The 57,671-nt window shown below is 66.8% G+C and carries 46 protein-coding genes and 1 pseudogene (2 of these 47 only partly in view); 34 read left to right on the top strand and 13 right to left on the bottom strand.

Annotation, left to right across the window (positions count from 1 at the left end):
* The 3 genes from N0B15_RS02135 to N0B15_RS02125 form a co-directional block, all read right to left on the bottom strand.
* Window positions 1-329 carry the start of a homoserine kinase gene (locus tag N0B15_RS02135; RefSeq protein WP_263017697.1) on the bottom strand. The gene continues 559 nt to the left of window position 1, outside the view, so only the first 329 of its 888 coding nucleotides appear in the window; it begins with the start codon at window positions 327-329; its stop codon lies beyond the left edge, outside the window.
* Between the two features lie 129 nt (window positions 330-458).
* On the bottom strand, window positions 459-1,724 hold the full coding sequence (locus tag N0B15_RS02130) for an MFS transporter (protein ID WP_263017696.1): 1,266 nt from the start codon (window positions 1,722-1,724) through the stop codon (window positions 459-461).
* Window positions 1,725-1,791: 67 nt separating this feature from the next.
* Window positions 1,792-2,394: a DUF6149 family protein gene (locus tag N0B15_RS02125; protein ID WP_263017695.1), complete on the bottom strand. Its 603-nt coding sequence runs from the start codon at window positions 2,392-2,394 to the stop codon at window positions 1,792-1,794.
* A gap of 120 nt (window positions 2,395-2,514) precedes the next feature.
* Between N0B15_RS02125 and N0B15_RS02120 the strand changes: the two genes are divergently transcribed.
* The 5 genes from N0B15_RS02120 to N0B15_RS02100 all read left to right on the top strand — a co-directional run bounded on the left by N0B15_RS02120 (window position 2,515) and on the right by N0B15_RS02100 (window position 6,013).
* The gene (locus N0B15_RS02120) at window positions 2,515-3,753 is read left to right on the top strand and encodes an NAD(P)/FAD-dependent oxidoreductase (protein WP_263017694.1); all 1,239 of its coding nucleotides are present in this window, start codon (window positions 2,515-2,517) and stop codon (window positions 3,751-3,753) included.
* 173 nt (window positions 3,754-3,926) lie between these two features.
* A complete protein-coding gene (locus tag N0B15_RS02115; protein WP_263017693.1) occupies window positions 3,927-4,151 on the top strand; it encodes a DUF7979 domain-containing protein in 225 nt (74 codons plus the stop codon).
* An 81-nt stretch (window positions 4,152-4,232) separates the two neighbouring features.
* Window positions 4,233-4,640: a DUF7124 domain-containing protein gene (locus tag N0B15_RS02110; protein ID WP_263017692.1), complete on the top strand. Its 408-nt coding sequence runs from the start codon at window positions 4,233-4,235 to the stop codon at window positions 4,638-4,640.
* 1 nt (window position 4,641) lies between these two features.
* Window positions 4,642-5,433, top strand: coding sequence for a hypothetical protein (locus N0B15_RS02105; protein ID WP_263017690.1), 792 nt, complete (start codon window positions 4,642-4,644; stop codon window positions 5,431-5,433).
* 46 nt (window positions 5,434-5,479) lie between these two features.
* A complete protein-coding gene (locus tag N0B15_RS02100; RefSeq protein WP_263017688.1) occupies window positions 5,480-6,013 on the top strand; it encodes a DUF5815 family protein in 534 nt (177 codons plus the stop codon).
* A gap of 38 nt (window positions 6,014-6,051) precedes the next feature.
* On the opposite strand, the gene N0B15_RS02095 is transcribed toward N0B15_RS02100, so the two are convergent.
* Window positions 6,052-6,201: a hypothetical protein gene (locus N0B15_RS02095; protein ID WP_263017687.1), complete on the bottom strand. Its 150-nt coding sequence runs from the start codon at window positions 6,199-6,201 to the stop codon at window positions 6,052-6,054.
* 273 nt (window positions 6,202-6,474) lie between these two features.
* On the opposite strand from N0B15_RS02095, the gene carB reads away from it, so the two are divergent.
* Window positions 6,475-9,708 (top strand): carbamoyl-phosphate synthase large subunit, encoded by a 3,234-nt coding sequence (carB, locus tag N0B15_RS02090; RefSeq protein WP_263017686.1) that lies wholly within the window; start codon window positions 6,475-6,477, stop codon window positions 9,706-9,708.
* Between the two features lie 54 nt (window positions 9,709-9,762).
* Here the strand turns inward: carB and N0B15_RS02085 are convergent, their stop codons facing one another.
* Window positions 9,763-10,023: a hypothetical protein gene (locus tag N0B15_RS02085; protein ID WP_263017685.1), complete on the bottom strand. Its 261-nt coding sequence runs from the start codon at window positions 10,021-10,023 to the stop codon at window positions 9,763-9,765.
* A gap of 175 nt (window positions 10,024-10,198) precedes the next feature.
* Between N0B15_RS02085 and folP the strand changes: the two genes are divergently transcribed.
* Window positions 10,199-12,670, top strand: coding sequence for a dihydropteroate synthase (gene folP, locus N0B15_RS02080; RefSeq protein WP_263017684.1), 2,472 nt, complete (start codon window positions 10,199-10,201; stop codon window positions 12,668-12,670).
* On the opposite strand, the gene N0B15_RS02075 is transcribed toward folP, so the two are convergent.
* Both N0B15_RS02075 and N0B15_RS02070 read right to left on the bottom strand, forming a co-directional pair.
* Complete coding sequence (locus N0B15_RS02075; protein ID WP_263017683.1) at window positions 12,667-13,728, bottom strand: glycosyltransferase; 1,062 nt, start codon at window positions 13,726-13,728, stop codon at window positions 12,667-12,669. The genes folP and N0B15_RS02075 overlap by 4 nt on opposite strands.
* 105 nt (window positions 13,729-13,833) lie before the next feature.
* Window positions 13,834-14,148 carry a hypothetical protein gene (locus N0B15_RS02070; protein WP_263017682.1) on the bottom strand — a complete coding sequence of 105 codons (315 nt, stop codon included), beginning with the start codon at window positions 14,146-14,148 and terminating at the stop codon, window positions 13,834-13,836.
* 184 nt (window positions 14,149-14,332) lie between these two features.
* On the opposite strand from N0B15_RS02070, the gene N0B15_RS02065 reads away from it, so the two are divergent.
* The 7 genes from N0B15_RS02065 to N0B15_RS02035 all read left to right on the top strand — a co-directional run bounded on the left by N0B15_RS02065 (window position 14,333) and on the right by N0B15_RS02035 (window position 23,139).
* Window positions 14,333-16,138 (top strand): S9 family peptidase, encoded by a 1,806-nt coding sequence (locus tag N0B15_RS02065; protein WP_263017679.1) that lies wholly within the window; start codon window positions 14,333-14,335, stop codon window positions 16,136-16,138.
* Between the two features lie 107 nt (window positions 16,139-16,245).
* Window positions 16,246-17,271, top strand: coding sequence for a flippase-like domain-containing protein (locus N0B15_RS02060; protein WP_263017678.1), 1,026 nt, complete (start codon window positions 16,246-16,248; stop codon window positions 17,269-17,271).
* A gap of 553 nt (window positions 17,272-17,824) precedes the next feature.
* Window positions 17,825-18,610 (top strand): IclR family transcriptional regulator, encoded by a 786-nt coding sequence (locus tag N0B15_RS02055; RefSeq protein ID WP_263017677.1) that lies wholly within the window; start codon window positions 17,825-17,827, stop codon window positions 18,608-18,610.
* A 231-nt stretch (window positions 18,611-18,841) separates the two neighbouring features.
* Window positions 18,842-19,360: an LUD domain-containing protein gene (locus N0B15_RS02050; RefSeq protein ID WP_263017675.1), complete on the top strand. Its 519-nt coding sequence runs from the start codon at window positions 18,842-18,844 to the stop codon at window positions 19,358-19,360.
* Window positions 19,357-21,546, top strand: a complete 2,190-nt coding sequence (locus N0B15_RS02045; protein WP_263017674.1) for an LUD domain-containing protein — start codon at window positions 19,357-19,359, stop codon at window positions 21,544-21,546. Before N0B15_RS02050 ends, N0B15_RS02045 begins: the two co-directional genes overlap by 4 nt.
* 73 nt (window positions 21,547-21,619) lie before the next feature.
* A complete protein-coding gene (locus N0B15_RS02040; RefSeq protein ID WP_263017673.1) occupies window positions 21,620-22,231 on the top strand; it encodes a DJ-1/PfpI family protein in 612 nt (203 codons plus the stop codon).
* A gap of 47 nt (window positions 22,232-22,278) precedes the next feature.
* Entirely contained in the window at window positions 22,279-23,139 is an 861-nt protein-coding gene (locus N0B15_RS02035) for an SMP-30/gluconolactonase/LRE family protein (RefSeq protein ID WP_263017671.1), read from the top strand.
* A 57-nt stretch (window positions 23,140-23,196) separates the two neighbouring features.
* Here the strand turns inward: N0B15_RS02035 and N0B15_RS02030 are convergent, their stop codons facing one another.
* Window positions 23,197-23,976 (bottom strand): SDR family NAD(P)-dependent oxidoreductase, encoded by a 780-nt coding sequence (locus tag N0B15_RS02030; protein WP_263017670.1) that lies wholly within the window; start codon window positions 23,974-23,976, stop codon window positions 23,197-23,199.
* A gap of 144 nt (window positions 23,977-24,120) precedes the next feature.
* Between N0B15_RS02030 and N0B15_RS02025 the strand changes: the two genes are divergently transcribed.
* The 7 genes from N0B15_RS02025 to N0B15_RS01995 all read left to right on the top strand — a co-directional run bounded on the left by N0B15_RS02025 (window position 24,121) and on the right by N0B15_RS01995 (window position 31,496).
* Entirely contained in the window at window positions 24,121-25,845 is a 1,725-nt protein-coding gene (locus tag N0B15_RS02025) for an ABC transporter substrate-binding protein (protein WP_263017669.1), read from the top strand.
* Between the two features lie 231 nt (window positions 25,846-26,076).
* Window positions 26,077-27,048, top strand: coding sequence for an ABC transporter permease (locus N0B15_RS02020; protein ID WP_263017668.1), 972 nt, complete (start codon window positions 26,077-26,079; stop codon window positions 27,046-27,048).
* Window positions 27,045-27,980 (top strand): ABC transporter permease, encoded by a 936-nt coding sequence (locus tag N0B15_RS02015; RefSeq protein WP_263017667.1) that lies wholly within the window; start codon window positions 27,045-27,047, stop codon window positions 27,978-27,980. Before N0B15_RS02020 ends, N0B15_RS02015 begins: the two co-directional genes overlap by 4 nt.
* Window positions 27,980-29,101, top strand: a complete 1,122-nt coding sequence (locus N0B15_RS02010; protein ID WP_263017666.1) for an ABC transporter ATP-binding protein — start codon at window positions 27,980-27,982, stop codon at window positions 29,099-29,101. Before N0B15_RS02015 ends, N0B15_RS02010 begins: the two co-directional genes overlap by 1 nt.
* A complete protein-coding gene (locus tag N0B15_RS02005; RefSeq protein WP_263017665.1) occupies window positions 29,094-30,167 on the top strand; it encodes an ABC transporter ATP-binding protein in 1,074 nt (357 codons plus the stop codon). The genes N0B15_RS02010 and N0B15_RS02005 overlap by 8 nt, the downstream gene beginning before the upstream one ends.
* Window positions 30,168-30,388: 221 nt before the next feature.
* Complete coding sequence (locus N0B15_RS02000) at window positions 30,389-30,640, top strand: hypothetical protein (protein ID WP_263017664.1); 252 nt, start codon at window positions 30,389-30,391, stop codon at window positions 30,638-30,640.
* Window positions 30,641-30,689: 49 nt separating this feature from the next.
* Entirely contained in the window at window positions 30,690-31,496 is an 807-nt protein-coding gene (locus tag N0B15_RS01995) for an SDR family NAD(P)-dependent oxidoreductase (RefSeq protein ID WP_263017663.1), read from the top strand.
* A 20-nt stretch (window positions 31,497-31,516) separates the two neighbouring features.
* Here N0B15_RS01995 and N0B15_RS01990 read toward each other — a convergent pair whose 3' ends face one another.
* Both N0B15_RS01990 and N0B15_RS01985 read right to left on the bottom strand, forming a co-directional pair.
* Window positions 31,517-32,527 carry a DUF4432 family protein gene (locus N0B15_RS01990; RefSeq protein ID WP_263017662.1) on the bottom strand — a complete coding sequence of 337 codons (1,011 nt, stop codon included), beginning with the start codon at window positions 32,525-32,527 and terminating at the stop codon, window positions 31,517-31,519.
* A 32-nt stretch (window positions 32,528-32,559) separates the two neighbouring features.
* Window positions 32,560-33,981, bottom strand: coding sequence for a hybrid sensor histidine kinase/response regulator (locus N0B15_RS01985; RefSeq protein ID WP_263017661.1), 1,422 nt, complete (start codon window positions 33,979-33,981; stop codon window positions 32,560-32,562).
* 124 nt (window positions 33,982-34,105) lie between these two features.
* Between N0B15_RS01985 and N0B15_RS01980 the strand changes: the two genes are divergently transcribed.
* From N0B15_RS01980 to N0B15_RS01970, 3 genes are all read left to right on the top strand, one after another.
* Complete coding sequence (locus N0B15_RS01980; protein ID WP_263017660.1) at window positions 34,106-34,987, top strand: NAD-dependent epimerase/dehydratase family protein; 882 nt, start codon at window positions 34,106-34,108, stop codon at window positions 34,985-34,987.
* A gap of 89 nt (window positions 34,988-35,076) precedes the next feature.
* A complete protein-coding gene (locus N0B15_RS01975) occupies window positions 35,077-35,844 on the top strand; it encodes an SDR family NAD(P)-dependent oxidoreductase (RefSeq protein ID WP_263017659.1) in 768 nt (255 codons plus the stop codon).
* Window positions 35,845-35,935: 91 nt separating this feature from the next.
* Window positions 35,936-37,063: a zinc-dependent alcohol dehydrogenase gene (locus tag N0B15_RS01970; protein ID WP_263017658.1), complete on the top strand. Its 1,128-nt coding sequence runs from the start codon at window positions 35,936-35,938 to the stop codon at window positions 37,061-37,063.
* 339 nt (window positions 37,064-37,402) lie between these two features.
* On the opposite strand, the gene N0B15_RS01965 is transcribed toward N0B15_RS01970, so the two are convergent.
* A complete protein-coding gene (locus tag N0B15_RS01965) occupies window positions 37,403-38,509 on the bottom strand; it encodes an NAD(P)-dependent glycerol-1-phosphate dehydrogenase (protein ID WP_263017657.1) in 1,107 nt (368 codons plus the stop codon).
* A gap of 99 nt (window positions 38,510-38,608) precedes the next feature.
* Here N0B15_RS01965 and N0B15_RS01960 point away from each other — a divergent pair, with 99 nt between their 5' ends.
* From N0B15_RS01960 to N0B15_RS01915, 8 genes and pseudogenes are all read left to right on the top strand, one after another.
* Window positions 38,609-39,049 (top strand): GIY-YIG nuclease family protein, encoded by a 441-nt coding sequence (locus N0B15_RS01960; RefSeq protein WP_263017656.1) that lies wholly within the window; start codon window positions 38,609-38,611, stop codon window positions 39,047-39,049.
* A gap of 343 nt (window positions 39,050-39,392) precedes the next feature.
* A complete protein-coding gene (locus N0B15_RS01955; protein ID WP_263017655.1) occupies window positions 39,393-40,877 on the top strand; it encodes a fibronectin type III domain-containing protein in 1,485 nt (494 codons plus the stop codon).
* Window positions 40,878-41,066: 189 nt separating this feature from the next.
* Window positions 41,067-42,290, top strand: a complete 1,224-nt coding sequence (locus N0B15_RS01950) for a twin-arginine translocation signal domain-containing protein (protein ID WP_263017654.1) — start codon at window positions 41,067-41,069, stop codon at window positions 42,288-42,290.
* 195 nt (window positions 42,291-42,485) lie between these two features.
* On the top strand, window positions 42,486-43,955 hold the full coding sequence (locus tag N0B15_RS18230; protein WP_317618581.1) for a carbohydrate-binding protein: 1,470 nt from the start codon (window positions 42,486-42,488) through the stop codon (window positions 43,953-43,955).
* A gap of 36 nt (window positions 43,956-43,991) precedes the next feature.
* Window positions 43,992-44,415, top strand: a pseudogene (locus N0B15_RS01930) (zinc ribbon domain-containing protein); the annotation flags it as partial.
* A gap of 365 nt (window positions 44,416-44,780) precedes the next feature.
* Window positions 44,781-46,907: a PD-(D/E)XK nuclease family protein gene (locus tag N0B15_RS01925; protein ID WP_263017653.1), complete on the top strand. Its 2,127-nt coding sequence runs from the start codon at window positions 44,781-44,783 to the stop codon at window positions 46,905-46,907.
* Window positions 46,900-47,922, top strand: coding sequence for a hypothetical protein (locus N0B15_RS01920; protein WP_263017652.1), 1,023 nt, complete (start codon window positions 46,900-46,902; stop codon window positions 47,920-47,922). Before N0B15_RS01925 ends, N0B15_RS01920 begins: the two co-directional genes overlap by 8 nt.
* Window positions 47,915-51,568 carry an ATP-dependent helicase gene (locus N0B15_RS01915; RefSeq protein WP_263017651.1) on the top strand — a complete coding sequence of 1,218 codons (3,654 nt, stop codon included), beginning with the start codon at window positions 47,915-47,917 and terminating at the stop codon, window positions 51,566-51,568. The genes N0B15_RS01920 and N0B15_RS01915 overlap by 8 nt, the downstream gene beginning before the upstream one ends.
* Before the next feature lies 1 nt (window position 51,569).
* Here N0B15_RS01915 and N0B15_RS01910 read toward each other — a convergent pair whose 3' ends face one another.
* Window positions 51,570-52,109: a universal stress protein gene (locus N0B15_RS01910; RefSeq protein WP_263017650.1), complete on the bottom strand. Its 540-nt coding sequence runs from the start codon at window positions 52,107-52,109 to the stop codon at window positions 51,570-51,572.
* A gap of 68 nt (window positions 52,110-52,177) precedes the next feature.
* A complete protein-coding gene (locus N0B15_RS01905) occupies window positions 52,178-52,612 on the bottom strand; it encodes a universal stress protein (RefSeq protein ID WP_263017649.1) in 435 nt (144 codons plus the stop codon).
* 115 nt (window positions 52,613-52,727) lie between these two features.
* On the opposite strand from N0B15_RS01905, the gene proS reads away from it, so the two are divergent.
* Both proS and gltB read left to right on the top strand, forming a co-directional pair.
* Entirely contained in the window at window positions 52,728-54,209 is a 1,482-nt protein-coding gene (gene proS, locus N0B15_RS01900; RefSeq protein WP_263017648.1) for a proline--tRNA ligase, read from the top strand.
* Between the two features lie 388 nt (window positions 54,210-54,597).
* Window positions 54,598-57,671, top strand: partial view of a glutamate synthase large subunit gene (gltB, locus tag N0B15_RS01895; RefSeq protein WP_263017647.1) — the 5' portion only. It continues 1,477 nt past the right edge of the window; the window shows 3,074 of its 4,551 coding nt (coding positions 1-3,074); the start codon lies at window positions 54,598-54,600; its stop codon lies beyond the right edge, outside the window.

Raw genomic sequence — 57,671 nt, 5'->3', positions numbered from 1 at the left:
TCTCGAGAGAGGCCGCGGTCGTAGAGGGCGTTGAGCGCGACGGCGGCGGCGGCGGCGCTCGCGGCCGAGGAGCCGAGTCCCGAGGAGGGTCTGACGCCCTTGTCGATCTGGATCCTCGCCGGGGCGTCGAGCGCCTCGGCGACGGCCCCGACGGTGTTCCGCTCGGGGTCTTCCGGAATGTACTGGCTGCCAGCGCCGGTGACGGTGATCGTCGTCTCTGGGGCGCGCTCGACGCGAACGACGTCCGCCGGTCGGCCGAGTGCGATCCCGAAGACGTCGAACCCGCTCCCGAGGTTCGCACTCGACGCCGGGGCCCGCACGGTGAACATGGGTGCATCTTCAGACAGTGCTGCCAAAAAGGTAGCGAACCGGGGGCTCTCCGACTCGAGCGCTCACGGGGAGCCGTCGATCGGAAACCGGTGGGTCGGCCGTCGGTCTCGCCTGCAGGGCAGCCGCGTTCACTCGCGTGTCTCGCCGCTCGAGCGGGCGGTCTCTCGAGTCGGCCCGACGCCGACGGCCAGCGCGGTGGCGAGTGCGGCGCCGACGAGGGCGAAGCCGGTGAGCATCGCGAAGAAGGCGGTGAGGCTCCAGCCGAGGACGACGCCGCCGAGGGCGATGCTCGTCGCGCCGAGACCGAACTCGCCGAGGTAGGTGTAGCCGTAGGAGAGACCGCGGCCCTCCGGCGGTGTCGAGACCGCGACGGCTTCCTGGTAGAACGGCTGGATGGCGAAGAGGAAAAAGCCGAGGACGGCACAGTAGGCGAGCGTCGCGGCGAGTCCGAGCGCGGTGACGGGGACGAACGCGAGCGCGAGCAGCGCCAGCAGCGTGAAGATGGCCGCCAGCCCGCGTGCCGGCCTGATTCGGGCGATCGCCTTCCCTCCGGCGTACTGTCCGGCCATCCCGACGACCAGGAGACCGACGTAGACGTAGAAGGCGGCGTCGATGCCCTCGAGTCCGCTCGCGAGCGTCAGGTCGCCCACCGCCGGGAGGTCGGTGAGGATCTCCGGGAGGTAGGTCAGGACGCCGCGGTAGAACAGCCCTTCGAAGGTGACGATGACGAAGACGACGGCGAAGGCGCTCGCGAACAGCGCTCGCGAGTTCGCCAGGAGCGAGACCAGCGAGAGCGTGCCCGCCCCCGCTTCGGTCTCCGTCTCGGCCATCGGGTCGAACGTCGCGCGTAGGCCGTAGGCGACGGCGAGCAGCCCCGGCAGTGCGAGCACGAGCGCGACGAGGTGCCACTCGAGGACGATCAGGAGCGTCGCGGTGACGAACGGGCCGAGGGCGATGCCGACGTTGCCGGCGATGCCGTGGTAGGCGAAGACGGTGCCGCGGTCGGCGACGCCGGTGGAGATGAGCGAGAGTCCGGCCGGGTGGTAGACGCTGGCGGCGATGCCCCAGCAACAGAGGGCGACGGCGACGGCGTAGATGGAGTCGGCGACGCCAGCGAGGGCGAGACCGACGAAACTGGCGCTCATGCCGAGCAGACAGGCGAGGATCAGCCGTTTCGGGCCGACCCTGTCGGCGAGGATGCCGCCGGGGAGCGCGCCGAGACCGAACGGGGCGTAGCCGAGGGCGACGACGACGCCGAGGACGGCGACGGAGACGTCGAACGACGCCAGCCAGACGACGAGGAAGATCGGGATCGAGGTTTCGAACCAGTGGACGAGCGCGTGCCCGAGCATGGTGAAGCGGGCGATCGCTCGGTCGTTCGCGGTGAGTACCATCTCGAGGTCGTTGCCGGAGAGCGACCGCGCCGGTACTTAGGGACTCGGATACGGAACCGGACGACGTTCAGTCGTCGGTCTCGTCTTCGTCCGCGGCGTCGACGCCGACGGCCTGGCTCACGTCGACGTCCTCGGGTTCGTCCTGGCCGCCGACGATTAGCTCGCCGTCGGGACCTTCGACGTAGACGTCGTCGGCGAAGCCGCCCTCGGCGTGGGGGTGGACTGGGTCCTCGAGCCGTTCGGGCGTCGAGGGGGCTTCGGGGATGCCGCCCGACGGTTCGAACTCGCCGAGCGGGTCGGCGATGGTGATCCCCCACGTGCTGAAGAAGTCCGCGTAGCGCTCGTAGTGGGTCTCGAGTTCGTCGGCGGGGAACTCCATCATCTCGGTCCAGCCGTGGTTGTAGAAGTCGAAGTTGGCCTGGATGTGGGTGATCTCTCTGGCCTCGGCCTCGGAGTAGCCGGCGCGCAGGGCCTCGAGGTAGGTGTCGATGGTCGCCTCGAAGAGACCGTCCAGGTGGGCTTTGCGTTCGTCTGCGTGGGCGGGGTCGGCCTTTTTCGTGAAGACTTTGGTGTGTAGGCGGACGAGTCCGGAGGTGGCGACCGAGCGGACGACGGGCGTCTCGAGGGCGGTCTTCGAGGCGAAGTGACGGACGTTCTGACGGATCTTCATAGGTGTACATGTGAACGCGACGGTAAAGAGGGATTCGGAGGGTGTTCAGTTCTATGACCAAATCCGGTAGAATAGACGAGATAGCAACCCACTTTACCCCCCGTTGCGAACGTTCCGAGTATGACTGAGTACGTCATCATCGGTGATGGTATCTCGGGTAGTTCTGCTGCCGAGACGCTCCGGGAAGAAGATCCCGACTCGGAGATCACCGTCATCACCGATGAGGGGGAACCCCTGTACAATCGCATCCTGATCAAAGAGCACGCGAAAGGGAAACTTCCCGAAGCGCCCATCTCGATCCACGACGAAGCGTGGTACGAAGACCGGGACATCACGCTCTCGCTCGACACCCACGTCACGACCGTCGATACGGACGAGAAGGTCGTCCGCATCCACGACGGATCGGACGTCTCCTACGACAAACTCCTCATCGCGACCGGTGGGACCCCCACACAGCTCCCCGTGCCAGGGAGCGACGCCGAGGGTGTGCTCCACTTCTGGACGTTCCAGGACGCACGCCGGATCAAGGAGTACGCCGAGGAGGCAGAGCAGGCCGCCATCGTCGGCGCGGGCCTGCTCGGTATCGACTTCGCGGCGGTCTGTGGTGCCCAGGGCGTCGAGGGCAACTACCTCATGCGCGGCGACCGCTGGTGGCGCTACGCCCTCTCGAGTGAGGGCGCAGAGATCATGCACCAGGGCATGCGCGACGTCGGCGTCGAACCCGTCTTCGACAGCGGTCTCGACCACTTCGAGACCGACGACGACGGCCAGGTCACTGCTGCGGTCGACCCCAACGGCGAGCGCTACCCCTGTGACTTCGCGGGCGTCGCCATCGGCCTGACGTTCAACACGGAGTTCCTCCACGACGTCGACCTCGAGATGGACAACGGCATCGTCGTCGACCAGTACATGCAGACGAACCTCGAGGACGTCTACGCCGCGGGTGACCTCACGCGCTTTTACGACGTCTTACTGGGTGAGCACGCCCAGAACGGCTCGTGGGGCTCGGCGAAGGAACAGGGCCGGATCGCCGGAACCAACATGGCCGCCGACGGCGAGACCGAGGGGTTCGAGTGGGTCTCCTCGTACTCGATCACCCACTTCGACTTCCCGTTTCTCTCCTTTGGCCACCCCACCCTCGGCGACGACCACGCCGAACGCAAGTACTCGGACACCGAGTGGCGGCGCATCGCGTTCAAAGACGGCAAAATCGTCGGCGGCGTCCTCATCGGCGACCTCGCCCCCCAGAGCAAGTTCAAGCAACTGATGCGCGAAGGGCGTGTCGTCGCCGACCAGAAAGAGGTGCTGCTCGCCGAGACGGTCGACCTGGACGACCTCGCTCCGGCCCAGGAGCAGTAGCGCCCTCGCCCCCGTCGAGTTCCTGCGGCTCCGTCTCTCCGCTTCGCTCGAGCGCGTGTGCGATGGTACCACCTGTCCTTCCTACTCGAGCGAGCGCCGTCGGCCGATTTCTCCACGGGTGACCGGTATCGACAGAAGAGTTAAGTCGCGTGTCGCCCTGCAGTAGTGTGTGTATGTCTAGCAGTAGCACAGTGGGGCGGACGGTCACCCTGCGACGGACCGAGACGGTTCGTTCACCGCCGCGAGTCCGCCACGTCGACGAACTGAGTGAGGACGCGCTGGCGCGCTTTTACGACCTGGTCACCTCCGGTGGCGGGTCGGCAGTGACGGACCTGACGGGGTTCGTCGACGGTGAGATCATCGTCTTCACCGACTACTACCGGGTCTCGCTGGAGTGACGGGGCAACGATCCGCTCGCGACCCGGTCGCACTCGAGTAGTACCGAAGCCGTTTTGCGCCGTCCGGAGCAGAGAGTAGCCATGAACGGTGGAAGCGACATGACCCTCGCGTTCGAGCTCTCGGCGCTACAGGAACTGGCGGTCCCCGAGGCGGTCTTCGACGACGCGCGCGGGTGGAGTACGTACGTCGGCGTCGTCTCCGAAGAGCCGACCTACGTCGTCACGAACTACACGCGCAAGAACCGGATCCGCCAGGACTTCTTCTCGGGCCCGCGCGGGAAGGCCGAGAGCTTAGAGAGCGTCAAACGCCAGTTCGACACCGAACGCCACGTCTTCGTCGGCACGGACGAGGAGGACGAAGCGCTCGCGGCCGACCTCGGCTGGGAGTACCTCGCCGTCGAGGACGCCGCGGCCGCCGCCGAGTGGCCGCTCGCCTCGGAGACCGACGGAGCCGAACAGTCGGAACCGGTCCGCGACGACTGGCCCTGAGATGACGTTCTCGGTCACTGACGTCCTCGACGACGGCATCGAACGCGTCCTCGACAGACGCCTCCTCCCGGTGTTTCTCGCCCTCTACGCCGTCCACCTCGCCCTCGTCGTCGCCACCCAGAGCTACCTCGAGCGCCAGCGCGAGGCGCTCGCGGCCGACCCGTTCGTCGGTGAGGCGCTGCTCCCCGACCAGTTCCCGCTCGCGCTCGACGTCTCCGCCACCCTCGCCTGGGTCGTCTGGGGACTCGCGCTAGCCGGGTTCGTCACGGCGTCGGTCGTCGCGTTCCGCGCGCTGCTGGCCCGCGAGGACGGCCCGTCGAGCGATCCTCCCTCCCGCCACGGTCTCCTCCTCGCGACGGCCCACGGGTTCGTCGCCGCCGTCGTCGGCGTCCTCGTCGTCGCCACCGGCCTGGTCTTGCTCGTCCTCCCCGGCCTGTTCCTCGCGAGCGCGTTCGCGTTCACTCACGCGTACATCTCACTCGAGCGCGTCGACACCGTCGAGGCGATGCGGCGCAGTTACGCCGCGACCGACGGCTACCGACTCGACGTGTTCGTCGTTCTCGCGGTCACCGTCCTCACCTACCTGGGCGTGAGCTTCCTGGGCGGGTTCGCGCTCGCGTTCTCGGCGCTTCTGGCCGCGCCCGTCGCCGGCGAACTCCTCAACGTCGCGTTCAATGCGTTCGCCTGGCTGGCCGCCCTCGCCATCCTCGCGAGCGCGTTCGACCACCTCGAGACCGCCCGCGCCGACGCCGCCGAGAAGTGGGCGGGCATCGACGACGAACTCCTGCCCTGAACCGCGAGTCGTCGGGCTTATCCCTGCGACGGCCGAACGCTACCCGATGGCACAACCCCGCGTTCCGGGTGACGACCGGGACACCCTCGAGTTGCCCTGTGGGGAGTCGATCGACCCGACGACGATCGACCTCGGGATGCGCGAGTACGACTGCAACTGCGGCGAGCGCCACGCCGTCGTGATGGACCTCCACCCGCCCTCGCGCTTTTTCCCCGAGTCGCTCGTCGACGTCCTCCGCGAGACGGTCGAGACCGCAGACGACTTCGAGGAGTTCGGCACGCCCCACCTCCTCGGGATCGTCATGGAGGAGTTCCCCGAGCAGGTCGTCGCCTACGACGCCGCCGAGACCGGCAGCGTCGGCTACACCTTGTTGTGGATGACCGATTTCGACTCCCACCGACTCCACGTCGTCGTCGTCGAACTCGTCGTCGAACTCATGGAGCACGCGATCAGCCACGCCGAAGACGACGGCGCGCGCACCGATTTCGAGCGCCAGATGCTCGAGTTCGACGTCGAGGCGTTCGTCGACGAGTACCGCGCGATGCGCGACTTCGAGAGCGAACACGACCGGCCGGTTTAACCCGAACGGTCTGTCAGCAGTCGGGACGACGGGCCGTCTCAGGGAACTTTGATCGAGCGAAAGCCACACTGAGGATTCTCACACTCGAGGTTCCCCGTCGGGTGGTACTGAGAGAGCGCGCTCTCACAGAGGGGGCAGACACGGGCGGTCTCGTCGGAACGGTCCGGACCGGAGACGTTCGTCATCATGTGTGGATAGAGAAACTATTAGAATATAACACGACTGCCAAATATTTTAGTGTGGTGGGCAGTGGTATCATCTCACTCGAGCGGAGAACGACGGCTCGGGAGTGTGCGCCTCCGGTGGACTGGGCACGCTCGAGCGTCCCTGACGCACCACGCCTCGCGTCCCGCGCTGGCACGTCACACGTCACCATGGGTTCGAAATTCGAAATTGTGTTTCGGTATTCGTAGCATTTCGTGGGGCTTATTACGATGTACGCACTTCGGTCGGACGAGCAAATGAGCACGGACCACGACCCAGGGGATCCAGGTGCGGATGGACGCACGATTCTGTTGATCGGCAGCGGGCCGATCCAGATCGGCCAGGCCGCGGAGTTCGACTACTCGGGAGCGCAGGCGTGTCGCGCGCTGCAAGAGGAAGGCGCACACGTCGTCCTCGTCAACTCGAACCCGGCGACGATCATGACCGACCCGGAGATGGCAGACCGGGTCTACATCGAACCGATCACGACCGACGCCATCGCCGAGATCATCCGCAAGGAACGCCCGGACGGCGTCATCGCGGGTCTCGGCGGCCAGACCGGTCTCAACGTCACCGCCGAACTCGCAGAGGAGGGCATCTTAGAGAAGTACGACGTCGAGATCATGGGGACGCCGCTCGACACCATCTACGCGACCGAAGACCGCGACCTCTTCCGGAAACGCATGGTGAAGATCGGCCAGCCAGTCCCTCGCTCGACGACCATCTCGCTCGAGGAGGGCGAGACGGTCGCCGACTTCAGCGAGGAGGCACTCGGTGAGCGCGTCGAGGCCGCCGTCGACGAGGTTGGCGGCCTGCCCGTCATCGCGCGCACGACCTACACCCTCGGTGGCTCCGGGTCGGGCGTCGTCGAGGAGATGGACGAACTCAAAGAGCGCGTCCGCACCGGTCTGCGCCTCTCACGCAACAACGAGGTGCTGATCACGGAGTCGATCGCTGGCTGGGTCGAACTCGAGTACGAGGTGATGCGCGACGCCGACGACTCCTGTATCATCATCTGTAACATGGAGAACATCGACCCGATGGGCATCCACACCGGCGAGTCGACGGTCGTCACCCCCTCGCAGGTGATCCCCGACGACGGCCACCAGGAGATGCGCACCGCGGCGCTCGACGTGATCCGCGAACTCGGCATCCAGGGTGGCTGTAACATCCAGTTCGCCTGGCGCGACGACGGCACTCCCGGCGGGGAGTACCGCGTCGTCGAGGTGAACCCGCGCGTCTCGCGTTCGTCCGCGCTCGCCTCGAAGGCGACCGGCTACCCGATCGCGCGCGTCACCGCGAAGGTCGCCCTCGGCCTGCGTCTCCACGAGATCGACAACGAAATTACGGGCGAGACGACCGCGGCGTTCGAACCCGCCATCGACTACGTCGTCACGAAGGTCCCGCGCTGGCCCAAGGACAAGTTCGAGGACGTCGACTTCGAACTCGGCACCGCGATGAAGTCGACGGGCGAGGCGATGGCGATCGGCCGCACCTTCGAGGAGTCCCTGCTCAAGGCGCTCCGGTCGACCGAGTACGAACCCAGCGTCGACTGGGCCGACGTGAGCGACGACGACCTCGAGACCGAGTACCTCGAGAAACCCACCCCCGACCGCCCGTACGCGATGTTCGAGGCGTTCGACCGCGGCTACACCGTCGAGGAGATCTGTGACCTGACGGGCATCTACGAGTGGTACGCCGAGCGCTACGAGAAGGTCGCCGACGGCGTCGTCGCCGCTTCTGAGGGCAACTTCGCCGACGCCGCGATCACCGGCCGGACGAACGCCGAAATCGCCACGGCCGCGGGCACCGACGTCGCCAGCGTCGAGGCCGAGGTCCCCGGCCGCACCTACAAACAGGTCGACACCTGTGCCGGTGAGTTCGCCGCCCAGACGCCCTACTACTACTCCGCGCGCAAATCCGAGTTCGAAGCCGGGCCGCTCATCGGCGACGCGGCGGCAGGGGAACTCGAGGTCGACCGTGACGTCGAGAGCGTCGTCGTCGTCGGCGGCGGCCCGATCCGCATCGGCCAGGGCGTCGAGTTCGACTACTGCGCCGTCCATGCGATTCAGGCGCTGCGCGAAATCGGCGTCGACGCCCACGTGGTGAACAACAACCCCGAGACCGTCTCGACCGACTACGACACCTCCGACGGTCTCTTCTTCGATCCGATCACCGCCGAGGAGGTCGCCGACGCCGCCGAGGCGACCGGTGCCGACGGCGTGATGGTCCAGTTCGGCGGCCAGACCTCCGTCGACATCGGCGAACCGCTCGAGACCGAACTCGAGCGCCGTGGTCTCGACTGCCGCGTCATGGGGACGAGCGTCGAGGCGATGGACCTCGCGGAGGACCGCGACCGGTTCAACGCCCTGATGGACGAGCTGGGCATCGCCCAGCCAGTCGGTGGCACCGCGACCTCCGAGTCGGAAGCGCTCGAGTTGGCCCACGAGATCGGCTACCCCGTGCTCGTCCGCCCCTCCTACGTCCTGGGTGGCCGTGCGATGCGCGTCGTCCACGACGACGACGAACTCGAACACTACATCGAGGAGGCCGTCCGCGTCTCGCCCGACAAACCCATCCTCGTCGATCAGTTCCTCGACGGCGCGGTCGAACTCGACGTCGACGCCGTCGCCGACGTCGGCGCGTCACACGCGCCTGCTCGTCAGACGGAGTCTGACGCTGGCGAGGACGTCCTCATCGGCGGCATCATGGAACACGTCGAGAGCGCCGGGATCCACTCCGGCGACTCCGCCTGTATGATCCCGCCGCGCTCGCTCGACGCCGACACCCTCGAGCGCGTCCGCGAGGTAACCCAGGACATCGCGGTCGCCCTCGAGACGGTCGGCCTGCTCAACGTCCAGCTCGCGGTCAAGACCGACGACGACGGCGAGACCGAGGTCTACGTCCTCGAGGCCAACCCGCGTTCCTCGCGCACCGTCCCGTTCGTCTCGAAGGCGACGGGCGTCCCCATCGCGAAACTCGCGGCGAAGGTGATGGCCGGCGAGACCCTCGAGAGCCTCGGCGCGACCGAGCAGGTCCCCGACCACACCTCGATCAAGGAAGTCGTCCTGCCGTTCGACCGCCTGCCGGGTTCGGACCCGCGTCTCGGTCCCGAGATGAAGTCCACCGGCGAGGTGATGGGCACCGCGAGCACCTTCGAGACGGCCTACTGGAAGGCCCAGCAGGCGATCGGCAACGACATCTCCGCGGGCACCGCCGTCGTCGACCTCGAGGTCGACGGCTTCGAGACCTTCTTCGACCTCACCACCGTCGACGACGTCCCGCAGGCGATCCGCGACGGCGAGGTCGACTTCCTCGTCAGCGACGACCGCGACGCCCTCGAATCCGCCGTGACCGAGGACATCCCCTACCTCTCGACCGAGGCGAGCGCCCGCGCCTACCTCGAGGCGCTCGAGGCGTTCGACGGTGACCTCGAGGTCGAGACCGTCACCGACCGCCCCCACCGCGTCACCCAGTGGGGCGCACGGTAGCCACGGCTCACCGCTGAACGTTCTGTTCTCGCAGATAGTTCGCTCGAGTCTGCCTCAGGTCCGGTAGGATTCGGGGTCGACCGCCTCGCCGTCGATACACACCGAGGCGTCGGTGTTCGTGACGGTGATGTCGGTCACGTCGCCCGAGAAGCGAAACGCGAGCGGCGTGCCGTCGACGAGTCCCTCGACCGTACTCCCGGAGGCGACGATTGTCTCTCGGACCGGGTCCTCGACGGTCGGGTCGATCGTTCCGTCGACGGTGATCTCGAAGTTCGTCGGTCCAGTGCGTGCGTCGATCGTCAGTTCGCGTGCCATACCCCGAGGTCAGAGCCACCTCTCATAAGTTTTCTACCTCGCCATCCCTAGACGGGCGAGAAAGTCACTCGAGACGGCCGATTTCGCGACTTCAGCTGCCCTCCTCGCGCCCGGGTGAACGGTCGCTCGAGACGCTCCAATACAGCTAAAAGCGACCGGACTCTGTGGTTCGGGTATGGAGTACCACGAGGCGGCGAACGTCTGTTTCGACCTTCGTCGCTTCCGGCCGCGGCCCGGCACGGACTCGACGGCGGACGTTCTCTCGTTTCTGGGGGACCCACACGAGACGCTCGCGTGTGTCCAGATCGCCGGGTCGAACGGGAAGGGGAGTACGGCGCGGATGCTCGAGCGGGTGCTGCGCGAGTCGGGGCTCTCGGTCGGTCTCTACACCTCGCCACACCTCGAGGACCTCAGAGAGCGCATCCGCGTCGACGGACGGTTGCTGCCGCGTTCTGCGCTGGTCGCGTTCGTCGAGGAGTGTGGCGAGTACCTCACCGAGCGGGCCGCAGACGGCAACTCACCGACGTTCTTCGAGACGATGACCGCCCTCGCGCTCTGGCACTTCGCCCGCGAGGGGGTCGACGTCGCCGTCCTCGAAGTCGGCATCGGCGGCAAGTTCGACGCGACGAGCGTCGTCTCGCCCGTCGCGAGCGCCGTCACGAGCGTCTCGCTCGAGCACACCGGCATCCTCGGTGACACGCTCGAAGAGATCGCTCGCGACAAAGCCCACGTCGCCCCCGCCGACGCGCCGCTGGTCACGGGCGTCTCGGGAGCGGCGCTCGAGGTGGTCCGGGAGGTCGCCGGCTCGGTCGTCACCGTCGGCTCCGGCGACCGGCCGGCCACACCGGACGTCCGCGTCGCCTACGAGGGGCGGACGAACCACCTCGAAGCGGCCGTCTCGATCGACGCCGACACCGACGAGCCGTGGTCGCTCGAGGCGCAGATCCCCCTCCTGGGGACCCACCAGGCCGAAAACGCCGCCATCGCCGCGACGCTCGCCCGGCAGGTGGCGGACGTCTCGACGGCGGACCTCGAGCGGGGCCTGCGAAACGCCCACTGGCCGGGCCGCTTCGAGGTCTTCGAGCGCGACCCGCTCGTCGTCCTCGACGGCGCGCACAACCCCGGTGCCTGCGCCCGGCTGGCCGAGACGCTCTCGACGTTCGAGTACGACGCGCTCCACCTCGTCTTCGGCGCGATGCACGAGAAAGACCACGCGGGGATGGTCGAGGCGCTCCCGACACCGGATACGGTGATCACCTGCGAACCCGACCTCCCGCGCGCCGAAGACCGCGACGTGCTCGCGACGGTCTTCGAGCGCGCTGGCGTCGAGCCGGTCCGCGAGCGCTCGGCCGTCGCCGACGCCTTCGCCGCGGCGCTCGAGGCTGCGGGACCCGACGACGCCGTCCTCGTCACCGGCTCGCTGTTCGCCGTCGCCGAGGCGCGCTCGCGTTACACCTCGACCGTGATTCCGAAACGGGTTCGCGACCTCGCGGACGCCCGCGAGACGCTCGAGGGGGCGGGCGTCACCTCGAAGGGTGTCTGGCGGATGCGCGGGAAGGCGGTCCACCGGGTGGTGAAGACGGACCTCCAGTACCGCCAGGCGAGCTACCTCAAGCAGGAACTGCTGAGCGTCGGCGGCGAGTGCGCCCTCTCGGGACTCCAGCGCGGCGACGAACCGGTCGACGCCGTCCTGATGGGGACGCTCTCGCAGTTCAAGCGCGTCACCGAGAAACTCGAGGCCCAGCCCTACGGGCTCGCCGAGGTCGCCCGCGACCTGCGCGAGACGCTCGACATCCAGGTCGAGTCACCGCCGCCGCGTTACCCCTGGCAGGAACGCCCGTCGGTGATGGGCATCGTCAACGTCACGCCCGACAGCTTCCACGACGGCGGCGAGTACGCGGCGCTCGAGGACGCGCTCGCCCAGGCCGAGGCGATGGCTGCGGCGGGCGTCGACATCGTCGACGTCGGCGGCGAGTCGACCCGGCCGGGAGCCGACGAGGTCGCCACCGAGGAGGAGACCGAGCGCGTCGTCCCCGTGATCGAGCGCCTGGCCGAACGGTTTTCGGACGAAGACGAGCCGCTGCTCTCGGTCGACACGCGGAAAGCCGCCGTCGCCGAGACCGCACTCGAGGCGGGTGCCGACCTCGTCAACGACGTGTCGGGGCTCGCGGACCCGGAGATGCGCTTCGTCGCCGCCGAGTACGACGTCCCGCTCTGTCTCATGCACAGCATCGACGCGCCCGTCGTCCCCGGCCGGACGGTCAGCTACGACGACGTCGTCGAGGACGTGATCGGGGCGCTCACCGAACGGCTCTTGCTTGCGGAGAAGGCGGGTCTCTCGCGCGAGCAACTGATCGTCGACCCGGGTCTCGGCTTCGGCAAGTCCCCACGCGAGAGCTTCGACCTGCTCGCCCGACTCGAGGAGCTTCGCGCCCTCGGCTGTCCGATCCTCGTCGGCCACTCGCACAAGTCGATGTTCGACCACCTCGGCTACGGTCCCGACGACCGCCGGGACGCGACGGTCGCGACGACCGCCCTCGCCGTCGAGCGCGGCGCGGACATCGTCCGTGTCCACGACGTGCCCGAGAACGTCGCCGCGGTGAAGAGTGCGCTCGCCCTGCGCGACCCACACCGGACGGTCGACTAGAGCAGTCCGTACTCGAGCTGTAGGTCGCGGTAGTGCTGGAGGTAGCGCTCGAGCGTCGGCCGTCGGCCGAACGGCTCGAAGGCGTCGTCGCGCTCGCGGTGTTCGAGGTCGCCCGCGTCGACGATGGTCTCGACGAGTTCGCGCTCGGTCGTCGTCCGGAAGCCGCGTTCGCGCCCCTCGACGAGTTCGTGTGCGCTCGAGTTCGCGTGGTACTCGACGATGCCGATACAGCCACAGGCGAGCGCCCAGGCGAGTTCGGTCGGGAAGACGCAGTGGGTCGCCGTCTGGACGAAGACGTGGGCGTTCTTGTAGGCCGCCACGCGCGCCTCGCGCTCGAGGTCGCCGGCGAACGAGACGCGCTCGTCGATCCGTAAGTCACGGGCGAGGTCCTCGTAGTGCTCGCGTTCGGGACCGTCGCCGATCACCGTCGCTGCCCAGTCGCGGCCGCGTAGCTCTGCGAGCGCGAGCATGAGGCTCTCGAGGTTCGCCCCCTCGTCGAGGTGGCGCGCGTAGACGATTTCCGCGCCCTCGGCCGGCTCGGTCCCGTCGATCACCGACCAGTCGACCGGACACGGGATCACGTCGACGCGTTCGCCCTCGGCACCGAGTTCGCGCGTCCAGGTCCGGACGAGTCGCGACGGGGTGACGATCCGGTCGGGACGGCGCGCCGCGAGGCGACTCCAGCGCCCCTCGTCGATTCCCTCGTCGCCGTACCACTCGACGAGCAGCGGGACGCGCGCGAGCGCCGCCCCCGCGCTGGCGGCGGCGACCTGCGCTGGCGGGTGGGCGCTCGCGTGAACCGTGTCGGGACCGATCCGTCTGAGGGCGGTCGGGACCCGCCAGAGGAACGAGCGGGCGGACTCGAGGTCCCCGACGAGACCGTGGTAGGTGACGCCGTCGCGCTCGAAGGTCGCGTGGTCGCCGTCCCAGAAGGCCGCACAGAGGACGTGGACCTCGTGGCCGCGCTCGCGAAGCAAGTCGATCACAGTGGCCAGACGCGCGTTCGCCTCGGCGTCACGGTGGTAGATCGTTTCGAACGAGACGAACGCGAGTCGCATACGGACCCACCATGACGGCCGAAGGTAAAAAATCGATTCATTCTCGAGGTCCGACCGACGGCTGCTCCCGCATCCCGCCTCGCGAGGGCGCTCGAGGCAGGCCGGTCACTCGTCGTCGATCTCCGGCCGCTCGTCGCTCGTCTGATTTCGCTCGCGCTCACTTCTCTCGCCTGCGGGAGCCGACGCGTTCTCGTGGGCCTCGCTCCCGGCACCGTTCTGGCCCGTGTGGTTGAACGCGCTGTCGGTGCCGTCGTCGATCAACGACGAGTCGATGGGACCGGTGCCGTCGAGGACGCCGGAGCCGACGATGGCGACCGTCGCCCCGAACGCGACGAGCGTGACGACGATCACCACGACCGCCGTCCCCGGCGACGCGTCGTCTCCACCCGCCCCCGCCTCGCGTCCCTCCTCGTCTCGCATGCCCGCTCACACGGGGACGGCCGTTTTTGTTACGCACTCCCAACACCGCACTGGGACCGTCCGTCGACGTTCCCACACTCGGGAACGTCGTCGTTTGCACGTGGTAGGCGGCGGCTACGGTTTTGCGGAGGGCCTCGCCTGCGGTATCGGAAACGGTTACCGGGCCGCCGCCGTGAGAGGGACTATGGCCTACGACATCGAGCGCTACCTCAACGTCAGGAGTGCCTACGGCGCGTCGTTCGGTCCCGACGGCGAGCACCTCTCGTTTCTGATGACGACCACCGGCGTCCCACAGGTCTGGACGCTGACCGAGGCTCGCGGCTGGCCGGTGCAGCGGACCTTCTACGACGAACGGATCACCTTCGCTTCCTGGTCGCCGACACGACCCGAACTGATCTTCGGGATGGACGAGGGTGGCAACGAGCGAGCGCAGCTGTTTCGCCTCGAGCGTGACACCGGCGTGATCGAGAATTTGACGGCGACACCCGAGGCGAAACACCGCTGGGGTGGGTTCAGCCACGACGGCGAGCGCTTCGCGTTCACCTCGAACCGCCGCGACGAATCCGTCTTCGACGTCTACGTCCAGGACCGTGACGCCGTCGGCGAGGCGGCCACCCTCGTCTGTGAGGGCGACGGCTGGCTCACGGTCAGCGACTGGCACCCCGACGACAGCCACCTGCTCGTCTCCCAGGCGTACTCGAACTTCGATCAGGACCTCTACGAACTCTCGCTCGAGACCGGCGAGTTGCGCCACCTCACCCCCCACGACGGCGACGTTCGCTACGGAAGTGCGAGCTACGCACCCGACGGTGCGGGCGTCTACCTCGTCACCGACCGCGACGGCGATACGCTCTCGCTCGCCTACCTCGACGGTGAGACGCTCGCGCTCGAGACGGTGGCAGACGGCGCTGGCTGGAACGTCGACGGCATCGCGCTCGACCACGAGAGCGGCCGCTTCGTCTACTCGCGAAACGTCGAGGGCTACACCGAACTCACCGTCGGCGCGTTCGACGACGAGGAGCCGACCGCCTTCGAGACCTTCCCGACACCGGACCTGCCCGGCGGCGTCAGCGGCGGCGTGAGCTTCAGCCCCGACGCCGAGCGCGTCGCCCTCTCGACGACCGGCGACGCGATCAACGCCAACGTCTTCGTCGTCGAGGTCGAGACCGGCGCGGCCGAGCAGTGGACCGCCGCGCCGACGGCCGGCATTCCCCCCGAGACCTTCCGCGAGTCCGCCCTCGTCCACGTCGAGAGCGACGGACTCGAGGTGCCGGGTTTCCTCTCACTCCCGGAGGAGACGGGTGACGGTGGCGCGCCGGTCATCGTCGACATCCACGGGGGTCCCGAGAGCCAGCGCCGCCCCTCGTTCAGCGCGGCCAAACAGTACTTCCTCGACCGGGGCTACGCCTACTTCGAGCCGAACGTCCGTGGCTCGTCGGGCTACGGGAGCGAGTACGCGAGCCTCGACGACGTCGAACTGCGCATGGACTCGGTCGCCGACATCGAGGCCTGTGCGGCGTTCCTCGCCGAGCATCCGGCGGTCGATCCCGACCGCCTCGTCGCGATGGGTGGCTCCTACGGCGGCTTCATGGTACTCGCGGCGCTCACCGAGTACCCCGAGCGGTGGGCAGCGGGCGTCGACATCGTCGGCATCGCCAACTTCGTGACCTTCCTCGAGAACACCGGCGAGTGGCGTAGAGCGCTCCGCGAGGCCGAGTACGGCTCGCTCGACGAGGACCGGGCGTTCCTCGAGTCGATCTCGCCGATCAACAACGTCGAGCGCATCGCCGCCCCGCTGTTCGTCCTCCACGGCGCGAACGACCCGCGCGTCCCGGTGGGCGAGGCCGAACAGATCGCCGAACGGGCCGCAGAACAGGGCGTCCCGGTCAGAAAGCTCATCTTCGAGGACGAGGGCCACGGCTTCTCGAAACTCGAGAACCGCATCGAGGCCTACTCGGCCATCGCCGACTTCCTCGACGAGCACGTCTGAGTCGCCGCTCCCCCGCTCGAGCGATTCGCCCGCACTGCCGTCAGCCCGCTGTCCGTTTTTCGGAGTGATAGGAGCGTACAAGAGGTCTCGACGTCAGACGGGTGAGCATGCACGCGCGCCGGGTCGCCGTCGGCCTGTCGGTGGCTCTCGTCCTGGTCGGGGTGCTCGTCTACGGGGTGGGGTGGGAAGCGGTCCTCGAGCACCTCAGAGCGGCGAATCCGGTCGCGTTCGCGGCCGCCGCCGGTGCGGGTGCGGTGATTCTCGCCCTCCGCGGCGTGTTGCTCAGACAGCTACTCGGTCCGGTCGAGGGGAGTGCGCGCGGTGGGGCGTTCGCGACGGCCTTCCTCGCGGGCTACTTCGCCCGGAGTACGCTCCCGTGGGGTCGCTCGACCGGGGCGCCGGTCACCGCCTACCTCCTCGCTCGCAACTCGGAGTCGGCCTTCGAGGACAACCTCGCGGTCGTCACCGTCGCCGAAGTGTTCGCGTTCGTCGCCTCCGTCGTCGTCGGTCTCGTCGGCCTGGCGATGTTCGTCGGAGTCGAGTCCCCCGAGGGGGACCTCCTGCTCACGCTCTCGCTCGTCGCCGTCGGGAGCCTCCTCGTCGTGGGGATGGTCGTCGTCCTCGTCGGCCAGGACCGCGCACACGCGCTCTTCGGTGCGCTCGCCGCGCGCTGGGACCGGTTCGCCGAGCGCTCGCCTCGCCTGCCCGGCGGCCGTGGCCGCGTCCGCGGCCGACTCGAGGGCTTCTTCGCGACGCTCGATGCGGTCAGCGCGGCCCGACGGACGCTGGTGGCTGCCTTCGCCGTCGCCCTCTGTAGCTGGGTGGTCAACGCGTTGCCGCTGTACTTCAGTCTGCTCGCGCTCGGTGTCGACGCCCCGCTCGCCCTCTCGCTCGCGTGTGCGCCGCTGGCCTCGTTCGGCGGGGTGATCCCGCTGCCGGGTGGGACCGGCGGAATCGAGTACGCCCTGGCCGGACTGCTCGTGGCGACGGTCGGCCTCTCGGGTGACCTGGCGACTGCAGTAACGTTGCTTTACCGACTATCAACGTACTGGCAACACGTCCTCCTCGGTGGACTCGGTGCCATCTACCTGACCGTGGCCGGCCACCCCTCACTCGTCGAACTCGAGCGGTAGCTCTCTTCCTCCATAAATTCCAACCTGCTCACTACTCTCTACTACTATCTCTCCTCTGTCTATTCAATCGGGAGGTGGTAATTTTTTCGACACCTGTGCTTTGGCCTCCCAAACTCCCTTACACGGCACCCTGGTGGATACACTGGTGACCTCCGTTCCAGGACCAGTGGATACTCTCTCAAATGCCGGTGTGTGGCCGCATGGCTGCTCGTAGCCGGGAACCTCTCCGGTCTGTCGTCGAATATAACATTCTCTCGACTATATACACTCAAAATTGTCATATCTGCCACGAACGCTCGATTCGCGCTCGCTGTTCGCCGGTGCCGTCCTCTTTTCCATTACAGTCGTATGGGTGTAATCGGATGAGGGTACAGCCAGTGAACCGGTTCACATCCATTACAGTCGTAGGGTTGTGAGCCTTCACTCGAGTGATCCGACTGCGCGGCTGACTCCCTGGTGAGTACTGGAATGTGAGTGGTGTTACCGTGAGTGAACGAGGCGGGTCTCGACACGTGCTAGCAACACTTATGCGAAACACGGCTCAACTACGTGTATGAACCGGACAACGGGTGACCACGGCTCGATTCGGACGGTTGGGGCGGTGGAGACCGCGTTCACAATCACTGACGCCCTCCGTACGCACGCGCCAGTGGGTGTGTCGGCACTCGCGGCCGAACTCGACATGCCGCGAAGCACCGTCTACGTCCACCTCACGACGCTCGAGCAGGCCGGATTCGTGGTTCGTGACGGAGAGCAGTACCGCCTCGGGCTCGAGTTTCTCCGCTACGGCTCCTCCGCCCGCAACAGCTGTAACGTCTACCGGGCGGCCAAGGGTGAGGTCGAACAGCTCGCCGAAGAGACCGGCGAGGCCGGTAATCTCGGCGTTGAACAGGGGGGTCAGCGCGTTATTCTCTACAAGCACGAGGTGGGTGAAGCGATTTACGACAACACGCCCACCGGGGAGTTCACGCTGATGCACTGGACGGCGATCGGGAAGGCAATCCTCGCTTACCGCCCCCGCGAGGAGGTCGAAGCCATCGTCGACCGGCACGGATTGCCGCGATCGACGCCCAACACTGTCACTGATAGTGAACAGCTGTTCAACGAACTCGACACTATCGTCAACGATGGCTACTCGATCGAGGACGAGGAGCGTCGCGAGGGCGTCGTCGCCATCGCCGCACCGATCCGAAACACGGACACGGGCCACGCCGTCGGCGCGCTGTCGATCTCGGGACCTCGTCACCGGCTCAAACGCGACGGCAACCTGAACCCGGCGTTCATCGACGCCGTCAGAAACCACGCGAACGTCGCCGAGTTGCGCTACAACCACTACTGACCGCCCGCTCCGTGTGACTCCGTCTCACCGTCACATTTATTCCGTATGGCTCACCAGTAGTGAGTGAGACCGAACCCGAGTGGTACGTGGAGTCGACTATCCGCGTTCCACGCTGACCGGCCATGGACCCGTCTCCACCGCTCGAGACGCGTCCGGCCGGCCGACCAACGCAACGAAGCACATGAGCGCACACACAGACGAGATGCCACGACGCGCTGCCGAGGTGGCGGCATGAGCCGTACGAACAACACTGTCGACCGGTCGCTCCGCTCGGCGTTTCGAGACCGCCTGGCAGCGGTCGACGTCGACTCGACGGTCGTTTCCAGAGATGCACTCGCGGATACACTCGAGACGCGGCTCACCGAGCCCGCCGTCGCGAGCGACCTCGGCGACGGCGTCGACCTCCCGGCCGCAATCGGCACCGAACCGACACTGGCGGACCTCCGGGCGGCCGCGACCGGAATCACGCGTGCGCGTCTCGGCGTCGCCTCCCTCGGCAGCATCGTCGTCTCCTCGAGCCCGGGTCTCGACGGACCCGTGAGCCTCTTCCCGCCGAAACACGTCGCGATCCTCGAGGCGGCCGACATCGTCGCCGACCTCGAGACGGCGCTCGAACTGCTCGCGGCGGACTTCGCGGCGGGGGCGAACGACGTCGTCTTCGTCACGGGACCGTCCTCGACGGGAGACATGGGTGAACTGGTCGTCGGCGTCCACGGCCCGGCGGAGATGGAGGTCGTGATCGTCGAATGACGAGCAAACGCGACACCGCAGCCCACATCCGCTGGCTGATGGAGACCGAAGGCGAGACGGTCAAGCACAACACGACGGTGATCAACCAGCGCCGTTACGACGTCTTCGAAGAGATGGGTGAGGAGGCGCGCCAGGACCTCAGGAGTCGCGCTCGCGCGATCAAGGAAGACGCCATCGAACGCCTCCCGGAACTCGTCGAGCAACTGCGCGAGAGCGTCGAAGCCAACGGCGGAACGGTCTACCTCGCCGCCGACGCCGCCGACGCGAACCGACACATCGCCGACCTCGTCGCCGAGGCGGGCGCGGAGTCGGTCGTGAAGTCGAAGTCGATGACCACCGAAGAGATCGAGGTCAACGACGCCCTCGAGTCAGGCGGCGTCGAGGTCCACGAGACCGACCTCGGCGAACTGGTGATCCAGCTCGCCGGCGAGAAACCCTCACACATCGTCGGGCCGAGTCTCCACAAGTCGAAACCCGAGATCGCGGCGCTGTTCGACGAACACTTCGACCTCGAGGAGCCACTCGAGTCGGCCGAGGAGCTGACCGCGTTCGCGCGCGACTACCTCGCCGAGCGGATCGAGGAGGCCGACGTGGGGATGACGGGGGCGAACTTCCTCGTCGCCGAGACGGGCTCGCTCGCGCTGATCACCAACGAGGGCAACGCCCGGAAGGTGGTCGAGTCGACCGACACCCACATCGCGGTCGCGGGCATCGAGAAGATCGTTCCCTCGCTGACCGATCTCGCCCCGTTTTTCGAACTCGTCGCGAGTTCGGGCAACGGCCAGTCGATCACGAGCTACACCTCGGTCTTCTCGCCGCCGGTGAACACGCCGCCGCTCGACGGCGCGGACGAGCGGGCGTTTCACCTCGTCCTGATCGACAACGGCCGCAGCGAGATGCGCGAGGACGAGGTGCTGCGCGAGACACTCTACTGCGTGCGCTGTTCGGCCTGTCTCAACTCGTGTGCGAACTTTCAGCACGTCGGCGGCCACGCCTTCGGCGGGGAGACCTACACCGGCGGCATCGCGACCGGCTGGGAGGCGGGCATCCACGGCCAGGACAGCGCCGCCACGTTCAACGACCTCTGTACCGGCTGTAGCCGCTGTGTCAACCAGTGTCCGGTCGAGATCGACATCCCGTGGATCAACACCGCGGTCCGCGACCGGGTCAACCGCACCGGCGACGACGCCATCCTCGACCCGCTGTATGCGGGACTCACGCCCGACATCGAGGACGGCGGGATCGACCACCAGAAGCGCCTCTTCGGCAACTTTGAGACGCTCGCGAGAGTCGGGAGCGCGCTGGCTCCGCTCTCGAACTGGGTCGGCTCGCTCGCGCCGAGTCGCTACCTGCTGGAGCGCCTCGCGGGCGTCGACCGCCGTCGGGACCTCCCGACGTTCCAGCGTGAGACGCTGCGCGAGTGGTTCGCGGCACGCGGCGGGACGCACGTCCGCGAGCCGACGACCGACCGGCGAGTCGTCCTCTACCCCGACACGGCGACGAACTACATCGACGTCGAGCGCGGGAAAGCCGCCGTCGCGGTCCTCGAGTCACTCGGCGTCCCGGTCGAGATTCCGGCCGTCCCCTCGAGCGGGCGCGCCCCGCTCTCACAGGGGATGGTCGAGACGGCCCGCGAGCGTGCCCACGCGGTGGACGCGGCGCTGGCCGACCACCTCGACGCCGGGGCGGACGTGGTCGTCGTCGAGCCGAGCGACCTCGCGATGTTCCGCGACGACTACGAGAAGTTCCTGCCCGACGCCTCGTTCGACCGGCTGTCGTCGAACAGCTACGACCTGCTCGAGTACGTCTACGGACTGGTCGTCCAGGAGGGTGTCGACCCGAGCGCGCTCGCCGGGCCGGACGATACCGGCGGGGCGCGCGTCGCCTACCACAGCCACTGCCAGCAGCGGACGATGGGACTCGAGGCACACACCGTCGCCGTGCTCGAGGAACTGGGCTACGAGGTCCAGACGAGTTCGGCCGAGTGCTGCGGGATGGCGGGCAGTTTCGGCTACAAGAGCCAGTACTACGAACTCGCGATGGAAGTCGGCGAGTCACTCGGCGACCAGCTCTCCTCGCTCGAGTACGATCACGTCCTCACCAGCGGCACCTCCTGTGGCGAACAGGTGGCGGCGGTGCTGGACGACGACCCGGCGCACGTCGCGGAACTGATCGCGCCGAGGTAGGTGGCGGTCGTGTCTCTCCGCGGCAGAAGCGTTTACCCGTGAGGAACCCGTCGGTCGAGACGAGGCATCACTCATGAGCGTCGAAGAGAAGACCGTCGCGATCATCGCATCGAACGAGTTCGAAGACATCGAACTCGAGTATCCGCTGTTGCAGTTGAGCCACGAGGGCGCGGAGGTCCTGCTGGTCCCGGTCCAGTCGGGCCACCACCCGCGGCCGGCGCTTTCCGAGACGGGAACCAAACCCGTCACCGGCCGCTTCGGGACGCCCCTCCCACCTGAAGTGATGGTCGAGGGCAACCGCTACACCACCGTCGAGTTCGAGGACCTCGACCTCGACGAACTCGATTGCGTGCTCTACCCGGGTGGGTTCTCGCCGGACCACCTGCGCGTCATCCCCGAGGTCGTCGAGTTTACCCGGGAGGCCTACGAGCGCGGCCTGCTCGTCGCCTCCATCTGTCACGGCCCGTGGATGCTGGTCGAAGCCGACATCGCCGACGGGAGAGACGTCTGTGGCTACGAGGCGATCCACACCGATCTGGAGAACGCCGGTGCGACGGTCCACGACGTCCCTGCGATTCAGGACGGCACCATCGTCACCGGCCGCGTGCCCGACGACCTCCCCGAGTTCGTCGAAGCCGTCGTCGAGGCGCTCGAGTCGAGCGAACTCGAGACGACCCCGGCCTGATTCCTGCGAGCCGTACCTTTATGCCGCCCCCTCACACTGTGTGAGCTATGCCACCACAACCGAGCGTCGTCGCCGACGTTCCGTGCTGGATCGGTGAGGGAGCGCTCGCGCATCCGGACGAGGGGACCGTCTACTGGGTCGACATCCCGAGCGGGTCGCTGTACCGGTACGATCCGGCCGCCGACGAGCACGACCTGTGTCACACGGACCCACCCATCGGCGGCTTCACGTTCCAGGACGACGGCTCCGTCCTGCTGTTCGGCGCGGGCGGGCGCATCACGGTCTGGGACGACGGCGCGGCCGACACCGTCGTCGACGGACTCGCGGAGGAGGACGGGCTGCGGTTCAACGACGTCGTCGCCGATCCGCGCGGTCGCGTCTTCGTCGGGTCGATGACCGACGACGACCACGGCGTCGGCCACCTCTCCCGCCTCGAGACCGACGGCACGCTGACCCGACTCGAGGACGGTGTCGAACTCCCGAACGGGATGGGATTTTCGCCCGACGAGGAGACGTTCTACCTCGTCGAGACGAACACGAACACGATCTACGCCTACGACTACGAGGTCGAGACGGGCGACCTCTCGAACCGGCGGGTCTTCGCGAGCGCCGACGAGGCGTGGGCCTACGACGGCCTGACCGTCGACGCCGACGGCGGCGTCTGGGTCGGTCTCTGGGGCGGCCACGCGATCGTCCGTCTCACCCCCGAGGGCGACCTCGACGAGTGGGTCGACGTGCCGGCGGCGAACGTCACCACACTCTCTTTCGGGGGCGAGGACTCCCGGCGTGCCTACGTGACGAGCGCGACCTTCGAGGCACCCCTGACGAACGCGCTCGCCGGACGGCTGTTCGCGTTCGACCTCGAGTACGAAGGAAAACCGGAGTACTACTCGCGCGTCGAGTACTGAGCCGAACTTCGCGGTTCCGCACGCGCGAGCCGAACGCGACCAGTCGTCTCGTCCCGCTCAGCGAACCGTGTAGCCGCCGTCGATGGTGACCGACTGGCCGGTGACGTACGCCGAGGCGTCGCTCGCGAGGTAGACCGCGAGCGGGCCGACGTCTTCGGGTCTGGCCATCTCCTCGAGCAACATCCCGTCGTACCACTCGCGGGCCATCTCGGGGTCGGTCTCGAGGACGTCCTCGATCAGGTCGGTCCGGACGTAGCCGGGGTTGATGCTGTTGACGCGGACGCCGTGTTCGGCCCACTCGGAGGCGAGTTGGCGCGTCATCGCGTCCATCCCGCCTTTCGAGGCCTGGTAGCTGACCTGTGGCTGGGGGTGGTTGGCGACGAACGCCGAGATCGACGAGAGGTTGACGATCGAGCCGCCACCGTCGGCGATCATCACGCGCCCGACGTGTTTCGCGCAGTGGAACGCGCCGGTGAGGTTCACCTCGAGGACGGCCCGCCACTCCTCGCGCGTCATCGCTTCGGCCGGGACGTTGTGGACGATACCCGCGTTGTTCACGAGCACGTCGACCGTCCCGTGTTCCGCTCGCACGTGGTCGACGAGCGCTTCGACGGCCGCTTCGTCCGAGACGTCCGCCCCGAGCGCGTCGACGCTCGCATCGGTGTCGGCTTCGATCGTTGCCGCTGCGCTCGCACCGCTCGCTGCGTCACGGTTGGTGATGACGACGCGAGCGCCCGCCTCCGCGAGTGCGTGTGCGACGCCGTATCCGATGCCGCGGCTGCCGCCGGTGACGATGGCGACCTCGCCGGTGAGGTCCAGTCGGTCGAACAGGTCCATACTCGAGGTGATGTGCAGACGGAGGATAAAATACCATCGCCACCCGCAAACAAATCTTCTTTCTAACTGGTAGTGGACGAAACGACGGGACCATGATCGTTAGTGAACATAACGTATATTACAGTCCGGCCGCATGTACGACGCATGGTAGAGCTACACAGTAGCGAACAGCCATCACGCCGCACGTTCCTCAGGGCAACCGGTCTCGCAGGAACGGTCGGTGTGGTCTCGCTCGCAGGGTGTACGGGTAACGGCGACGACGACGATGTGGGTGCGCCTGACGAAGCGGTCGTCGAAGACCCGGACGGTGAACCGGTCCCGGAACTGACCTACGAGAACTTAGATCCCGACGCGCCGCTCCGGTACTGGTACGGCCAGCAACACGCCGAGAACATCCGCGAACTCGGTATCGAGGTCGACTACAACTCGAGAGCGCTCGACGCTCACCTAGAGCGGGTGTTCGACACGCGCGAGTTCGACTACACGGTGATGCGCTGGCTCGACGGCTTCGACCCGGACAACGCGCTCCGGACGATCGCCAGCGAGAGTACGCTGACCGAAGGCGGTGGGAACGTCCCGGGCCACGTCAACGAGGAGTACGAGGAGATGCTCGCAGAACAGCGCGGGCTGGTCGACCCCGACGAGCGCCAGGAGGTCGTCTTCGAGATGCAGGAGTACCTCGTCGAGGAGAACGTGATTCACCCGATCGTCGTCCAGGACCGGGCGATGCCGTACCGCTCCGACCGGGTCTCGAACGTCTCGGGGATGCTCGAGGACGGTCTCGCGGGCATCTGGAACATGGTCGAGGTCGAGACCGACGACGGCCGGCTCACGGCGGCCTCCCACGAGGACCTGACGAACCTCGACCCGGTCACCGGACTGGTGAGCCGCGCCAACCGCGACATGATCCAGCTGGTCTACGACCGGCTGATGCACCCCGACCCGGACGAGGAGTACACGCCACAGCCGTGGGCGGCCGAGAGCGTCGAGTGGGAGGACGACACGACCGTCCTCGTCACGCTCCGCGACGGTATGGAGTGGCACGACGGCGAGTCCGTCGACGCGGACGACGTCGTCTTCACCTTCGAGTACCACGAACAGGAGAACCCCGACTTCGGCGGGCTCGCGGAGAACCTCGAGACCGTCGAGGCCGAGACCGACCTCGACGTCCGCTTCGACCTCTCGGAGCCGGACGCCATCTTCGAGTCGGTCATCCTCGCCGGACGGAACGCGAGTCTCATCCCCCAGCACGTCTGGGAGGGTCGCGAACCCGGTGAGATCGTCGACGAACAGGACTACGTCGGCAGCGGGCCGTTCCAGTTCGAGTCGTTCGACCTCGGTGAGGACCTCAGGCTCAGCGCACACGAGGGCCACCACCACGAGCCGAACGTCGACGAGTTCATCCGTGTCGAGTCCGCGGACGCCTCCTCGTCGGCCAGTCTCGTCCAGGGCGGCGAGGTCGACATGATCAACTTCGACCTGCCCGCCGACCAGCTGATCACGCTCGAGGACGACGACGACATCGCCCTCGAGAGCGCGCTGATGACCTCGATCCACTACGGCGTCCCCAACCGCCGCCGCGAGCCGTTCGCCAACCCGGCGATCCGGGAGGCGGTCGCCTACACGATTCCGCGCGAGGACATCGTCGACATCGGTGCCGACGGCTTCGCCGAGATCATCGACGCGACGCTCTCGCCGGGACTCGAGTTCTGGTACAACGACACTCTCGACGGGCGACCGTTCGACATCGAGGCGGCGATCGACGTCTTAGCCGACGCGGGCTTCCAGTGGAACGAAGACGGCCAGCTTCACTACCCACCGGAGTACGAACCGCAAGACGAGTGGGCCGACCCCCACCAGCCGGAGTAGTCCCGCCGACCCGGCTGTCCACCAGTTGCATCGCTCGTCCACCACACAGCTATCAACCGCTTCTTGGGCACCCCACCGCCACCCCGCTCTCCGGGGTGGTACGACACCACACAGTAACAGTTATTTATGACTGTCTCCAACAACCCTGATAGATTTCATGCCCTGGCAGAGCCGTATCAGTCGGCACGAGCACACGGTGCGAGAGACTGACACACAGTCGGTGATCGATCGATGAAGAAGTACGTCACGCGGCGGATCTTACAGCTGCTAGTTACGTACTTCGCGTTCCTGACGCTCCTGTTCGTCGTCTTCCGGATCGCTCCGGGTGATCCGACCTCGATGTACCTCCTCGAGGGAATGGGACCGGAACAGCGTCAGGCGACGCTCGAGCGACTGGGTGTCGATCGGCCGTTGCACGAACAGTACGTGAACTACCTGCTGCAGTTGTTGTCGCTCGATCTCGGTGAGTCGTTCCGCTACGGGACGGCCGTCGAGAACGTGATCTGGGTCCGCTTCTGGAATACGGTCCTCCTGATGGGGCCGGCCTTTCTCATCGCTTACGTCCTCGGGATCGGGATCGGCGCGTTCATGGGATGGGTCCGCGGGAGCGCCAAAGAGCGCTTCGGCGTCATCATGACGCTCGTCGCCCGCTCCTCGCCGGAGTTCTGGATCGGCCTGCTCCTGTTGATGACGTTCTCGTTTTACCTCGGCTGGTTCCCATCCGGCGGGATGCGAGAGACGGGTTACGAGGCCGCGACGTTCTGGGACCGGTACCTGTCGCTGAACTTCCTCCACCACATGTTCCTGCCGCTGCTCACCGGCGTCATCTTCTACATGGCGACACCGGCGCTGCTCATGCGCAGTAGCATGATCCAGGTGTTGAACTCCGACTTCATCGAGATCAAGAAGGCGGAGGGCCACCCCGAGTACATCATCCTCTACAAGTACGCCGCGCGGAACTCGATCCTGCCGATCACGACGGTGGTCGCCATCGTCGTCGGCGTCGCCCTCGGTGGCTCGCTCGTGATCGAGACGGTGTTCAGCTGGCCCGGCATGGGCCGTGAGATGGTCGACTCGGTCATGCACAACGACTACGCGATGGCCCAGTCCGTCTTCTTCCTGATGGGGAGCGTCGTGATCTTCATGAACTTCGTCGCAGACATCGTCTACGTCTTCCTCGACCCGAGGGTGAGATACGAATGAGCACAGATATCAGAGACCGACTCGACGCGACCGTCGAGGGGAACCGCAGGCTGGCCAAACTCTCGAAAGACGCCGGCTACGTCTGGGGGATCATCCGCGGTGACACGCTCGCCACCATCGGCGTCGTGATCATCCTCGGCTTCCTCTTTCTGGCGCTGTTCGGGCCGATGCTCGCCCCTCACGACCCGGGCGACAACCTCCGCGGCGAGGACGGCCAGCTCCTCCGGACCGACTCGCCGACCGAGACCTTCTCCGAGGGTGCCTACCTCGGAACCACGAACTACGGCGAGGACGTCCTCTCGCAGGTGATCGTCTCCGTGCGCGTCTCCGTCTTCGTCGGTCTCCTGGCCGCACTGATCGCGGTGTTCATCGGCGCGAACGTCGCCCTGATCAGCGCCTACTACGGCGGCAGGGTCGACGACGTCCTGATGCGCATCGTCGACATCGCCTACGGGTTGCCGTTCCTCCCGTTCGTGATCGTCCTGGTGTTCATCTTCGGCTCGAACATCTGGAACATCGTCTTCGTCATCGCCGCCGTCCTCTGGCGTGATTCAGCCAGGGTCGTCCGCTCCGAGGTACTGACACAGAAACAACGGCCGTACGTCAAGTCCGCCCGCGCCATCGGCGCGAGCGACCTCAGGATCATGTACAAACACATCTTCCCCAACGTCCTCCCGCTCGTCGGCCTCTACGCGGCGTTCGCCGTCGCCTACGCCATCATCTACGAGGCCAGCCTGGCGTTCCTCGGCTTCGGCGACCCCGAACTCTACTCGTGGGGACAGATGCTCTTTCAGGCCTACCACTCCGGGGCGATCCGCTTCGCCTGGTGGTGGGTCTTACCCCCGGGCATCTGCCTGATGTTGCTCGTGATGGCCGTCTTCTTCATCGGCCGATCACTCGAGGAGATCACCAATCCGGAGCTGAGACACTGATGACGACAGAACACACCACCGAGACCGACGCACCGCCCACCGAGCGCGACGACCACATGCTCGAGGTCGACGACCTCCGGACGTTCTACCACACGGAGGCGGGCGACCTCCACGCCGTCGACGGCGTGAGCCTCACGCTCGACCGCCAGGAGACGCTCGGACTCGTCGGCGAGTCCGGCTGTGGGAAGACGACGATGGCGAAGTCGATCATGCGCCTGCTGCCGCGAAACGGCGAGGTCGTCTCCGGCAGCATCCGTCTCAACGGCGTCGAGGTCACCGAGTTGAGCGAGAAACAGCTCCGCGAGGAGATCCGCTGGACCGAGATCTCGATGATCCCGCAGACGGCGATGAACGGCTTCGACCCGGTCAAGACCGTCGGCAGACAGATCGTCGACGTGATCCGTCGCCACGAGACCGAGACGCCGAAAGCCGAGGCCTGGGAACGCGCGAAGGAACTGTTCGAGAACCTCGGACTCGAGGGGAGTCGCGTCCACGACTATCCCCACCAGTTCTCCGGCGGGATGGCCCAGCGGGCGATGATCGCGATGGCGCTGGCGCTCAGCCCCTCGATCATCCTCGCCGACGAGCCGACGACCGCCCTCGACGTGATGATCCAGGACCGCATCCTCCGCCAGATCAAGGATCTCCAGCGGGAGTTCGACACGGCGATGATCATGATCACCCACGACATGTCGGTCGTCTCCGAGAACTGCGACTACATCGCCGTGATGTACGGCGGCCGCGTCGTCGAGTTCGCCGACGCAGAGACCGTCATCAAGAACCCACGCCACCCCTACACGCTGGGGATGCGAAACGCCTTCCCCGACATCTCCGAGGACGACCAGGACCTCGTCTCGATTCCCGGCAGTCCGCCGGAGGTGATCGATCCTGAGGAGGGCTGTCGCTTCGCCCCGCGCTGTCCGTTCGCCGAGGAGGAGTGCTGGGAGGTGACGCCCGAACCCGAGCAGTTCCCCGACGGCGACCAGCACGTCGTCGAGTGTCACCGCGCGGACGAAGCGGAGTACCTGCGAGCAGAGGCAGAGAAGAAAGAGACGTGGCTCTCGGTCCAAGAGGGGAGCCGCGAACAGCGACTCGAGGAACTCGAGGTGAACGATGACTGACCCCGAATCCGTCGTCGAGGTAGCGGACCTGAAAAAGCAGTTCAGCGCGGACGACGACCTGTTCAACCGGCTGTTCGGCTGGGGCGAACCGAAGACGGTCAAGGCCGTCGACGGCGTCTCACTCGACATCCGCGAGGGCGAGGCGCTCGGCATCGCCGGCGAGAGTGGCTGTGGGAAGACCACTCTCGGTGAGACCCTACTCGGACTGACCGAACCGACTGCAGGGACGGTCCGGTTCGAGGGTGAGGACGTCACCGACAGGCTGCGGACGGACCCGGAGCTACGGACCAAGCTCCAGATCATCCAGCAAGACCCGTACCAGTCGATCAATCCACGCTTTACGGTGTTCAACTGGATCAAAGAGCCACTCGACGTCCACAACATCGGGACCGAAGCGGAGCGGGAAGAACGCGTCCTCGAGACGCTCGAACTCGCGGGCCTGCGCCCGGCCGAAGCGTTCGCCTCGGAGTATCCCTCCGAACTCAGCGGCGGCGAGCGCCAGCGCGTGGGTATCGCTCGAGCCATCGTCCTCAACCCGTCGTTCGTCGTCGCCGACGAGCCGACGAGCATGCTCGACGTGAGCGTGCGCGCGGGCGTGCTCGACTTACTCAACCGACTGCAACGAGAGATGGGACTCGCGGTGATGTACATCAGCCACGACATCTCGCTGCTCAAACACACCTGTGACCGGATCGCCATCATGTACCTCGGGAAGGTCGTCGAGCAGGGTCCGGCCACGGAGGTCATCAACGACCCCAAACACCCCTACACGCAGGCGCTCGTCTCCTCGACGCCGATCGTCGACCCCGACGAGTCACGCACGCCAATCGAGATCGAAGGCGAGGTCCCCGACCCGGTCAACCTCGATCCCGGCTGTCGGTTCGCCCCGCGCTGTCCGGCCGCCATGCCCGAGTGTCGCGAGGGTGAGCCACGGCTGTACGACGTCGGCGAGCAGCGCGCGCGCTGTATCCTCTACGACGAGGAACTCATGGCCGACGCCTCGCCGGAGGTCCCACCCGAGATGGTCTCGGACGGGATGAAGACGCCGGGCAACCGGGCCGACTGACGGTCCAGCACCTCGGAGCCTCGGTTTTTTCGTCACCGCTCGAGTGATCCGGCGTCTCACCCCACTCACGCAGCCACGCCCGCCACCGCGCTCACACTCGAGCTATAGTAGCCACTGCAAGTCAGTGCACACCTGATCGCCAGACGGGTCGGCGATCAGTGTGTAAATCGTTGCAGTTGTTACGATAAATCGCTAAGTAACTCGAGGGCGCACCTCGGCGTATGAGCCAGTCCGAACACCCGTTCGCCCCCGAGACGGCCGCCGGGACCGACGAGGAGCCAGCGCCGACCTGCCAGGTCGCTGGCTGTGAGCGCCCGGGGGCGGTCCCGCGGAAGATGCGCGCCACCGAGGGCGGGGACCCGATCGCGAAACACTACGTCTGTCGGCGTCACCACCGCCTGTTCGTCGCGGTGCGGGCGCTGGTAGTCCTGGCCGTCCTGGTCGTCTTCTTCCTCGTCTTCTTCCAGTTGTGAGCGGTCGAACCCAAGCGTTTATGTAATCGATCGACAGAGATACTCCCGTATGGAGTTCGGTATCACGGAGCAGGTAGCGATCGTAACGGGCGGCAGCCAGGGTATCGGGCGAGCGATCGCCGAGACGCTCGCAGCGGAGGGCTGTTACGTCACCATCGCCGCGCTCGAGCAGGACGACCCGGCGGGCGTCGCGGCCGAAATCGCCCCCGAAGAGGGCCAGGTGCTCGGCGTCGCCGGTGACGTGACGAACCCCGAGGACGTCGAGCGACTCGTCGAGGAGACGGTCGACACCTTCGGCGGCGTCGACGTACTCGTCAACAACGTGGGGATCCTCGGCAGCGAGAAGCCGTTCCACGAGATTCCAGACGCCGAGTGGGAGGCGGTCATCGACGTCAACATCATGGCCGCCGTGCGCGTCACCCGCGAGGTGTTGCCCTACATGCGCGAGCAGGAGTCGGGCGTGATCGTCAACACCGCCTCCGAGGCCGGTGCACAGCCCGACCCGTTCAAGACCCACTACGATGCGACCAAGGCGGCGATGATCAACATCACGAAGAACCTCTCGAAGACCTACGGTCCCGAGGGCATCCGCGTCAACGCCGTCTCCCCGGCGACGACGAAGACGCCGCTGGTCGAGGAGATCTTCGAAGAGCGCGCCGAGGAGACCGGCAAGAGCCTCGAACAGGTCGAAGCGGAGTTCATCGCCGAGGAGAAGCCGGGTATCGTCACCGGCCGCCTCGGCGACCCACAGGACATCGGCAACGTCGTCGCCTTCCTCGCCTCAGAGCGCGCCGCGTTCGTCCACGGCGCGAACTGGCGCGTCGACGGCGGGTCGATCTGGACGATCGACGTCTGAGCCGACCTCGACTCTCGTTTTCACTCTGCCGCGTGCGTCTCGAGCGTGAGCGTCGTCGACACCGTCTCGCCCGCTTCGAGGTGGTTCGCGGTCTCGTTCTCGAGTTGGCCGTCGAGACCCGCCTGGGTCGGAATCGAGGTGCAGGGCTCGAGACCGACGTTGTAGTTGCGCCCGAAGTAGGGGGCGGTCTCGAAGCCGCCGAACGCGCCCCAGTACCAGACGTACTCGTAGAGGTCGGCGTCGAACTCGAGGGTCGCGCCGAGGTCGAGGTCGGGGTTGGTGACGGTGTAGCGCCCCTCGGCGAGGTCGGCGAAGGCGGCGAGGTCGTGGACGCGCTCCTCGCGCGGGGGGAACTCGCGGAGGTCGATGGGACCGTCGTCGGTCTCACAGATGGGGTAGTCGAACGCCTCGCCGCGGGGGAGTCTGCGCGTGTCGGGGTCGTGGTCGGGGTCCGTCAGGACGCGCTCGCAGTCGATCTCGAGGGTCGCGCCCGGGGAGACGAGCGGCTCGCCGAGTGCGACGTGCTGGAGCCAGGAGTAGTCGACGCCGACGGCGCCGGTGTTCGTCACGGTCTCCGCCCAGCGGAGAGCGGACTCGTCGGCCGACAGCGAGAGTTCGCGCTCGAGGTGGAGGGGATAGCGCGTCAGGTCCGCGGTGAGTCTGACGCCGACGCGGCCGGCGTCGTCGAACGGCTGGGCGTCGAAGGGGACCAGCGAGGACTCGCCGTGGAGGGCGAGGGTCGCCCCGTGGTGTTCGGTCGGTGCGCCTGCGGCGGGGAGGACGCCGTTCCAGCCGCCGGGATAGTGGTCCATGAACGCGAAGGCGGGGTCGGGTGCGCCGACGATGCCGTCGGCGGGTGCACGCCACTCGTGGGGGCACTCGAGGAGGACGTTGACGTCGGTCCGTTTGTCGCGGATCTCGGTGACGTCGCCGCCCTTTCCGGCGAGGACCTCGACGCGGAGGTGGTCGTTCTCGAGGAACACGGTGTCGATGCCGCGGCGGGTGTACTCGTCGCTGACTCGCAGTGTCATGCCCGTCCGGTACACGAGCGGCTCACAAAAAGCTAGTCGTACGTGATCTCGAAGCGCGCCCCGCCGGTACGCCCCTCGCGTAGTTCGATCGACCAGCCGTGGGCGTCGACGATCTCCTCGACGATGCGTAACCCGAAGCCGGTACCGCCCTCTCGAGTGGTGTACCCGGGGTCGAAGACCCGGTCGCGCTCCGATTCGGGGATTCCTGGCCCGTCGTCTTCGACGTAGAAGCCGGGTTCGTCCTCGAGTGGACCGACCCAGATGGTGACTGTGTCACCGTCCCCCTCGTCGTCGAGCGCGTGGCTCGTTGAGCTATGCTCAACGGTGTTCCGAAACAGGTTCTCGAGTAACTCGCCGAGGCGGGTTTCGTCGCCGGAGACCGTCACCGACTCGAGACCGTCGACGTCGACGGTGACGTCGTCGGTGCCGACGGTCAGCAGGGCGGTGTCGACGAGCGAGGCGAGGTCGAGGCGCTCGCGGTCGTCGATGACCCGCCCCTGACGGGCGAGCGTGAGGAGGTCCTCGATGAGGTCGTACATGCGCTCGAGTGCGAGCGTCGCCTCTTCGATGGCCGCCTCGTCGCCGGTCTCTTCGGCGAGTTCGAGGTTACCGAGGGCGATCAACAGCGGGTTTCTGAGGTCGTGTGAGACGATGCTCGTGAACTCGTTCAGTCGGTCGTTCTGGCGTTTGAGTTCGCGCTCGCGCTCGAGTCGGTCGCTGATGTCGCGGAGGACGCCGACGGTGCCCTGAAACTCGTCGTCGTCGACGATGGCCCGGAAGAGCACCTCACAGGGGATGCGTTCGCCGTCGGCGGTGATGTGGTCGTTGTAGGCGACACCACGGCGATCGTCACGCTCGAGCGCGCGGAGGCGTGCTTCGTTCGCGCGTTCGATGCCGCTGTCGTCGTTGACCAGCGAGATATCGCTCCCCTCGAGTTTCTCGGCCGGATAGCCGAGGAGGTCGGTCATCGCCTGATTGACGTACTGATAGTGTAAGTCACGGTCGAGGGCGTAGACCCCGTCGGGCACGCTGTCGAGCATGAGCTGATAGCGCTCGAATTCGAGGCGTCGGTGATACTCTTCGGCGGCGCGCTCGATGCGGACCGTGAGCAGGTCGAGCCAGGTGTCGTCGGTTCGGTAGACGACGTCCGTCGCGCCGCCTTCGAGCGCGCGGTTGAGCGCCACCGCGGTGTCGGGTTCGCCGACGAGGACGACGGGTAGCGCCGGGTCGGTCGCCCGGACCGACTCGAGCAGCGCTCGGTCCTCGAGCGGGCCGACGAGGCAGTCGACAGGCCGTTCGTCGACCTGCTCGAGTGCGTCGTTCCGGTCGCGGACGACCTGTACGTCGAAGCGAGCGCGTTCGCGCTCTAACGCCCGACCACGGCGAGCGCCGACGACCGGGTCGTCGTCCACGTAGAGAACGGTCGTCACGTCCGATCGCCGGTGAGAAAGCATTGGTCGTAGCTATCGCCCGAGGAAAGTAAACTCTTTGTGACAGTTTCCGCGAGCATCGGTCGGAAATATTGGGCGGTGGTCCGGGACCGATAGCTATACCTACCGATGTGTTCGTGTACCACACATGGGTATCGAGAAGGTTGCCGTGACCGGCGGGAACGGCAAGATCGGCGAAGCGATCATCGACCACCTCAACGGCCACGGCTACGACACGGTCAACGTCGCCCGTGGGAAGCGCCGCGAGGAGGTCTCTGACGAGTATCTGACGACGGATCTCCTCGACGCTGGCGAGGTCTACGGGTCGCTCGCACGCAGCGACGCCGACGCGATCGTCCACATGGGGACGATTCCCGGCCCGACGAACCACCCCGGCTTCGTCACCTACGAGAGCAACGTCGTGTCCTCCTATCACGTGCTCGAGGCGGCCACCGAACTCGGTCTCGAGTCGGTCGTGCTCGCCTCGAGCATCAACGCCCTCGGCTGTGCCTACCAGGACGAACCGGTCGAGGTCGAGTATCTGCCGATGGACGAAGCCCACCCGGTGACTCCACGAGACCCCTACGCGATCAGCAAACACGCCATCGAGGTGACCGCCGACGGCTTCGGCCGCCTCGAAGACGCGCCGTCGATCGCCTCGCTCCGGTATCCGTGGGTCGCCACGGAGGACGAACTCCGCGAGTACTTCGTCGAGAAACCGCGCGACCTCGAGGGACTGCGCGAGGCCTGGCACCACACGACGCGCGACGTCATGTTCTCGTACCTCCACGTCGACGACGGCGCGGAAATCGCTCGCCTCGCGCTGGAAGCCGACCTCGACGGCCACGAGTGCTTCTGGGCGGTCGCGGCGGACACGACCGCCGAGGTCGACAGCCAGACGCTGCTCGAGGAGTACTATCCCGAGACCGAACACCGGCGTGAGATTCCGGGGACGGAGTCGCTCATCTCCATCGAGAAGGCGAGGGAGCTGCTGGGGTGGGAGCCAGCGCGGACGTGGCGAGAGCTGTGAACCGGTGAACCGGTGAGCATCGGTCTCCGCCGCTGAACTCCCCACCGTGTTACATAATCTTTATTCCCCAGTCACGAGAAGCCGGTACTATGTCGGTACTAGAGAGATTTCGACTCGACGGACAGGCAGCGATCGTCACCGGCGGCAACCGGGGAATTGGCAAGGCAATCGCGACGGGGCTCGCCGAAGCGGGCGCGGACGTCGTCATCGCCAACCGGACGCTCGAGTCAGGTGAGGAAGCCGCCGCGGAAATCGAAGCCGAGACGGGCGCGAACGCCATCGCCGTCGAGACGGACGTCTCGGACGAAGCGGCCGTCGAGGCGCTCGTCGAACGGACCGTCGAGGCGTTCGGTTCCGTCGACGTACTCGTCAACAACGCGGGCATCGCGATCCACGGCGACGCAGAGGAGAAGTCACTCGAGGAGTGGGACCAGACGCTCGAGATCAACCTGACGGGGGCGTTCCTCTGTTCGAAACACGCCGGACGGGTGATGATCGACGACGGCGGTGGCTCGATCGTCAACGTCACCTCGATGTCGGCGTTCATCGCGAACTACCCGCAGAAACACGTCGACTACCAGGCCTCGAAGGGGGGCCTGGAGGCGTTCTCGCGCCAGCTCGCCTCCGAGTGGGCCGAACACGGCATCCGCGTCAACAACATCGCGCCGGGCTACGTCGCGACCGAAATCCTCGTCGACGACCAGGAGATGATCGACACCTGGAAGTCCGAGATGCTCTTAGACGAGTTGGCCTCGCCCGAGGACATCGCCCCGCTCGCGGTCTACCTCGCGAGCGACGCCTCCTCGTACGTCACCGGCGCGTCGGTCGCCATCGACGGCGGCTACATGGTGCGATGAGCGTGGGCGACGGCCGACCGATACGACTTACCCCCGTGCGAACGAACACAGAACCACACGCGAACACGCTACGACACCCCACACACCATCCATGAAAACCAGAGCAGTCGTCCTAGACGAACCCGGCGAGTTCAGCGTCCGCGAGTTCGACCTCCCGGACCTCGGAGCGAACGACGTCCTCATGCGCGTCGAACTGAACGGCGTCTGTGGCACCGACGTCCACATCAACGAAGGCGGGATGAACCACCTCGAGTTCCCCATCCTCCCCGGCCACGAGTTCGCCGGACGCGTCGAACGCCTCGGCGAGGAAGTCGAGACCGACGCCCGCGGCCAGCCACTCGAGGAGGGCGATCCGATCACGGCGATCCCCTTCTGGCAGGTCGAAGAAGACTGGTACTCGAAGAACGTCCCGACCCGGCCGGTGCTGTTCGAGGGGATCACCGGTCTCGGTCTCGCCCCGGCGTCGACCGGCAACGTCGGCGGGATGAGCGAGTACATCGTCCTGCCCGAAGAAGCCGACGTCTACCGGCTTCCCGACGGGATGAACCCCGAACTCGGCGCGCTCGCCGAACCGCTCTCGATCGGCGTCAGAGCCTACGAACGCGCCGCGATGCCCGGCTTACCCGACGTCAACGAGGGCGTCGGTCTCGGTAGTAGCCTCGCCGTCCAGGGCGTCGGACCCATCGGTTTGCTCACCATCGCCGCCGCCCACGCCGCTGGCTCCGGCCAGATCATCGCCATCGACGCCCTCGACGAACGCCTCGAGTTCGCCCGGAAGTTCGGCGCGACCGATACCGTCAACATCACCGACTACGACGGCGACGAGGAGATCGTCCGGGCCGTCAAGGAGCAGACCGACCACGGCTACGGGCCGACCGCCGTCATCGAGGCGACGGGCGTTCCCGCCTCGGTGCCCCAGGCGATCGAGATTCCACACGACGGCGGCGTCTTCGTCGAGGCTGGCCACTACGCCTACAACGGCGAGGTCGAGATCAACCCGACCCGGATCGTCCAGAAGGAACTCACCATCCTCGGGAGCAAGGCCGCCCCACCGGCGCAGTTTCGCACCGCCGTCGAACTGCTCCCGCGACTGGCCGACGAACTGCCGCTCGAGGACCTGTTCAACCACCGGGTCTCGATCGACGAGGTCGAGGACGCCTACGAGACGCAGGCCGCAGGCGGTGCGTTGCGCGCGTCGATCCACCCACACGGCGTCTGAACACTTCCTCACGACACTCGAGGAACCGATCCGGTGAGTCGGCTTCGTTCTCGAGTGGGCGACCGTCCCTGTCGTTCACCGACGCTAATCTTACACGTACCCATTCCGTCAGGTGGTGCCATTAGTGACTTGAAGACACAGTCGCCGACTGCTCTGTCCAGTCGAAAATATTCTACAACGGCAACATCGGGCCGCCTGTGGTATACACTACACACACTTTGACGGAATGTGGTGTACATTCGAAATGCTTATTCTGTCACTACAAACCTACATGCCCTAATTGATATTTGACGTTCATATGTGTGGTAGAGATATATTCTCGCTGCAGCGGGGTTGCGGTCAGATGACGCCGGTCCGGCGTGCGACCTCGCGGGCGGCGCGTTCGTCCATGCCGTCGCCGAGGATGGTGTAGCGGTCGCGGATCCCGTGACAGGTGGTGAGGGCTTCGATCACGACCTCGTCGTCGACGCCGAGTTCCGCGGCGGTCGTCGGCGCGTCGATGCTGGCGAGGGCGTCACGGATGTCCGTCCAGATGCCGCGGTCGCCAGTACCGCCGAACGAGCCGTTGACGCGGCCGGTCGCGCTCACCGAACCGCCGTGGAGGTAGGCGGTCATGATCGCGCCGACGCCGACCTGGTGGCCGTGGAGGGCAGCCCCCGGTGCGAGCCGGTCCAACTGGTGGGAGAAGAGGTGCTCTGCGCCGCTGGCGGGTCTCGAGGAGCCGGCGATCGACATGGCGACCCCCGAGGAGACGAGCGCTTTGGTGACGATCCAGGCGGACTCCTCGAGTCCGGGTCTGACCAGGTCGGCGTTGCCAACGAGGATCTCGGCGGTCATCTCCGCGAGCGCCGCGGCGTACTCGGAGTACTCGACGTTCTTCAGACGGTGAGCGAGTCGCCAGTCGAGGACGGCCGTGTAGTTCGAGATGATGTCGGCACAGCCTGCGGTGGTGAGTTCCCACGGCGCGTTCGCGAGGATTTCGGTGTCGGCGACGACCGCCAGCGGCGGTTCGGCGGCGACGCTGTGGCGGGTGTCGCCCTCGGGGACCGAGCCACGGTTCGAGACGATGCCGTCGTGACTCGCCGCCGTCGGCACCGAGAGAAAGCCCATCTCGAGGTGGTCGCTCGCCATCTTCGCGATGTCGATGGCTTTCCCGCCACCGATGGCGATCAGGTACGAACACTCCTCGGCGTCGGCCGTCTCGATGACCGTCTCGACCGCGTCGAAACTCGCCGTCTCGACGGTGACGACGGCGGGGTCGATGCCCTCGGCTTCGAACGCCGCGGCGATCGGCTCGCCAGCGAGGCGACGGGGGGTCGGACTCGTCACGAACAGCGGGCGTCCCTGCAGGTGGAGGTCGGCGACGACGTCTGTGACCTGTTCGAGGACGCCGTGACCGACGACGACGTTTCGGGGCAGTCGAATCCACGTCGACTTTTCGAACATACCGTGACTCTCTCGGCGCGCCGACATACGTGTTGTTCCCTCGGGCGGCTCGAGTCGAAACCCGTCGACTGTTGTACCGACGGCTCGTCGGCTTCGTGTATGGGTGGTACGTACGTACTCGACATCGCGCTCGCACGCCCGGTCACGCTCGTGGTCGGTGCGCTCGGGTCGCACGCGTTCGACGCCGGCCGGTACGCCTACGTAGGCAGCGCCTTCGGTCCTGGCGGGTTCGCCCGCGTCGACCGACACCGCGAACTCGCCCGCGGCGAGCGCGACGTCCGCCACTGGCACGTCGACTACCTCCTCGGTCACGCGTCGGCGACGCTGACCGGCGTCGTCACGTTCCCCGGTGAGGACCGGGAGTGTGCCCTGGCGCGGACACTTCCCGGCAGCGCCGTCACGGGCTTCGGCGCCTCCGACTGTGACTGTCGGGGACACCTCCTCGCCGCCCCCGATGGAACGACACCGACCGACGCGGCGGCCGAAGCGGGGGGAGTGGCCCTCGGAGACGGTGAGACGGGGCGCTCACTCGAGCGCTGACGGGCGTCTGGTGGGGCGTCACCTCGTCGCTTCGCTCCTCGTAGTTTCCGCAGCAAAGTACCAGAGTTGGTGGATTGCGTGTGACAGTTGGTGTGGTGCCTCTGGCCTTTTCCGCAGGTAATTATTAGAGGAGCTAGTTATAAATTTTTCGAACGGTGCGAGACCAATATGCCGCCGTCGTCCGATCATAGACGCGCGAGGTGGAATCTCGGGGGCTTCTGTCGTGGGTCGCCGGTACGCCGTCGATGGAGTATCTGTGGTCTCCGAACCTGTGATAATATTTGTAAATTCATATCCAATAATTACTAAATACGAGGCGGATTAATTTCTGACGGGTACGATAATGAACGGAGATTCCGAACCCGGCGAAGGTCACGAGCCGTCGGGTATCGAAGGCGGACACGTCCGAGACCGACCGCTGTCGAGACGGTCACTACTGAGTGCGAGCGTCGCTGCTGGTGCGAGCGCGCTCGCACTCACGAGCGGCGTGGCGAGCGCCCACCACACCGAGTCGGTCGACGGCCGACACGTTTCGGGTGACCGATGCGGGTCGAACGACCAGCTGTGGGTCGACGACGCACTCGTCATCAACAACGACTGGGCGACCTCGAGCGCCGACATGTGCATCTCCCACTACGGCGATGGGAGTTTCGGCTGGGAGTGGTACCGGGGAGAGACCGAGATCCACGGCGAGGACCTGCCGAACTATCCCCAGGCGCTGATCGGCACCAAACCCTGGGCGGACGACAGCGGCGTCCCGATGTTCCCGATCCAGCGCAACGAGGTCACCGACTGGGACGTCGAACTCGACGTCGAACAGGAGCGCTCGCCGAACGAGTGGAACTTCGCGCTCGAGTGGTGGTTCACCGACGCCCAGCCACCGGGTGCCGGCGACACCATCACCCACGAGATCATGCTCGTGCTCGAGCGCAGCGAGATGCACACGAAAGACGGCAACGTCGTCGACGACGCGGTCACCGACAAATACGGCAACACCTTCCACTACTGGGAGAGCCTCCCGGAGGGACCGAGCCACGACAGTAGTTGGGGCTTTCACATCTTCCGGACGGCGGACAACGAGATTCCGAGCCACATCGACCTGACGGCGATCCTCGACTACCTGGTCGAAGATCCACACGACGCGCTGAACGACCCGGGCGTCTCGGACGGCAACCGGTGGATCTCCGGCGTCGAGATCGGCAACGAGATCTGGGACGAGACCGACGGCGACACCCGCGTCAACGAGTTCAACGTCCGCCTCAACGGGGAGACGGCGACCGCAGGCGTCAGCGGCGAGTTCTCGGAGCCACCGGCGCCACCGGCGTCGCCGACCGACCTGACCGTCGTAGGTAGCGACGACTCGAGCGTGACGCTCTCGTGGGTCGGCCCCACCGACACCGGTGACGGCGCGCTCGACCACTACGTCGTCACCGTCGACGGTGACGAGGCGACGACCGTCACCTCGACGGAGGCGACGGTGACGGGACTCACTTCTGACACCGCCTACGAGTTCGCCGTCGTGGCCGTCACCGACGCGGGACTCGAGTCCGCACCGTCCTCGTCGGTCTCTGCGCGGACCGACGACGGTGACACGCCGGGAGACTGTGTGAGTTCGATCGACATCGGCGAGTACGATGCCTGCGACCTGGATGGGGACGGACTCCACACCGACGTCACCGGCAGCGGCAGCCTCGGCTTCAACGACGTCGTGACGTTCTTCGAAGAACACTCGCGCCCGGAGATACAGAACAACGCCCAGGCGTTCGACTTCAGCGGTGACGGCCGCGTCGGGTTCAACGACGTGGTCGCCCTCTTCGAGCGCCTGTAGGCCGCTCGAGTCACCGACTCCGCTGTTCGTGTGCCGACGAATCGCGTTTCTCGTTCGACAGCCGTATCCACGCGCTCTCCGACTGCCGCCTGCGGATAAAATACAATCTGTACACCGTGTGATTTTTACCCCGAGGATGCCGAATAGTAACACGGGTCACGGTCCGAACGAAACGGTGGCCATCCAACCATGGACGAATCTAACCAGCGTTCCACACGGAACACGGGGTCGAACGAGGGGCACGATCACGAACGTACCGCACTGCCTGCACTGTCGCGTCGCAACTTCCTTCGCACCAGTGCGATCGCCGGGGCGAGCGCGCTCGCACTCGGTGGGAGTACGGCGACCGCCGCCGCGGCCGTCGTCGACGAGGACTGCGACGGTGACTTCGGGACGGTCACGGCGGGCCACGACGACGACTTCTGGGTCATCAACAACGACTGGGGTGCGCCGACGGCGGACTACAACGACGTCAGCCAGTGCGTCTTCGTCAACGACGACGGCAGTTTCGGCTGGGAGTGGGAACGCGGCGGTGCTGGCGAGATCAACTATCCACAGCTCTTACTCGGCACGAAACCCTGGGACGACGACACCGGCGTCGACTCGTTTCCGGTCCAGCGCGGTGACGTCGACGAACTCACCGTCGACATCGACGTCGATACGATGGCTGGCGGCGGCGAGTGGAACTTCGCCCTCGAGTGGTGGCTCACCGAGGAGGAAGGCCCGGACGTCGCAGAGACGATCACCCACGAGATGATGCTGGTACTCGAGTGGGGCGACCAGCACGACTACTGGCGCGACATCGCAGACGGTGGCATGGTCGAGGAGGGGGCGTTCACCGACGCCTTCGGCAACACCATCGACTACTGGCAGTACAACCCCAACTGGGGCGACGAGAGCTGGAGTTTCCACATCTTCGGGACCGCGGACAACGAGGTGCCCGAACGGCTCGACCTGACGGCGATGATCGACTACCTGAATACGGTCCACGACCCGAACAGCCCGATCTCCGACGACCTCTGGCTGACCGGCGTCGAACTCGGCAACGAGAACTGGGTCAACAGCTACGGTGAGACCACCTTCCACCAGTTCGACGTGACGATCAACGGACGGACCTACACGAGCGGGAGCGGCGAGGGAGGTACTGATCCGGATCCCGACCCAGACCCAGACCCAGACCCGGACCCGAGCGAGATCGACGTCACCGGCGACGGCAACGCGGCCCAGGACCTCACCGGTGACGGTCTCTACGAGGACGTGACGGGTGACGGGAACCTCGGGTTCAACGACGTCGTGACGTTCTTCGAAGAGCACAACGGCGACGTCGTCCAGAGCAACGTCGAGCACTTCGACTTCTCCGGCAGCGCCAGCGTGGGCTTCAACGACGTGGTCGCCCTCTTCGAGCGTCTGTAAGCCGCTCGAGTTCACCCCGCTTCGCTCGGGGGTGTTCGAGCTGATCTCCACCCGTGTGTGCGACCTCGGCACCGGCTCGCCGTCCGGCCTGTGTACACGACCGTCAGAAATAATTGTATATCGCTGAAGTAACTTATTTATACCACGATTAGTAATGGTGAATGTAGCCGGACGACGGAAGATACCGATTTACGCATGACTGAATACACACGTGATTCCAGGGGGCGGGGAGAACCGACATCAGAAACCGAGTACGACGGCGAGAGTGTAGGACCACTATCACGCCGCTCGTTCCTCCGGACGACTGCCGTCGCGGGGGCGAGCGCACTCGCCATCGGCGCGGGGACGAGTGCGGCCAGCGCGGCCGCCATCGACGAGACCTGCGAGTCCTTCGGCGAACTCTCCCTCGAGGGCGGCGAGTTCGTCGTCATCAACAACGACTGGAGCGCGGGCGTCGACGAGGGCGTCGAGATGTGCTCGTACGTCTACGACGACGGCAGCTACGGCTGGGAGTGGGATCGCAGAAACGTCGCGAACGACTCGGCCTACCCGAACTACCCGCAGGTGTTACTCGGGACCAAACCCTGGGGCGACACCACGTCGACGTCGCTGTTTCCCATCCAGCGCGGCGACGTCGACGAGATGACCGTCACGTTCGACGTCGACAACAACCCGAGCGGTGGCGAGTGGAACCTCGCGCTCGAGTGGTGGCTCACCGGTGACCGTCCCGGAGCGGACGTCAGTAGCTCGATCACCCACGAGATCATGCTGGTCCTCGAGTGGAGCGACGACCACAACCACGGCGCACCGATCGACTCGAACGCGTTCACCGACGCCTACGGCAACACGGTCGACTACTGGGCGAACTACGCCCCACACGGTAACGAGGCGTGGAGTTTCCACATCTTCCGCGTCGCGGCCAACGCCGTCCCCGACGCGGTCGACCTGACGGCGATCGTCGACTACCTCGATACGCACGTCACCGACTCACACGAACCGCTGACCTCTGACCTGTGGATCAGCGGCATCGAAATCGGCAACGAGTACTGGCCGAACACCGCAGGCGAGACGCGAATCCACGAGTTCACCGCCACCGTCAACGGCCAGACCGCCTCGAGTGGCTCGAGCGACTCGAGCGGCGCTCCCGACCCTGGAGTGCCCGACGACCCGGACGACGGCGACGACTCGGACGACGCCGACGAACCGGACCACGGCGACGACGATTCGGACGACGCCGACGAACCGGATCACGGCGGCGACTACCCTACCTGGGACGCGGGCGAAATCTACGACGACGGCGACCGGGTTAGCTGGAACGGCTCCGTCTGGGAGGCCCAGTGGTGGACGCAGAACCAGGAACCGGGCACCGAACTGTGGGGTCCCTGGGAGGAACTCGGTGACGCCGACGAGGAGTCCGGTGGCGGTGACGACGGCCACGACGAGACGGACGACTCGAGCGACGACCACGACGACGGCGACCACGACGACGGCGCTGACGATGGAGACGACGGCCACGACGACGGCGCTGGTGAGGAGTGGGACGCGTCTGCAATCTACACCGCAGGCGACACCGTCACCTGGAACGGCGCGACCTGGGAGGCCCAGTGGTGGACACAGAACCAGGAACCCGGCGGCAGCCAGTGGGGTCCCTGGGAGCACGTCTAACCGCTCGAGACCGGCCACGGCGGCCGTTCGCCGGTGACGACGAAGGAGTGTTCCAACTGTGGCGTTTCGACCGACAAGCCGCAGTGGGTCCGCGAACACGCGTGTCCCTCGTGCGGATTCGAGGCGGAGCGCGACCTCGACGCGGTCGTCAGACTGCGTCTGACAGGGCAGCAACATCGCGAGCGATTTTGTGACGGCGTACAACCTTCTTTCACGCGGACTCGATTACGTAGGAGTGGTTCACTCCGATTCGATGTGGTGCAAAAATCGAAGGTTTTCGTCACCACGAAAGGCGAAGCCGTTCGAACGGCCTGCGGAGACTGCGCTCTCTGTGGGAACCGATTCGGTTCCTGCCAAGCGCGTTTGTCGAAGGAATCCCAGGTGTCAGACGCAGTCTGACAACGTCGAAGAAACAGGAAGCCCCGTCCTCAGCGAGACCGCCAGGCCGAGCACGGGGTAGTTCACTCGGTCGCCACGCTGCTGAGGACTCGCCCGCTCGACGATGACGACGGGCCAGAGCGCTCTACCGGTCGGAACCGCTCACAGCCACACGAACAGGTCGTTCCCAGTCCGATCAGCCGTACCGAACCGTCCGCTCCGATCTGTGCGACGTACGGTGACCCACACTCCTCGCAGATCGCGAACCCCTTTCGCGTCTCCTCACTAGTCATTGGTTGTATTACCCCTAGATTCCCTCCTGCCTAAGCGTACGTCCAAACTGTTTAGGTGTGCATCTGGGGAGCACGCCTCGTGGATGTCTCCCTCCACTCCCGCGTCGCTCCACACCCTTAAGTATCAGACCGCCACATAGGGCGTCTATACCCGATGTCATCCCCCGCACTCGAGGGCGTTCTCACGGTGTTGCCGACACCTCGAGCGGACCTCCTCACCGTCGTCGCCGACGAGTACGCGGCGCTCGCGGGCGAGTACGGCCCGGAGAACGTCCTCGTCTGTAAGCGCCATCCTGCCGGAGTCGAGTGCGTCCGGCGCACCATCGCCGACACCGACCCCGTCGACGGCACGCCACTCGCCCCGCGCGTCGAGTCGCTCCCCGAACACGCCTCGAAGGTACTCGAGGAGTACGACCCGACGCTCGAGCGCCTCGAGTACGAGGAGCGGATCGAACTCATCTCGCTCGTGATCGCCGGGGCGAAACGCGAGATACCCCCGTACCTCGAGCGCGCACGCGATCACGACACGTTCGCTCGCGACGTGGGACAGGTGCTACTCGAGGCGACCCGCCAGCGGATCCGCCACGAGGACGCTGCCGACGCCCACGAGTGTCTCGCCTTCCTCTACGCGATGAACGACCGCTTCCACGAGGTGCTCACAGAGCGCGGTTTCGTCGAACGCGCGGACGTGATCCCGCGGGTCGTCTCGCTGCTCGAGTCCGACGCCGACGGACTCCGGACGCGTGTGAGCGACTCGTTCGACGCCGTCCTCGCGCTCGAGTTCGAGGAGTTTCGCGCTCTCGACCGGCGCTACCTCGCGGCGCTCACCGCCGACCCCGAGACCGCACTCGTCTGCCTCGGCGAGCGCCACGCCAGCGTCGAGCGGACCCGCGTCGAACCCGGCCGACTCGAGGACGTCGCCGACGGACTCGAGATCGACCACCTGGAGACGGGCGCCGACGCCGAGCACCGGCCGCCCCACGCCTCGATCACGCAGTTCCTCGCGACGGGGACCGCCCCGGACACAGCCGGCACTGCGCGTTGTATCCACACGCAGACCGCCCGCGACGGGGTCCGGGCGGTCGCCGCCGAGATCGAGACGGTGCTCGAGCGCTCCGACTGGACCCACGACGACATCGCCGTCGCGGTGCCGAGCGTCGAACGCGTCCCCGAGACCCGGAAGGGACTCAGAAACGCCGGGGTGCCCACGGCGACGGTCGGCACGAACACGCTCGCCGAGGATCCCGCGGTCAACGAACTGTACGCGGTCGTCTCCGCTCACTGCGGGCGCGAACACGACCTCGTCACCGAGCGCCTCGCTGCCCGGGTTCCCGACTTCTCGCCAGCCCTGCTCGAGGCGACAGCCGACCGGAGCATCACCCGATCGCTCGAGCGCTGGATCGTCGAGACCGATCTGAAGGGACGGATCGCCACCGAGGAGTCCTGGATCGACGCCGCCGAACAGTACGAGAGCGTCCGCCGCGTCCTCGAGATCGCCCGCTTCGTCGAGGAGACCGACCTCGTCGCGCCCGACTGGGAGGGACTGGCGCGGATGCTCAGACGGACGATCAAGTACGACGCGCCCTACGTCCACGACGTCGAGACGCGCTCGCCGACCGGCGGCGTCACCGTCTGTGGGGTCGATGCCCTCAAGTTCGACTCCCGGGAGGTCGTCTTCGTCCTCGACCTCACCGACGGGAACTACCCCGGAGAACACCACCTCACGCCGCTGTTTCCACGGGCCTGGCTCACCGGGATGCCCGCCTTCCCCGCCGTCACCGACCCCTCCTGGGAGACGGTCTCGCGAACGTTCGCTCCGGCACCCGACCCCGCCGACGCCACCGGCGACCCGTTCGACGCCTACCACGCCCAGCGCTCCCGGCGCGCGCTCGCGCTCGCCACCCGCGCCGCCCGCAGCCACCTCTACTTCTGTACCTACGAGCGCGAGACCGGCGGACTCCGCCGAACCTGCGAGCGCTCGCGCTACCTGAGCGCCCTCGAGTCACGCCCCGAGGTGACACTCGAGTCAGTGACTCCACGAGCGACGACTGGAGCGCTCTCGGGACGGACGAACGCGCTCGAGGCGCTGCTCGACGAACCGTGGGGCGAACTCGAGCGGATCCTCCGTGAGGCTTCGACCGGCGGCGAGACCGACCTCGCCGAGACGGAGGCGCTGTTCGCCGAGATCGAACACACCCTCGAGTCGGTCGACGACGACCTCGTCGCGGCCGTCCACTCGCAGTTCGAGTTCGCCGCCGGCGAGGTGAGTCGCCGTGAGTGAGTCGATCGCCGTCGACGACCTCGTCGCGGCCGTCCACTGCCCTCGCCGCTACGAGTACGCCGCCGTCTACGGACTCGACGGCGAGGAGCGCTCGAGCGCCGAAGCGGCCGCAGCGCGACGCCACGAGTACTGTCGGCGCGCCATCTGTGCGGCGCTACGAACCGGTGAGACCGACCCCGACGCCCTCCTCGAGCGAGCGCGCACGCGGCTGGCCGACCACTGGCACGCCCGCACGGACGGCGTCCACTACCACTCCTACGCCCAGCGTGACCACGAGCGTCGCGTCCACGAGGCGACGCTTCGCGCCTACGCCGACCGCTTCGCCGAGGCACACGCGAGCGGTCTCGCCACCCTCCGCGAGCGAACCGACGGCGAACTCGTCGGACCCGACCTCCCGCTGTCCTCGACGGTGACCGCACCCGGCAGCGACGAGGCGATCACGCTCGAGTCGCGCGTCGACCTCGTCTTCCTCGATGAGTCCTCGCTCGTGGGTGTCCGCTTCGTCCCGACGCTCTCCTCGCTCGGTCTCCTCCGCTACCGCGGCCGCTGGGAGGGCGACGTCGCCGACCGGTTCGAGGCGCACGTCGACGCCGCAGACGAGACGTTCGATCCCGGTCCCGTCGGCGCGCTCTACGAGACGGCGGCCACTCTCGACGGACTCAGAGCCGTTCGCGACCGCCTCGAACTCGGCGACCACCGGTGTCGGTACCGCCACGTCGCGCTCGCCGCTCCGGGCAGCCTCCGGGTGAACTGGGTCAGAGACGCCGTCGAGGTGACGCTCGAGTCGACGGACCTCACCGACGTCTTCCTCGACCACCACACCTACGGGATGACCCTCGAGCACCGAAACCGTGCGGTCGAGTCGCGGCTGGCGGCGCTCGCCGACGCGCTCGCGAGCGGCCAGTTCGACCCGCACGAGCAGTGGGAGACCATCTCGAGTCACTCCTGTCCGTCCTGTCCGTACGCCGTCTGCTGTGGGGACCATCTCGGCGAGGAGGTGCGATTCGATGGGTGACCAGCACGCGAGCGCTGGGGGGCGCTCGAACGACGACGCCCCCGAGACGCTCACTCCGCACCGTTCTCAGCGAGCCGTGATCGAGAGCGACGCGGCGTGTATCTCCGTCGACGCCGGGGCGGGGACGGGCAAGACGACGACGATGCTCATGCGGATCGAACACTGCATCGAGCACCGGGGTGTCGATCCCGACGACATCCTCGTGCTCACGTTCGCGAACGAGGCGGCCGCGAGCATCCGCGAGGCGGTCTCGACTCGGCTCGACCCGGAGGCGGCGGCCGCCATCGACGTCTACACCTACCACTCGTTCTGTTACCACCTCGTCCGCGAGTACGCCTACTATCTGGGACTCTCCCCCGAGTTCGACGTCCTCACCGAACACGGGCGCTCTCGCCTCGTCCGGCGGCTGCTCGCCGAGACCGACTACGGCTTCGTCGACGCCGCCCGCGGCCACGAAACCGTCGACGACCTCGCCCGCTCGGTCGACCGCTTCGTCGCCCACGTGAGCCGGGAGAACGTCGACCCGGCGACGCTCGACGAACGGCTCCCGGACGTCGCCACGCTCGAGTCACTCGGCGAGTTCGTCCTCTGGCTCGAGCGGGTCGCAGACGAGAACCTCACGTTCGACAACGAGGCGCTGCGCTTTTTCAACCGCGAGGAACACGACGACGCCGCCCGCGAGGCGCTCGTCGGCTACGGCAAACTCCTCACCTACTGTCGCGAACAGGTCGCCGCCCACCCCGACGCCTTCCGTGCGGACCCCGTCGTCGCCGACGTCGACCGCTACTTCGGTGTGCTCCAGGACTGTGTGACCGCCACCATCGAGACGCTCTCGCTCGAGGAGCCGGCGACGAAACAGCTCCCGCGGGCGCTCTTCGCCAACCAGCTCTGGGGAGCGAAGACGAACCGCCTCGAGCAGACGCCGTTCGGCCGTCTCACACACTACGTCGAGTTCCTGCGCTCGGCTCGCCACTACGCCGACGTCTACGCGGACTACCGCGCGACGCTCGAGCGCGAGGGCGCGCTCGACTTCGACGAACTCGTCCGGACGGCGACGCGCCTGCTCGCGGCGGACTCGCCCGTCGCCCCCGAGATCACGGGCCGGTGGAGGCAGGTCTACTGTGACGAGTTCCAGGACACAGACGAGACGCAGTTCTCGCTCATCACGCGCCTCTGTGCGGGCGAGGATCGGCCGACGCTGCTGGCTATCGGCGACAAAGACCAGTCGATCTACGGCTGGCGCGGCACCGACCGCGACGGTCTCGACCGCCTCGCGACGGTCTTCGACGATCACGAACGGATCGCCCTCGAGTTGAACTTCCGCTCGAAACAGGAGATACTCGACGTCACCAACTGCTGTTCGTACGGCTCACAGTCCTCGAAGACGCTGCGAGAGGTCGACCGCGAGCCCGGAACCCACGACGAGGACGAGCCGCCACACCGGGTGGCGACCGTCGAGAGCGCAGCCCTCGAGCGCTCGACGCCCGACCAGGTGGCGAGTACCGTCTCACGGCTGCTCACCGGCCACCTCGAGGGCATCCCCGCCCGCACGCTCGAGGACGTCGCCGTGATCGTCCGGACGAACGAGCAGGCGCGAGCGGTCTCGGCGGCGCTTCGCGACCGCCAGCTACCCCACGAGGTCTCCGGCTCCGCCAGGGGCGACCGCTCGCCGGGGATGCGGACGGTCCTCTCGTACCTGCACGTCCTGGTCGACCCTGGTGCGGACGTCCACCTCCGGCGCGTCCTCACGTACCGCTACCGCGTCACCGAGGGGGACCTCGCCCGCCTCCACGCCCGCGACGGCTCGCTGTTCGACGCCGTCACCGTCGGCGACTTCGAGACGCTCGGGATTCGTGACCGGGGGCGTCTCGAGCGCGCCCGCGCCCACCTCGAGACGCTCGAGACCGCCCGGGCGACCTATCCGCTCGCCCACTTCTTCAGGCGGTTTCGCGAGACCACCCGCATCGAGTGGTACCTCACGAGCGACGAACGCCTCGAACTCGAGCGCCTCGAGCGGTTCGTCGACGCCTACGACGCCGAGGACGTCCTCGGCTCGCTCACGCCCGCGTTCGTCGAGGCGGCCCGGCGCACGCTCGAGGGGGGTGCGAGCGCCTACGGCCAGGGGTCGCGCTCGCCGGACCGCATCGACGTGATGACGGTCCACCAAGCGAAGGGACTCCAGTTCGACACCGTCCTCGTCCCGTACCTCAGCGACGAGCAGTGGTGTGTCGAACGCGACTACGCCCGCCGCTCCCGGTACCGGTTCCTCGCAGCGATGCTCGACGACGCGGTCGACTCGCCGCTGTGTGCCGACCTCGCCGCCGACACCGTCGCCGAGGAGTGGCGCGTCCTCCACGTCGCGCTCACCCGCGCGCAGAACCACCTCGTGCTGTTCGGCTCGCACTACGACTACGAGGGCGAGCGCGCCGAAGGGGAACTCGGGGTCTCGCTCGCCGACGCCTGCCTCCCCGACGCCATCGAGTGGTCGACCGCGGGCGAGCGGATGGACCTCTGGGAGGCGCTGTCTGCGAGCGTCGCGCAGGTTCGCGAGCGCTATCCCGAGACGGTCGCCGACTACACCGCCGCGCTCGACGAACCCGACGCGACGCCGGGGACGATCACCTACTGGGCCGGCGACGGCGAGCGCACCGACCCGCTCGAGACGCGCGAGGCGATCGAAACCGTCCACCGACTCGGACGGCTGCTCCGTACGGACGCCCTGCGAGCGGTCGGTGACGCCGTCTCCTGGGGGGACGCCGCTGGCGAGGGTGTCGAGACGCCGACGGGGCGCTCGCTTCGCTCGCTCACCGACGAGACGGTCCGCTTTCCCGTCGAGACGCTCTCGAGTGCGAGCGCGCTCCCGGTCGCGACGGTCCACAGCTACACGTCGATGCGGACCTACGAGTCGTGTCCGCGAAAGCACTACCTGGACCACGTCGTCCGGGCGCCGCCCGATCCGACGGCCGTCGACGCCTCGGATGCGGCCACGACCGACGCCCGCGTCGTCGGCTCCGTCTTCCACGCGGTGGCCGCCGAGGCGTTCTACCGCGGGAAACACTCCCGCGACGCCTGGCGTGCGCTGGCGCGCAGACACCTCCTCGCTCGCGACCTCGACTCCCACCGGCCGGCCGTCCTCGCCTGTATCGACCGCTACTTCGAGGCGACCGCTCCGGGAATCGACACGCCACTGGCCGCGTGGGAGACCCTCGCCGCCGAGGTTCCGTTCTCGCTCCCGGTCGAGGGGGTTGACGGCCACGTCGTCGGCTCGGTCGACACCATCAGACGGACGCCGGCGGGCGACCTCGTCTTACTCGATTACAAGACGACCGCGACGCGGATCGCCCCCGAGGCGGCGACGCAACTCCGTCTCTACCTGCGCGCCTGCGAGCGACTGCTCGAGGAACCGATCGATCGCGTCGGCTACGTCTACGTCGGCGACGCCGGCGACGACGGCGAGCGCGTCGACTGCTTCGACGCCGCCGACCTCCCCCCGTTCGAGCGCGTCCGCGAGACGCTCGCGGCCGTCGACGACCCGTCGTTCGACGAGACCGCCCCCGGTGAACACTGTCGGTTCTGTGCGCACCGCTCGCTCGGCTGTGCCCCCGACGCGTACGCCTCGCCGAGTCTCGAGACCGACGACGACTGAGTCAGGCGTTCGCCTCGAGTGCGTCGTCGCGGACGCGCTCGACGTGGATGCCGCCACAGCGCCGGCAGGTCGAGATACCCGTCTCGCGGCTGGTGTAGTAGGTCTCGCCACAGGTTACACAGCGGTGAGAGGGACGCTCGAGGTGGTCGATGGGACCGGTGATCGTCACCGGACGCCGGGCGTCGCGGACGACCCTGTTGCTGACGCTTCCGAACACCAGCGCGCCCAGCGGCGAGCGCTTGCGCCCGCCGAGGACGATCAGGTCGGCACCGAGGTCGCGGGCGCTCTCGATGATCGCCCTCGCGGGGTCGCCAGTCTCACCGCGCTCGAGGGTGCGCACGCCCGCCGCCGTGAGTCGCTCCTCTGCGTGCTGGCCGGCGGCTATCTGTGTCGGTTTCGGGATGCTCGCACGCTCGTCGTCGATGACGTGTAAGAGCGTCACTTCGACGCCGTTTCGCGGGCCGGGGAGTTCCAGCACGGTCTGGACCTGTGCGTCGACTCTGTCCTCGTCGTCGTCGATGGGCAGCAACACTCTGTACATACCGTTCGTACGCTCGCTTTCGGTATAGCGGTGTTCTCACGAGGACTGACCGCTCTCGAGTCTGTCGGTCAGGTCTCCGGCGGGCGGACGACCGTGACGGAGACGGGCGCGCGTCGGGCGACCTTCTCCGCGACGCTCCCGAGGAGGACGCGGGCGACACCCCGCCGTCCCCGACTCCCCATCACGACGTGGTCGGCGCCGAACTCGTCGACGGCGACGAGAATCGCGTCCGCCGGCTTGCCACGGGCTAGCTCGGTTCGGACCTCGACGCCGTGGCCGTCGGCGAGGTCGCGATACTCCTCGAGCAGCGCCTCCGCTGCGCGCTCCTGGCGTTCCGGGAACTCGTCGTCCCACACCGCCGGTTCGCTGACGAGCGCGACGTCGTAGCGATCGATGGCGTGGAAGACGACGACCTCGGCGTCGGGAAACTCCTCGAGTGTGACCTCGAGTGCCCGTCGGGAGTGTGCTGAGCCGTCGACCGGGACGAGAACTCGCTGTACCATACCTGTAACTCGGTTGCCAGCTACAAAAGCGTGTGTTCACGCCGACTGTCGCGTCCACGCGAGCGCTCGCCACACCTTCGCATCGTTTAAGAGTACCGTGGCACACTCTCGAGATATGAGCGAGGAGAGTCAGGAACTCGGGATCACCGAGTCGAAGAAGGGCAACCCCGGCGACTGGTACGCCGAGGTCGTCACGAAAGCCGGACTGGCAGACTACGCACCGATGGGCGGCTTCATCGTCACGAAACCCCGTGGCTACGCCCTCTGGGAGCGCATCCAGGAGGCGCTCGACGGCTGGTTCAAAGCGACCGGCGTCGACAACGTCTACTTCCCGATGTTCATCCCCGAGGAGTTCCTCGAGCGCGAGAAAGACATCGTCGAGGGGTTCGACCCGGAGGTCGCCTGGGTGACCCAGGGCGGACACACCGAACTCGAGGAGCGCCTCGCAGTACGCCCGACCAGTGAGTCGATCATCGCTCCCTTCATGGCCCAGTGGACCCGGAGCCACCGCGACCTGCCGCTGCGGCTGAACCAGTGGTGTTCGGTGGTGCGCTGGGAGGCCACCGAGACGAAGCCCTTCTTCCGCACGAAGGAGTTCCTCTGGCAGGAGGGCCACACCGCGCACGCGACGAACGAAGAGGCCTGGGAGGAGGTCTGGACCCGCCTCGGCCAGTACGAGCGCGTCTACGAGGAGGTGCTCGCCATCCCGGTCCTGCGCGGGAAGAAACCCGAACACGACAAGTTCCCCGGCGCGGACACCACCACGACCGTCGAGTGTCTGATGCCCGACGGCAAGTCCGTCCAGGGCGGCACCAGCCACCACCTCGGCCAGTCCTTCGCCGAGGCGTTCGACATCACCTTCTTCGACGAGGACGAGGACGAACAGACCGCCTACACCACCTCGTGGGGACTCTCCTGGCGCGCCCTCGGTGCGCTCATCATGACCCACTCCGACGACCAGGGACTCGTCCTCCCGCCCACCGTGGCACCCACGCAGGTCGTCATCGTCCCCATCTATCAGGAGGAGACCCAGGAGGCGGTCCTCGAGTACTCCCGCGACCTCGCCGACGAACTCGAGGCGGCGGACGTCCGCGTCGAACTCGACGACCGCGACGAGCGCAACCCCGGCTTCAAGTTCAACGAACACGAACTCAACGGCGTCCCGCTGCGCATCGAGGTCGGACCCAACGAGGTCGACGACGAGGAGGTCACGCTGGTCCACCGTCCGGACAACGAGAAACACTTCGAGGACCGGACGGACCTGGCCGCGCTCGTCGAAGACCACCTCGAGACGGTCTACGACAAACTCTACGACACCGCGAAGGAGACGCTCGAGGAGAACGTCCGCGAGGCCTACAGCCCCGAGGAGATCCTCGGCACGCTCGGCAAACACGGCGGCTACGTCGAGACCGCCTGGTGTGGTGACGAGGCTTGCGAGGAAGTGATCAAAGAGAAGATCGCCGCCGAAATCGTGATCCAGCCACTCGAGTCCGAAGGCGGCGCGTCCGCGGGCGAGGTCGAAACGCCCGAGCGCGACGAGTGTGGCGTCTGTGGCGACCCCGCAGACGAGGTCGCCTACTTCGCGCGGAAGTACTGACTCGAACCCGGTCCGTTCTGCCGATTCGTGCCGTCTCCACGGCGAGCATCGCGGATCGAACACTTTTGGGTCTCGCCCCACGCGAGGGCTGACGGTCGGTCCCGTCACGTCCGGTCCCGTCCTGTATCGTTTCAACGAACAGTCTATATTCTCAGTATATCTCTATCGTCCGTGATATATGCACAATCGACGCCAGATCGCTCGAAATGTTGTGATCGTGACTCGCCGGAACAGAAACGCTTTACAACCACTGTGACATACGACGAAACAGCGCACATATTCCACCGGTCTCGGGAAAATCCATACCCCTTATATTCACTTGTATGTGTTTATAATACCCTTAGCCATTATGGATTACGCTCTTATGTGGGTTTTCTCGAGTACTCCTATGCAACAGCCACAGCGGGCACACTCTGCTGACCGTTCGCGGGGTCTCGCCGACCCGGCGGACGAGCGGTCGAACTGCGGTGTCGGCGTCGTCATGGACCTCGATGGCGGGACGGGCCACGACATCGTCGCCGACGGTCTCGAACTGCTCGTCAACCTCGAACACCGCGGCACCACCGGCGCGGAGAAGAACACCGGTGACGGGGCTGGCATCTTACTCCAGACGCCCCACCGGTTCTTCCGTGCGGTTCTCGACTGCGACCTTCCCGACCCCGGTGCGTACGCCGTCGGGTCGTTCTTCTTTCCACAGGAGACCGACGCCCGCGAGGCGCTCGTCGACCTCGTCGAAGACTCTCTCGAGCGCTACGACCTCGAGGTACTCGCCTGGCGCGACGTCCCGACGGACAACGACGGTCTCGGCCAGACCGCCCTCGACGCCGAACCGGACGTCTGGCAGGTGTTCGTAACTGCGAGCGACGACCTCACAGACGAGGCGCTCGACCGCCGTCTCTACGTCGCCCGGCGCGCACTCGAGAACCGGGTCGAGGAATCCGACCTCGAGGGCGCCGAACGCTTTTACGTCTGCTCGCTCGCCTCGAAGACCGTCGTCTACAAGGGCCTGCTCAAGGGCGTCCAGGTGTCGACCTACTACCCCGACCTGACCGACGAGCGGATCGAATCGAACTTCGTGATGGTCCACGAGCGCTTCTCGACGAACACGCTCGGTGCCTGGCACCTCGCCCACCCCTACCGCAACATCGTCCACAACGGCGAGTTCAACACCATCCAGGGCAACATCAACTGGATGCGAGCGCGCGAGACCGACCTCGAGAGTGAGGTCATCGACGGTCTCGACGCCGTCAAGCCGATCATCAACGACCCTGACCAGTCCGACACCGCGAGCGTCGACAACGCGCTCGAACTCCTCTTAGAGGACGGCCGCGACCTCGCACACGCGCTCCGCATGCTCGTCCCCGAGGCCTGGCGCAACGACGAGTCGATGGACCAGGACCGGCGCGACTGGTACGACTTCCACGCCTCGCTGGTCGAACCCTGGGACGGTCCCGCCCTCGTCGCCGCCACCGACGGCGAGCGCGTCGGTGCCGTCCTCGACCGGAACGGCCTGCGCCCCTGCCGGTACGACGTGACCACCGACAACCGACTGATCGTCGCGAGCGAGGCCGGCGCGCTCGACCCCGACCCCGAGAACATCGCCGAGCGCGGCCGCCTCCAGCCCGGCCAGCTCTTCCTCGCCGACCCGGACGAAGGCCGGGTCATCCCCGACGACGAGGTCTTCGAGGGTCTCGTCGACGAGCGCTACGGCGAGTGGGTCGCCGAGAACCAGGTCCGACTCGAGGAGGTCGCCTCGAGCGAACGCTCGCCTCGAGCGCCGGTCTCGAGCCTGCGCGGCCACCAGGCGACCTTCGGCTACACCCACGACGAACTCAACAACCTGGTCGAACCGATGGCCCAGAAGGGCAAAGACCCCGTCGGCTCGATGGGCGACGACACGCCGCTGTCGGTGCTCACCGAGTTCAACCGGCCGCTGTTTTCCTACTTCAAACAGCTGTTCGCCCAGGTGACGAACCCGCCGCTCGACTACATCCGCGAGGAGCTCGTCACCAGCCTCGAGAGCCGACTCGGCTACCAGCGCAACCTCCTCGACGAATCGCCCGAACACGCCCGCCAGCTCGTCTGTGACTCGCCCGTGCTCACCGACGCCCAGCTCGCCGCCATCCGCGACCAGGAGGTCGGCGACCTCGAGTCGGCGACGGTCGACATCACCTACACGCCGGCCGGCGACGCCGGTGACGACCTCGAAGCTGCCATCGAGCGCGTCCGCGAGGACGCCGTGGCAGCCATCGAGGCGGGGACCGACATCCTCGTCCTCTCGGACCGCGACCTCGATAGTGAGCACCTGGCGATTCCGAGCCTGCTCGCGACCGCCGCCGTCCACCACCACCTCGTCCGCACCGGCCTGCGAAACCACGTCGGTCTCGTCGTCGAGTCGGGCGACCCGCGGACGGTCCACCACCTCGCGACGCTCGTCGGCTACGGGGCGGGCGCGGTCAACCCCTACCTCGCCTTCCAGACCATCGAGGACCTCACCGCGGGTCCCGACGGTGCCGACGCCGAGGACGCCATCGCCGCCTACATCACCGCACTCGAGGACGGCCTGCTCAAGGTCATGGCGAAGATGGGCATCTCGACGGTCGAGAGCTACCAGGGCGCACAGATCTTCGAGGCCGTCGGTCTCGACTCGGATCTCGTCGCCGAGTACTTCGAGGGCACCGAGAACCGCACCCAGGGGATCGGTCTCGCCGAGATCGAAGCCGACGTCAGAGAGCGCCACGCTGCCGGCTTCGGCGACGAGGAGGCGGTCCTCGAGCGCTCGGGCGAGTTCGAACACCGCTCGAACGGCATCTACCACCAGTGGAACCCCCAGACCGTCGGCATCCTCCAGCAGTCGGTCCGGGCCAACGACTACGACCGCTACAAGGAGTTCGCCGAGCTGATCAACGACCAGAGTACGAACCTCCAGACGCTCCGCGGTCTCCTCGCGTTCGACTCCGAGCGCGACCCGGTCCCGCTCGAGGAGGTCGAACCCGTCGAAGAGATCGTCAGACGCTTCTCGACGGCCGCGATGAGCCTCGGCAGCCTCTCGGCGGAGGCCCACGAGAACAACTCCATCGCGATGAACCGCATCGGTGGGAAGTCGAACTCGGGTGAGGGTGGCGAGCCACCGGAGCGCTTCGGCACCGAACGCGAGTGTAACGTCAAGCAGGTCGCCTCGGCCCGCTTCGGCGTGACGAGCACCTACCTCTCGAGCGCCGACGAACTCCAGATCAAGATGGCTCAGGGGTCGAAACCCGGCGAGGGTGGCCACCTCCCCGGCATGAAAGTCGACGAGATGATCGCCCACGTCCGCAAGGCGACCCCCGGCGTCGGTCTCATCTCGCCGCCGCCGCTGCACGACATCTACTCCATCGAGGACCTCAAACAGCTGATCCACGACCTGAAGGCGGCCAACGAGTCGGCCGACATCAACGTCAAACTCGTCAGCGAGGCCGGCAT

The sequence above is a fragment of the Natronobiforma cellulositropha genome (assembly GCF_025629245.1).
Classification (GTDB): domain Archaea; phylum Halobacteriota; class Halobacteria; order Halobacteriales; family Natrialbaceae; genus Natronobiforma; species Natronobiforma cellulositropha.
Note: the sequence above shows the minus strand (reverse complement) of the source record. Positions and strands in the feature narration are given on the sequence as shown.

Excerpts from the sequence above, each read along its gene's own strand:
- N0B15_RS02025 (WP_263017669.1), top strand. The coding sequence starts at position 24,121 with ATGGTAGAGCTACACAGTAGCGAACAGCCATCACGCCGCACGTTCCTC.
- N0B15_RS02045 (WP_263017674.1), top strand. The coding sequence starts at position 19,357 with ATGACGAGCAAACGCGACACCGCAGCCCACATCCGCTGGCTGATGGAG.
- N0B15_RS02035 (WP_263017671.1), top strand. The coding sequence starts at position 22,279 with ATGCCACCACAACCGAGCGTCGTCGCCGACGTTCCGTGCTGGATCGGT.
- N0B15_RS02055 (WP_263017677.1), top strand. The coding sequence starts at position 17,825 with ATGAACCGGACAACGGGTGACCACGGCTCGATTCGGACGGTTGGGGCG.
- proS (WP_263017648.1), top strand. The coding sequence starts at position 52,728 with ATGAGCGAGGAGAGTCAGGAACTCGGGATCACCGAGTCGAAGAAGGGC.
- N0B15_RS02105 (WP_263017690.1), top strand. The coding sequence starts at position 4,642 with ATGACGTTCTCGGTCACTGACGTCCTCGACGACGGCATCGAACGCGTC.
- N0B15_RS02125 (WP_263017695.1), bottom strand. The coding sequence starts at position 2,394 with ATGAAGATCCGTCAGAACGTCCGTCACTTCGCCTCGAAGACCGCCCTC.
- N0B15_RS01985 (WP_263017661.1), bottom strand. The coding sequence starts at position 33,981 with ATGCTTTCTCACCGGCGATCGGACGTGACGACCGTTCTCTACGTGGAC.
- N0B15_RS02075 (WP_263017683.1), bottom strand. The coding sequence starts at position 13,728 with ATGCGACTCGCGTTCGTCTCGTTCGAAACGATCTACCACCGTGACGCC.
- N0B15_RS02100 (WP_263017688.1), top strand. The coding sequence starts at position 5,480 with ATGGCACAACCCCGCGTTCCGGGTGACGACCGGGACACCCTCGAGTTG.
- folP (WP_263017684.1), top strand. The coding sequence starts at position 10,199 with ATGGAGTACCACGAGGCGGCGAACGTCTGTTTCGACCTTCGTCGCTTC.
- N0B15_RS02030 (WP_263017670.1), bottom strand. The coding sequence starts at position 23,976 with ATGGACCTGTTCGACCGACTGGACCTCACCGGCGAGGTCGCCATCGTC.
- N0B15_RS01905 (WP_263017649.1), bottom strand. The coding sequence starts at position 52,612 with ATGGTACAGCGAGTTCTCGTCCCGGTCGACGGCTCAGCACACTCCCGA.
- N0B15_RS01990 (WP_263017662.1), bottom strand. The coding sequence starts at position 32,527 with ATGACACTGCGAGTCAGCGACGAGTACACCCGCCGCGGCATCGACACC.
- N0B15_RS01910 (WP_263017650.1), bottom strand. The coding sequence starts at position 52,109 with ATGTACAGAGTGTTGCTGCCCATCGACGACGACGAGGACAGAGTCGAC.
- N0B15_RS02110 (WP_263017692.1), top strand. The coding sequence starts at position 4,233 with ATGAACGGTGGAAGCGACATGACCCTCGCGTTCGAGCTCTCGGCGCTA.
- N0B15_RS02070 (WP_263017682.1), bottom strand. The coding sequence starts at position 14,148 with ATGCGAGACGAGGAGGGACGCGAGGCGGGGGCGGGTGGAGACGACGCG.
- N0B15_RS01915 (WP_263017651.1), top strand. The coding sequence starts at position 47,915 with ATGGGTGACCAGCACGCGAGCGCTGGGGGGCGCTCGAACGACGACGCC.
- N0B15_RS01995 (WP_263017663.1), top strand. The coding sequence starts at position 30,690 with ATGGAGTTCGGTATCACGGAGCAGGTAGCGATCGTAACGGGCGGCAGC.
- N0B15_RS02050 (WP_263017675.1), top strand. The coding sequence starts at position 18,842 with ATGAGCCGTACGAACAACACTGTCGACCGGTCGCTCCGCTCGGCGTTT.
- N0B15_RS01980 (WP_263017660.1), top strand. The coding sequence starts at position 34,106 with ATGGGTATCGAGAAGGTTGCCGTGACCGGCGGGAACGGCAAGATCGGC.
- N0B15_RS02060 (WP_263017678.1), top strand. The coding sequence starts at position 16,246 with ATGCACGCGCGCCGGGTCGCCGTCGGCCTGTCGGTGGCTCTCGTCCTG.
- N0B15_RS02005 (WP_263017665.1), top strand. The coding sequence starts at position 29,094 with ATGACTGACCCCGAATCCGTCGTCGAGGTAGCGGACCTGAAAAAGCAG.
- N0B15_RS02095 (WP_263017687.1), bottom strand. The coding sequence starts at position 6,201 with ATGATGACGAACGTCTCCGGTCCGGACCGTTCCGACGAGACCGCCCGT.
- N0B15_RS18230 (WP_317618581.1), top strand. The coding sequence starts at position 42,486 with ATGACTGAATACACACGTGATTCCAGGGGGCGGGGAGAACCGACATCA.
- N0B15_RS01965 (WP_263017657.1), bottom strand. The coding sequence starts at position 38,509 with ATGTTCGAAAAGTCGACGTGGATTCGACTGCCCCGAAACGTCGTCGTC.
- carB (WP_263017686.1), top strand. The coding sequence starts at position 6,475 with ATGAGCACGGACCACGACCCAGGGGATCCAGGTGCGGATGGACGCACG.
- N0B15_RS02130 (WP_263017696.1), bottom strand. The coding sequence starts at position 1,724 with ATGGTACTCACCGCGAACGACCGAGCGATCGCCCGCTTCACCATGCTC.
- N0B15_RS02115 (WP_263017693.1), top strand. The coding sequence starts at position 3,927 with ATGTCTAGCAGTAGCACAGTGGGGCGGACGGTCACCCTGCGACGGACC.
- N0B15_RS02040 (WP_263017673.1), top strand. The coding sequence starts at position 21,620 with ATGAGCGTCGAAGAGAAGACCGTCGCGATCATCGCATCGAACGAGTTC.
- N0B15_RS02015 (WP_263017667.1), top strand. The coding sequence starts at position 27,045 with ATGAGCACAGATATCAGAGACCGACTCGACGCGACCGTCGAGGGGAAC.
- N0B15_RS01975 (WP_263017659.1), top strand. The coding sequence starts at position 35,077 with ATGTCGGTACTAGAGAGATTTCGACTCGACGGACAGGCAGCGATCGTC.
- N0B15_RS02120 (WP_263017694.1), top strand. The coding sequence starts at position 2,515 with ATGACTGAGTACGTCATCATCGGTGATGGTATCTCGGGTAGTTCTGCT.
- N0B15_RS01960 (WP_263017656.1), top strand. The coding sequence starts at position 38,609 with ATGGGTGGTACGTACGTACTCGACATCGCGCTCGCACGCCCGGTCACG.
- N0B15_RS01970 (WP_263017658.1), top strand. The coding sequence starts at position 35,936 with ATGAAAACCAGAGCAGTCGTCCTAGACGAACCCGGCGAGTTCAGCGTC.
- N0B15_RS02010 (WP_263017666.1), top strand. The coding sequence starts at position 27,980 with ATGACGACAGAACACACCACCGAGACCGACGCACCGCCCACCGAGCGC.
- N0B15_RS01925 (WP_263017653.1), top strand. The coding sequence starts at position 44,781 with ATGTCATCCCCCGCACTCGAGGGCGTTCTCACGGTGTTGCCGACACCT.
- N0B15_RS02000 (WP_263017664.1), top strand. The coding sequence starts at position 30,389 with ATGAGCCAGTCCGAACACCCGTTCGCCCCCGAGACGGCCGCCGGGACC.
- N0B15_RS02085 (WP_263017685.1), bottom strand. The coding sequence starts at position 10,023 with ATGGCACGCGAACTGACGATCGACGCACGCACTGGACCGACGAACTTC.
- N0B15_RS02020 (WP_263017668.1), top strand. The coding sequence starts at position 26,077 with ATGAAGAAGTACGTCACGCGGCGGATCTTACAGCTGCTAGTTACGTAC.
- N0B15_RS01955 (WP_263017655.1), top strand. The coding sequence starts at position 39,393 with ATGAACGGAGATTCCGAACCCGGCGAAGGTCACGAGCCGTCGGGTATC.
- N0B15_RS02065 (WP_263017679.1), top strand. The coding sequence starts at position 14,333 with ATGGCCTACGACATCGAGCGCTACCTCAACGTCAGGAGTGCCTACGGC.
- N0B15_RS01950 (WP_263017654.1), top strand. The coding sequence starts at position 41,067 with ATGGACGAATCTAACCAGCGTTCCACACGGAACACGGGGTCGAACGAG.